This is a genomic window from Streptomyces sp. NPDC051051, from assembly GCF_040682975.1.
Lineage (GTDB): Bacteria > Actinomycetota > Actinomycetes > Streptomycetales > Streptomycetaceae > Streptomyces.
Map to the genome: position 1 here is coordinate 57,672 of NZ_JBFBCB010000007.1, position 57,671 is coordinate 115,342.

The 57,671-nt window shown below is 70.1% G+C and carries 37 protein-coding genes (2 of these 37 cut by a window edge); 7 read left to right on the forward strand and 30 right to left on the reverse strand.

Annotated elements, in window-relative coordinates; translation table 11 throughout:
• On the reverse strand, positions 1-636 hold the 5' portion of the coding sequence (gene proB / locus AB0N31_RS07825; protein ID WP_366057613.1) for a glutamate 5-kinase. It extends 471 nt beyond the left edge of the window; only the first 636 of its 1,107 coding nucleotides appear in the window; the start codon lies at positions 634-636; its stop codon lies off the left edge, out of view.
• A gap of 240 nt (positions 637-876) precedes the next feature.
• Here proB and AB0N31_RS07830 point away from each other — a divergent pair, with 240 nt between their 5' ends.
• Positions 877-2,271 (forward strand): polysaccharide pyruvyl transferase family protein, encoded by a 1,395-nt coding sequence (locus AB0N31_RS07830; RefSeq protein WP_366057493.1) that lies wholly within the window; start codon positions 877-879, stop codon positions 2,269-2,271.
• A gap of 45 nt (positions 2,272-2,316) precedes the next feature.
• Here the strand turns inward: AB0N31_RS07830 and AB0N31_RS07835 are convergent, their stop codons facing one another.
• The 10 genes from AB0N31_RS07835 to AB0N31_RS07880 form a co-directional block, all read right to left on the reverse strand.
• Entirely contained in the window at positions 2,317-3,531 is a 1,215-nt protein-coding gene (locus AB0N31_RS07835) for a glycosyltransferase (RefSeq protein WP_366057495.1), read from the reverse strand.
• Positions 3,532-3,761: 230 nt separating this feature from the next.
• On the reverse strand, positions 3,762-5,831 hold the full coding sequence (locus tag AB0N31_RS07840; protein WP_366057496.1) for a hypothetical protein: 2,070 nt from the start codon (positions 5,829-5,831) through the stop codon (positions 3,762-3,764).
• A 156-nt stretch (positions 5,832-5,987) separates the two neighbouring features.
• Complete coding sequence (locus AB0N31_RS07845; RefSeq protein WP_366057497.1) at positions 5,988-7,487, reverse strand: bifunctional cytidylyltransferase/SDR family oxidoreductase; 1,500 nt, start codon at positions 7,485-7,487, stop codon at positions 5,988-5,990.
• Between the two features lie 643 nt (positions 7,488-8,130).
• Positions 8,131-9,567, reverse strand: a complete 1,437-nt coding sequence (gene obgE / locus AB0N31_RS07850; protein ID WP_366057498.1) for a GTPase ObgE — start codon at positions 9,565-9,567, stop codon at positions 8,131-8,133.
• 125 nt (positions 9,568-9,692) lie between these two features.
• Complete coding sequence (rpmA, locus tag AB0N31_RS07855; RefSeq protein ID WP_040253648.1) at positions 9,693-9,947, reverse strand: 50S ribosomal protein L27; 255 nt, start codon at positions 9,945-9,947, stop codon at positions 9,693-9,695.
• A gap of 14 nt (positions 9,948-9,961) precedes the next feature.
• A complete protein-coding gene (gene rplU / locus AB0N31_RS07860; RefSeq protein WP_007381993.1) occupies positions 9,962-10,282 on the reverse strand; it encodes a 50S ribosomal protein L21 in 321 nt (106 codons plus the stop codon).
• A 204-nt stretch (positions 10,283-10,486) separates the two neighbouring features.
• Positions 10,487-10,861, reverse strand: coding sequence for a hypothetical protein (locus AB0N31_RS07865; protein ID WP_366057499.1), 375 nt, complete (start codon positions 10,859-10,861; stop codon positions 10,487-10,489).
• Positions 10,861-17,766 (reverse strand): RHS repeat-associated core domain-containing protein, encoded by a 6,906-nt coding sequence (locus tag AB0N31_RS07870; protein ID WP_366057500.1) that lies wholly within the window; start codon positions 17,764-17,766, stop codon positions 10,861-10,863. The genes AB0N31_RS07865 and AB0N31_RS07870 overlap by 1 nt, the downstream gene beginning before the upstream one ends.
• 140 nt (positions 17,767-17,906) lie before the next feature.
• Entirely contained in the window at positions 17,907-21,575 is a 3,669-nt protein-coding gene (locus AB0N31_RS07875) for a LamG domain-containing protein (RefSeq protein ID WP_366057501.1), read from the reverse strand.
• A gap of 243 nt (positions 21,576-21,818) precedes the next feature.
• A complete protein-coding gene (locus AB0N31_RS07880) occupies positions 21,819-23,321 on the reverse strand; it encodes a VCBS repeat-containing protein (RefSeq protein WP_366057502.1) in 1,503 nt (500 codons plus the stop codon).
• A 274-nt stretch (positions 23,322-23,595) separates the two neighbouring features.
• On the opposite strand from AB0N31_RS07880, the gene AB0N31_RS07885 reads away from it, so the two are divergent.
• Both AB0N31_RS07885 and AB0N31_RS07890 read left to right on the forward strand, forming a co-directional pair.
• Positions 23,596-24,198: an acyltransferase gene (locus AB0N31_RS07885; RefSeq protein ID WP_366057503.1), complete on the forward strand. Its 603-nt coding sequence runs from the start codon at positions 23,596-23,598 to the stop codon at positions 24,196-24,198.
• A 121-nt stretch (positions 24,199-24,319) separates the two neighbouring features.
• Complete coding sequence (locus tag AB0N31_RS07890) at positions 24,320-25,486, forward strand: acyltransferase (RefSeq protein WP_366057504.1); 1,167 nt, start codon at positions 24,320-24,322, stop codon at positions 25,484-25,486.
• Positions 25,487-25,536: 50 nt separating this feature from the next.
• On the opposite strand, the gene AB0N31_RS07895 is transcribed toward AB0N31_RS07890, so the two are convergent.
• From AB0N31_RS07895 to AB0N31_RS07935, 9 genes are all read right to left on the reverse strand, one after another.
• Entirely contained in the window at positions 25,537-26,820 is a 1,284-nt protein-coding gene (locus tag AB0N31_RS07895; protein ID WP_366057505.1) for a nucleotide sugar dehydrogenase, read from the reverse strand.
• A gap of 36 nt (positions 26,821-26,856) precedes the next feature.
• A complete protein-coding gene (locus AB0N31_RS07900; RefSeq protein WP_366057506.1) occupies positions 26,857-28,545 on the reverse strand; it encodes a glycosyltransferase family 2 protein in 1,689 nt (562 codons plus the stop codon).
• A complete protein-coding gene (locus AB0N31_RS07905) occupies positions 28,542-30,128 on the reverse strand; it encodes a glycosyltransferase family 4 protein (RefSeq protein WP_366057508.1) in 1,587 nt (528 codons plus the stop codon). The genes AB0N31_RS07900 and AB0N31_RS07905 overlap by 4 nt, the downstream gene beginning before the upstream one ends.
• A 20-nt stretch (positions 30,129-30,148) precedes the next feature.
• Positions 30,149-32,734 (reverse strand): glycosyltransferase, encoded by a 2,586-nt coding sequence (locus AB0N31_RS07910; protein ID WP_366057509.1) that lies wholly within the window; start codon positions 32,732-32,734, stop codon positions 30,149-30,151.
• 83 nt (positions 32,735-32,817) lie between these two features.
• Complete coding sequence (locus AB0N31_RS07915) at positions 32,818-33,834, reverse strand: Gfo/Idh/MocA family oxidoreductase (protein ID WP_366057510.1); 1,017 nt, start codon at positions 33,832-33,834, stop codon at positions 32,818-32,820.
• Positions 33,831-34,946, reverse strand: coding sequence for a DegT/DnrJ/EryC1/StrS family aminotransferase (locus AB0N31_RS07920; RefSeq protein WP_366057511.1), 1,116 nt, complete (start codon positions 34,944-34,946; stop codon positions 33,831-33,833). Before AB0N31_RS07920 ends, AB0N31_RS07915 begins: the two co-directional genes overlap by 4 nt.
• Positions 34,947-35,405: 459 nt before the next feature.
• Positions 35,406-39,536, reverse strand: a complete 4,131-nt coding sequence (locus tag AB0N31_RS07925; protein WP_366057512.1) for an Rne/Rng family ribonuclease — start codon at positions 39,534-39,536, stop codon at positions 35,406-35,408.
• A gap of 277 nt (positions 39,537-39,813) precedes the next feature.
• A complete protein-coding gene (locus AB0N31_RS07930; protein ID WP_366057513.1) occupies positions 39,814-40,578 on the reverse strand; it encodes a TIGR03936 family radical SAM-associated protein in 765 nt (254 codons plus the stop codon).
• Positions 40,579-40,626: 48 nt separating this feature from the next.
• Positions 40,627-41,682, reverse strand: coding sequence for a hypothetical protein (locus tag AB0N31_RS07935; protein WP_366057514.1), 1,056 nt, complete (start codon positions 41,680-41,682; stop codon positions 40,627-40,629).
• Positions 41,683-42,020: 338 nt separating this feature from the next.
• On the opposite strand from AB0N31_RS07935, the gene AB0N31_RS07940 reads away from it, so the two are divergent.
• The gene (locus AB0N31_RS07940) at positions 42,021-43,583 is read left to right on the forward strand and encodes a recombinase family protein (protein WP_366057614.1); all 1,563 of its coding nucleotides are present in this window, start codon (positions 42,021-42,023) and stop codon (positions 43,581-43,583) included.
• 220 nt (positions 43,584-43,803) lie between these two features.
• Here the strand turns inward: AB0N31_RS07940 and AB0N31_RS07945 are convergent, their stop codons facing one another.
• The 4 genes from AB0N31_RS07945 to AB0N31_RS07960 form a co-directional block, all read right to left on the reverse strand.
• Positions 43,804-45,270, reverse strand: coding sequence for a replication initiator (locus tag AB0N31_RS07945; protein ID WP_366057615.1), 1,467 nt, complete (start codon positions 45,268-45,270; stop codon positions 43,804-43,806).
• Positions 45,271-45,452: 182 nt separating this feature from the next.
• Positions 45,453-45,650 carry a hypothetical protein gene (locus AB0N31_RS07950; protein WP_366057515.1) on the reverse strand — a complete coding sequence of 66 codons (198 nt, stop codon included), beginning with the start codon at positions 45,648-45,650 and terminating at the stop codon, positions 45,453-45,455.
• Positions 45,647-46,948 (reverse strand): FtsK/SpoIIIE domain-containing protein, encoded by a 1,302-nt coding sequence (locus tag AB0N31_RS07955; RefSeq protein WP_366057616.1) that lies wholly within the window; start codon positions 46,946-46,948, stop codon positions 45,647-45,649. Before AB0N31_RS07955 ends, AB0N31_RS07950 begins: the two co-directional genes overlap by 4 nt.
• Entirely contained in the window at positions 46,948-47,295 is a 348-nt protein-coding gene (locus AB0N31_RS07960) for a hypothetical protein (protein ID WP_366057517.1), read from the reverse strand. Before AB0N31_RS07960 ends, AB0N31_RS07955 begins: the two co-directional genes overlap by 1 nt.
• A gap of 168 nt (positions 47,296-47,463) precedes the next feature.
• Here AB0N31_RS07960 and AB0N31_RS07965 point away from each other — a divergent pair, with 168 nt between their 5' ends.
• Complete coding sequence (locus AB0N31_RS07965; RefSeq protein WP_366057518.1) at positions 47,464-48,243, forward strand: GntR family transcriptional regulator; 780 nt, start codon at positions 47,464-47,466, stop codon at positions 48,241-48,243.
• A 410-nt stretch (positions 48,244-48,653) separates the two neighbouring features.
• Here AB0N31_RS07965 and AB0N31_RS07970 read toward each other — a convergent pair whose 3' ends face one another.
• Together AB0N31_RS07970 and AB0N31_RS07975 are read right to left on the reverse strand one after the other, a co-directional pair.
• The gene (locus AB0N31_RS07970; protein ID WP_366057519.1) at positions 48,654-48,956 is read right to left on the reverse strand and encodes a hypothetical protein; all 303 of its coding nucleotides are present in this window, start codon (positions 48,954-48,956) and stop codon (positions 48,654-48,656) included.
• Positions 48,957-49,275: 319 nt separating this feature from the next.
• Entirely contained in the window at positions 49,276-49,836 is a 561-nt protein-coding gene (locus AB0N31_RS07975) for an ATP-binding protein (protein ID WP_366057617.1), read from the reverse strand.
• 209 nt (positions 49,837-50,045) lie between these two features.
• Here AB0N31_RS07975 and AB0N31_RS07980 point away from each other — a divergent pair, with 209 nt between their 5' ends.
• Complete coding sequence (locus AB0N31_RS07980; RefSeq protein ID WP_366057521.1) at positions 50,046-51,419, forward strand: sporulation protein; 1,374 nt, start codon at positions 50,046-50,048, stop codon at positions 51,417-51,419.
• 3 nt (positions 51,420-51,422) lie between these two features.
• Here the strand turns inward: AB0N31_RS07980 and AB0N31_RS07985 are convergent, their stop codons facing one another.
• Positions 51,423-52,337 (reverse strand): aminoglycoside phosphotransferase family protein, encoded by a 915-nt coding sequence (locus AB0N31_RS07985; protein ID WP_366057522.1) that lies wholly within the window; start codon positions 52,335-52,337, stop codon positions 51,423-51,425.
• Positions 52,338-52,523: 186 nt separating this feature from the next.
• Between AB0N31_RS07985 and AB0N31_RS07990 the strand changes: the two genes are divergently transcribed.
• Positions 52,524-53,588 (forward strand): hypothetical protein, encoded by a 1,065-nt coding sequence (locus AB0N31_RS07990; RefSeq protein WP_366057524.1) that lies wholly within the window; start codon positions 52,524-52,526, stop codon positions 53,586-53,588.
• 123 nt (positions 53,589-53,711) lie between these two features.
• Here AB0N31_RS07990 and AB0N31_RS07995 read toward each other — a convergent pair whose 3' ends face one another.
• The 3 genes from AB0N31_RS07995 to AB0N31_RS08005 all read right to left on the reverse strand — a co-directional run.
• Positions 53,712-54,620, reverse strand: coding sequence for a hypothetical protein (locus tag AB0N31_RS07995; RefSeq protein ID WP_366057525.1), 909 nt, complete (start codon positions 54,618-54,620; stop codon positions 53,712-53,714).
• 357 nt (positions 54,621-54,977) lie between these two features.
• Entirely contained in the window at positions 54,978-56,918 is a 1,941-nt protein-coding gene (locus AB0N31_RS08000; protein ID WP_366057526.1) for a TIGR03960 family B12-binding radical SAM protein, read from the reverse strand.
• Between the two features lie 120 nt (positions 56,919-57,038).
• Positions 57,039-57,671, reverse strand: partial view of a CYTH and CHAD domain-containing protein gene (locus AB0N31_RS08005; protein WP_366057527.1) — the 3' end only. Its footprint extends 915 nt past the window's final position; the window shows 633 of its 1,548 coding nt (coding positions 916-1,548); the start codon falls outside the window, past its right edge; its stop codon occupies positions 57,039-57,041.

Consider the following 57,671-nt stretch of genomic DNA (forward strand, 5'->3'; position numbering starts at 1 on the left):
GGTCCCGACGCCCGCCCGGCCGGCGCTGCCGATCTCGACGCCGGCCAGGTCGGCGGGTTCGCGCACCTCGGCGATCCGTGAGGTGCCGGGTTTGCTGGGGTTGCCGTCGTACACGCCGTCGATGTCGGAGAGGAGCACGAGGAGGTCGGCGTGGACGAGGTGGGCGACGAGGGCGGCGAGCCGGTCGTTGTCGCCGAAGCGGATCTCGTCGGTGGCGACGGTGTCGTTCTCGTTGACGATCGGGAAGGCGCCCATCGCCAGCAGCTTGTCGAGGGTGCGGGAGGCGTTGCGGTGGTGGGCGCGGCGGCTCATGTCGTCGGAGGTGAGCAGGACCTGGCCGACGCGGACGCCGTAGCGGGCGAAGGAGGCGGTGTAGCGGGCCACGAGGAGGCCCTGGCCGACGCTGGCCGCGGCCTGCTGCCGGGCGAGGTCCTTCGGCCGGCGGCGCAGACCCAGCGGTGCGAGTCCGGCGGCGATGGCGCCGGAGGAGACCAGGACGATCTCCCGCTCTCCCCCACTGCGGATCTTGGCGAGGACGTCGACGAGCGCGTCCACCCGGTCGGCGTCCAGGCCGCCGGAGGCGGTGGTCAGCGACGAGGAGCCCACCTTGACGACGATCCTGCGGGCCTCGCGCACGGCCTGCCTTGCCCCTGACACCTTGTTCTTCGTCCCCTCGTGTAGGTCCACGGCTGCCCCGTCACGCAATCTACGCGAACGGGGGCGGAGGGCGCGCCGGGGTTTCACGTGCCGGGACGGTCACGCTGTGCCCGCAGGCGTTCACCGTTTGCGTAGGGCAAAGAGCTTGTGCGGGTTCCACAGGAAATTTGAAGAGATCCAAAATTTCCTTCGAAGTTCGCGTAACCTAAAGTTCGCCCTGTGAAGCGCATACTCCTGAGATCGGGGAAGAGCCCCTTCGACGTACTCCCCGTCGAGGAGGCACTGCACCGCGATGTGATCGCCACCAACTCCGGCAACCTGATCTTCAGCGATGCCGCCCACAAGATCCTCACCGTGCCGGGCACCGAGGTCGTCTCGAACAGCATGCGGACCGAGGTGGCCGCGGCGGGGCGGATCAACGAGGAGTACGACGCCTTCGTCGTGCCTCTCGCCAACGCCTTCCGGCCGACGTTCGAGCCGGCGCTCCAGCGACTGACCCGGCTCATCGGCAAGCTGAAGATCCCGGTCGTGGTGCTGGGCGTCGGCGCGCAGGCCGGCCTCGACCAGGACCCCGCGCGGCTGAAGGCCATGGAGCCGACCGTGCGGGCGTTCTGCTCGGCGGTGCTGGAGCGCAGCGCGTCGATCGGCGTACGGGGCGAGTTCACCGAGAAGTACCTGACCGACATGGGGTTCCGGGACGTGGAGGTCATCGGCTGCCCGTCGATGTTCCTGCACGGCGACCGGCTGACCGTGGAGAAGCGGGTCGAGTCCCTCACGCCGGAGTCGCGAATAGCCGTCAACGGCTCGCACACCGCGGTGCGCAGCGGAGGTCTGCACCGGATCATCACGCGGACCCACGCGCACTACCCGAACCTGCGGTACGTAGGCCAGAACCTCACCGACGCCAAGCAGCTCCACTGGCGTGACGTGGACTCCCCGGCCGGCCGCGTGACGCAGATGCCGACCCACCCCGACCACCCGATGTACCGGGAGGACAAGGTCCGGGTGTACGTCGACCCGGTGACGTGGATGGACGACCTCCGCGACTTCGACTACTCGTTCGGTTCGCGGATCCACGGCAACATCGCGGCGCTGCTGGCGGGCACGCCCGCGACGGTGCTGGCCTTCGACTCGCGCACGCTGGAACTGTGCCGCTACTTCGAGATCCCGCACCGCCTCCTCAACGAGGTGCCCGCGGACCTCGACCCGGCCACCCTCTACGAGGAGGCCGACTTCGGGCCGCTGACCGGCAACCACCGGGAGCGCTTCGAGCGGTTCACGGGCTTCCTCGACAAGAACGGCCTGGAGAACACCTTCACGCACGGCGACGGCGGCGCGGCCTTCGACAAGAAGCTGCGGTCGCTGTCCTTCCCGGCCGGGGTGCGGCCCTGGAACGACACCGACCCCGCCTCGCTGACGAGCCGGTTCGGGTGGCTGCAGCAGCGGATCACCCAGGTGGAGTCGCACAACGCCGAGTTGAAGCGGGAGCTGGCGAAGAGCCGGGCGGGGGCACGGGGCGCGGCCAAGGCCGCGATGGTCACTCCGTCGATCTACCGGCGTGCCCGGCGGGCGGTCGGAGGGCCGCTGCGGCGGGCGCTGAAGCCGTCGAAGTAGCCCCGGGGCCCTCCCCGCCCCCGCACACCGCCGTCGCCGCCCTCGTCACGCCGCCGCCGTCGTCCGAGCCCTCAGTCGGCGCAGCGTGCGCCGCACCTTGCGGGTCGCCCTGCGCAGGAAGGACTCGGTCGGGCCCTGGCGCCAGCCCGGGAACTCCCTGGCCTCCCGGGGCTCGGCGAGGTAGACGCGGTCGGGGATGCCGGCCGCGCGGTCCCGGAAGTGCGGGTAGGCGAGATAGAGCCGCGTGCCGCGCTTCTCCAGGACGGGGTCGGGCTCGCGCTTGTCCTTGATGAACTCGATGACCTCCGCGAGGAGGTCGGGGCGCCCCTCGGCGACCAGGTGCAGGCGCAGCCGCTCGTGGACCCGGAGGCGGTGGGAGACGCCCTCGTTCCAGTACGCGTCCATCAGCGGCTTGGCCAGTTCGAGTTTGGTGCGCCGGATCTCCTCGTCGTTCCTGAGGAAGACCGGCCCGAACTGCGGCAGGACGGTCACCAGGAACGGGCGGACCATGAGCACGTCCCGCTTGGGGCCGGGCGGCAGCATCCGGGCGATCAGCTCCATCAGGGCGCGCGCCGAGTCGAAGCGCAGGGTGTAGCTGCCGCTCTTGGTCACGTGCTTGCCGTCGCTGCGGCCCACCAGGTAGTAGCAGGTGTGGTCGGCGACCACGGAGACGCCGTCGGCCCGCAGGTAGGCCTCCATGGTGAACACCGCGTCCTCGCCGGTCCACAGGGACTCGTCGAAGCGGATGCCGTGCCGCTCCAGCAGTGCGCGCCGGAACAGTTTCTGCGCGCTGAGCGTGAACTTGATGTTGGACGAGAAGACGTCGGTCCGTTCCAAGGTCTTGCCCCACATGGACCGGGGTGCCTTGCGGTTGACGCCCTCGACCCGGCCGAGGACCACGTCCGTGCCGTTGCGGTCGGCCATGGCGACCATGCGCTCCAGGGCCTCGGGCCCGAGCCGGTCGTCGGCGTCGAGGAAGAAGACGTACCGACCGGTGGCCTTGGCCAGGCCGACGTTGCGCGGACCGCTGGGGCCGCCGGAGTTCGCCTGGTGGATCACGGTGACCGCCATGGGCACGCGGGCGGCGAACTCCTCCAGGCAGTCGCCGCTGCCGTCCGTGGAGCCGTCGTCGACCGCGATCACCTCGATGCGCGCCGGGTCCAGGGACTGTGCCTCCACCGATGCCAGGCATTCGACCAGGTACGGCATCGCTTCGTACGCCCCGATGATCACGCTGACATCGGGCTCGGCCACGGTCACTTCTCCCCCTCGCCACGCACGGTTTCCCCCTGGTCAAAGATCGGGCAACCCGATAGACGGGGGATTGCAGAAAGGGGTTGCCCGTGTTACCTGCGCCCTGGATGTGTGCCGCGTCACAGCCTAGGGAAACGGCTCGGCCCCCGGAGATTCCCTCTCCGGGGGCCGAGCCGATGTCACACAGGTGCCTCGGACCGGGCGCCTCGCACCGCGGACCTCACACGCGGGGTGCCTCAGACCGCGGTCACGCCGCCCTCCGCCAGTTCCGCCTCTCCGGCCGCCGCGACGACGCGGGACTCATGGCCGACGTTGCGGGCCTCGGACTTCAGCGCGAGGTCGGCGATCGCGGTGTCGAACCGCTCGATGGAGGTCGGCTCGTCGGGGCCGAGCAGGTACTCCTTCAGTTCCTTGCGGTCCTCGGCCAGCACGTCGGCGGCCGGGTCGCGGACGGCGTCCAGCAGCTGCTGCACCCCGGCGGCGTCGTTGGTGAGGATCACGGCCGCGCGCACCGCGGTGTTCTGCCGCCGGAACTCCTCCGCTCCCAGCTCGGCCGAGTCGGTGACGGCGTACGGCTTGCCGCTGGCGATGAAGTCGGAGACGACGCTGGAGATGTCCGAGACCATCGCCTCGGAGGCGTTGAAGCAGTCGTACAGGCGCGGCTCGCCGCCGGTGATGACGCGGTGCTCGTACGACGGGAAGGAGCGCCAGTAGGCGTCGTTCCAGTCGGCGCGCAGCCGGGCGGCCTCCTGGTGCTTGCGCAGGTCGACGAGGCCGTCGCGGCTCGTCACCGCCTCGTCGGCCTTCTCGTCGAAGGTGAGGGAGAGCTCGTCGAGGCGGGCCTTGAGGCGGGTCAGCTCGGCCCCGGCCTTCGCCTGGGCGGCCGGGTCCGCGGTGAACCGGGGGTCGGCGGCGCGCTCGGCGGCGGCCTTCTCGACCAGGGCGGTGATCCGGTGGTGCGCGGCGCGGGCCTTGGCGCTGCGGGTGCCCGTGAAAGGGTGCGGCTTGTACAGGACCCGGACCGGGGGTTCGGCCGCGACCAGCTTCTTCACGATGTTCTCGCCGGCCAGCAGGATCGAGGTGTTGCCCGGGTCGTCGTCCCAGCCCTCCCAGGTGGGCGCGTACAGCACGGTCGGGATCCGGTCCGCCGGCGCGCCCTGCCAGGGCTCGATGGGCGCGAGCTGCGGGCGGCCGACCTCGACGATGTCCTCGTCGCGGATGCCGACGTCGGCGATGGCGTAGCGGTCGCGGCCCGCGCGGCCGGCGGTCCACACCTCGTCGTACACCTTGCTGAAGGGATTGACGCTGGCGAGCTTGTCGCTGTCGCCGTGGCCGATGAAGACGTGCTTCATGGTGGGCACGCGCAGCAGGTGGATGTTCTTGCCGACGTTCGCCGCGTACAACGCGACCCGCACCATGGAGAGGTCCATGTTCATCAGGTGCACCCCCCCGGGCACGCAGACGACCGGGACCGTGGTGGGTGCCATCTTCTCCAGGATGACGCGCTCACGCAGGATGATCAGCGGGCGGGACTCCAACTGCTCCATCGTCTCCAGCCACATGTTGAGCTGGTAGGCGGAGTCGGCGGAGCCGGAGAAGTACAGCACCGTCTCCGGGCGGTACTCGCGCAGCCAGGCGCTGACGGTCTTGAGGACCTTGTCGGCCTTCGGCGGGATCCGCTTGGCGCGCAGGTACGGCGCCAGCGCGAGGACGTACAGGGTGCCGAGGACCAGGGTGACGCCGGCTCCGGCGAAGCCGGCGGCCTCGCTGTCGGTGACGGCGTACGCGAGCAGGCCCCCGACGGCCGCGAGATCGAGGTGGAGCATCTTCACGTCGGCCCCGCGCAGCAGGAGGCGCGGCGGGGCGTCGGGGACGGTGAGGCGCGAGACCAGGTCGACGTTGCGGGTCACGACCGGCATCTGACGGCGCTTGCCGATCAGGGTGACGAGGGCGCCGTGCGGGGCCTGGAGGCCGAAGAAGATCGTGAAGCAGGCGATCGCCGCGTAGAAGACCGGCTCCTCCGACAGGTCGAGCCGGGCCAGGAGCAGGATCAGGAGCAGTTCCCTGACCAGGAACCGGGTCGACAGGCCGGCTCTCACCTTGCCGAGGAGGCTGATGAGGTAGCTGCCCTTGCGGTGGAGGTAGAGGTCCGCAAGGTAGGTCACGGCTGCCGCGACGGCGAAGGCGGGGACGTTCGGGACGAGCGCGGCCAGCATGAGGCAGGGGAAGCCCAGCGTCATGAGGGCCACCGCGGCCAGCTCGGCCACGCTGCCCACCCGGGCGACGCGAATGGCGGTCGTTATCACGGAGAAACCTGCTCTGGGAGGGGGCCGGTCAGTGAATCCGAAAAGTCCGGAAAATACTTTGTGAAGGTTTCCGGAGTTTTACGGATTCAGGCCTCTGTGAATATCCCGTAAACAGGGAGCCACAGAGGCCTGAATTTCAAGGCTGATGGCGGTTGATTATGCCACGCCGTCCTGTCGGTCGAGCACGCCGGCCAGGGCCTGCTCGAAGCCGGAGGCGCGGGAGGCGTCGGCGGTGGGGTCCTGCTGGCGGACGTCGATCACGTGTCCGGTCAGCTCGGACAGCAGCACGTCGAGGGAGGTGCGGGCCACGGTCTCCGAGGACAGCAGGCTGCCCGCCGGCTCCTGGCCGAAGGCCTTGGTGCGCATGGGGGTCGCCGTACGCTCCGGGTTGACGCAGTTGACGCGGACGCCGTCGGCCGCCCATTCGTCGGACAGGGCCTGGGTGAGGTTCACCATGGCGGCCTTGGTCGAGGAGTAGAGGCTGTACTCGGCGCGGCCGCGGGTGTAGCTGCTGGAGGTGTAGAGCAGCAACTGGCCCTTGGTCTCGGAGAGGTACTTGTAGGCGGAACGGGCGATCTGGACCGGGGCCAGGTAGTTCACCTTCAGCGCTTCCTCGATGGTCGCGTTGTCGGTCTCGGCGAGCTTGCCGATGCGCAGCACGCCCGCGGTGTTGACGACGTAGTCGATGCGCCCGGTCTCCGCGTAGGCCTTGGACAGCGCGTCGTCGACCTCCTCCGGGTTCTCCACGTGGGTGTTGGTGGTGGAGCGGCCGAGGGCGTAGACGTGGGCGCCGTAGGACCGGGCGAGTTCGGCGATGTCCTTGCCGATGCCGTACGAGCCGCCGAAGACGACGAGCGTCTTGCCGGTGAGCAGGTCGCGGTAGGCCTCCTCGCTCATCTGCTCGGGCGCGGCGGTGGAGCCGAGCTGGAACAGCTTGTCGGCGATGAAGACGTCGACGGGCTGCGTCACCTTCATGTTGTACTCGTCGCCCGCCACGACGTGGATCGGCACGTCCGGCAGGTAGCGCAGGACGACGGTGCAGTCGTCGGTGGCCTGGAAGTTGGGGTCGCCCGCCGCGACCTCGTAGGCCCGCCGGATGGTGGAGAGCTTGAAGGCCTGCGGGGTCTGGCCGCGGCGCAGCCGGGAGCGGTCCGGGATCTCGGTGATGAACTCCCCGTCCTCGCCGTGGGTGCGCGTGACGATGATGGTGTCGGCGGACGGGATGGCCACGTCGACGGCCTGGTAGCGCTCCAGCGCGGCGACGCAGTCGTCGATGACGCGCTGCGAGAGCAGGGGGCGCACGGCGTCGTGGAAGAGGACGTTGAGGTCCTCGCCCTCGGCCAGGCCCTCGCCGAGGGCGGAGATGGCCCGCTCGGTGGTCTCGTTGCGGGTGGAGCCGCCCTCGATGACGCGGGAGACCTTGGTGAACCCGGCCTTGGCGACGATCTTCTCGACGTCCGGCACGTAGCCCGGCGCCATCAGCACGATGACGTCGTCGACGGAGTCGGCGTGCTCGAAGGTGGTCAGGGTGTGCTCGATGACGGCCTTGCCGGCGATCTTCAGCAACTGCTTCGGGATCGACAGACCCACCCGCTGGCCGGTGCCACCGGCCAGGATCACTGCGGTGGTACGGGGCTTGGCTATGCGCTGGGACACGGGTGACCTACCTTGGGGCGACAGGGAACGGGGAAATGCTCCCACTTTCGGTAACCGCGATGCAAGGTGAGCGCCGTTCAGTGCATATGTGCGCGCCACCCGCCATTCACCTTGCGGTGCGAGTGCACCTTACGGCTGCGGGTGATTGACCTGACTCGGGCGAACCTTCCTCGCATCCTCTCGTGAAATCCTGTGAGTAACGGAACAGACGGTATCGGATTGCCGAGAGTGACGGGATTGCGGCTCACCGGAGTTGCAGCCGTTTCGGGCGGCGACGGCCGAGTGCTTTCACGAGTTCCCTCGACGGCTTCCGGTGCGCCGGCCGCGCTCGACGCGCCCGCACGGATGCCGCGGCCGCCCGGGCCGGCGTGGAGATCCTCACGTGCCGCGGCGCGGGGCCGCACGTGTTCTCCCACGCATGAACGCGCGGTGGCGGACCGGTGGGAAATAAGGATCTTCGGGGAGGACGGGCGGCGGAATTCCTTATCGGGATTCCGCGGCGTCTCGATCCCGGCGGCATCCCGATCTCGGCGGGAATGAGGAATCCACGGCCGCGTCGAGGCCCCGGCGCCTCGACGGCCGGGAAGCCGAAGACGGCCCCGGCGCGGCGCGAGCCGTGGCGGGGCCGTGTGGAGCCGGTGGCTCAGAAGGGCTCGAAGCCCTCGAACTCCTGGGTCGCCTCGTCGCGTTCGGCCTGGCGGTCGCGGCGGCGCTGGGCGGCCGGGCGCGGGGCCTCGAAGCGGTGGTCCTCGCCGCGGCGGCCGAGCATCTCGGCGCCGGCCGTGACGGTCGGCTCCCAGTCGAAGACGACCGCGTTGTCCTCGGGACCGATGGCGACGCCGTCGCCGGAGCGGGCGCCCGCCTTCATCAACTCGTCCTCGACGCCGAGCCGGTTGAGACGGTCGGCGAGGTAGCCGACGGCCTCGTCGTTGCTGAAGTCGGTCTGGCGCACCCAGCGTTCGGGCTTCTCGCCGCGGACCCGGAAGAGGCCGTCCTCCTCCAGCGTGACGGTGAAGCCGGCGTCGTCCACGGCCTTGGGCCGGATCACGATCCGCGTGGCCTCCTCCTGGGGCTTCGCGGCGCGCGCCTTGCCGACGATGTCGGCCAGCGCGAACGACAGCTCCTTGAGCCCCAGGTGCGCCACCGCCGACACCTCGAAGACGCGGTACCCGCGCGCCTCCAGGTCCGGCCGCACCATCTCCGCGAGGTCCTTGCCGTCCGGTACGTCGATCTTGTTCAGGACGACGACGCGCGGGCGGTTGCCGAGCCCGCCGTACTGGCGCAGCTCCTCCTCGATGATGTCGAGGTCGGAGACCGGGTCGCGCTCGGACTCCAGGGTCGCGGTGTCCAGGACGTGCACGAGCACGCTGCACCGCTCGACGTGGCGCAGGAACTCCAGGCCGAGGCCCTTGCCCTGGCTGGCGCCGGGGATGAGACCGGGGACGTCGGCGATGGTGTAGACGGTCGAACCCGCGGTGACGACACCGAGGTTCGGCACGAGCGTGGTGAACGGGTAGTCGGCGATCTTCGGCTTGGCCGCGCTCAGCACCGAGATCAGGGACGACTTGCCGGCGCTCGGGTAGCCGACCAGCGCCACGTCGGCGACGGTCTTCAGCTCCAGCACGATGTCGTGCAGGTCGCCGGGCTCGCCGAGCAGCGCGAAGCCGGGGGCCTTGCGGCGGGCCGAGGACAGCGCCGCGTTGCCGAGACCGCCGCGGCCGCCCTGGGCGGCGACGAAGGAGGTGCCGTGGCCGACGAGGTCGGCCAGGACGTTGCCCGCCCGGTCCAGGACGACGGTGCCGTCCGGCACGGGCAGGACCAGGTCCTGTCCGTCCTTGCCGGAGCGGTTGCCGCCCTCGCCGGGCTTGCCGTTGGTGGCCTTGCGGTGCGGGGAGTGGTGGTACTCGAGCAGTGTGGTCACCGACTGGTCCACGGTGAGGATGACATCCCCGCCGCGGCCGCCGTTGCCGCCGTCCGGGCCGCCGAGCGGCTTGAACTTCTCACGGTGGACGGAGGCACAGCCGTGACCTCCGTTACCCGCGGCGACGTGCAGCTCGACGCGGTCCACGAAGGTGGTCATGGTGGGTGCCTCCAGTGATGTACGTGATGTACGGGTGTTACCTGTGCCAACAAGCGAAAGGCGGACCCGCCTTCCCGGAAGGGAAGTGAGGTCCGCCTCGCGAAGCGTTCCCGGAAAGCCTGAGGTCAGGCGACCGGAACGATGTTCACGACCTTGCGGCCACGGAACGTACCGAACTCCACCGCACCGGGCTGGAGCGCGAACAGCGTGTCGTCGCCGCCGCGGCCGACGCCGGAGCCGGGGTGGAAGTGGGTGCCGCGCTGGCGGACCAGGATCTCACCCGCGTTGACGACCTGACCGCCGAAGCGCTTCACGCCGAGCCGCTGGGCATTGGAGTCGCGACCGTTCCGGGTGGACGATGCGCCCTTCTTGTGTGCCATGTCTCCTCAGTCCCTTACTTCGCAGCCGCGGGGATCTCAGTGACCTTGATCGCCGTGTACTGCTGGCGGTGGCCCTGACGACGGCGGTAACCGGTCTTGTTCTTGTAGCGAAGGATGTCGATCTTGACGCCCTTGTGGTGGTCCACGACCTCGGCCTGGACCTTGATGCCGGCCAGCACCCACGGGTCGCTGGTCACAGCGTCGCCGTCGACAACGAGCAGGGTCGAGAGCTCGACCGTGTCGCCAACCTTGGCGGTGGAAATCTTGTCAACCTCAACGATGTCGCCGACAGCAACCTTGTGCTGGCGACCACCGCTGCGCACGATGGCGTACACGCGGGTCTCTCTTTCGCTCGGAGAACGGCACCCCCGCAGGCCAGCCACCCGGGCAGGAAACACGGGCGACCTCTCCCGGCCACCGGAGACCGGCGTCCGGAAGGAAGAGGTTTACGGGGATGTGGCGCGCCACTCGACACGCCGACGGTCAAGGTTACGGGGCCCGGCTTGAGGGGTCAAACCGGGCCCCGTGAACCCGCCGGCCTACCGCTCGGTATCGCCGAAGCGGTACAGCCGTACCTCCACTCCCCGCTGCCGGGCGAAGCCGGCGACACCCTCGACCGCGGCCGTCAGCGCGGTGGCGAGTCTGTCCAGCTCCGGCACACGCCGCTCCCGGTCGGGCGCGGCCTCCACGGCCTGCCAGGCGGCACGGTAGGCCTCCTCCAGCGGACCGACCTGCTCCTCGTAGTCGACGATCCCGTCGAGCGCGAAGCCCGGCCGGCGGCTTCGTGCGGCCAGGTCCAGCTGAGCCGTGACCGAGATCAGGTCACCCACGAGCTTCACGTGGAGCGCCCCGACCTTCCGGCTCAGCAGGATCTCGGCCGGCACGGCGTTCCAGTGCTCCTCACCGTCCAGCATCAGTTCTCCATCTCCCTGGCCATACGCCCGAGTCTGGCAGCTCCGGCCCGGCCCGCGGGTATGTCGACCCCGCCTGCCCTCAGAATGCCGACGCAGTACGTCACACAGCTGTTGCTGCCGTAGCTGTACGGGCCGAGATCGGCGTTGATGGACTTGAGCTGGGCCTTGATGGCCCCGCGGGCGTTGGGCAGGCGGAACGTGAGCTGCTTGGTGTTCGGCCCCGCCTTCTCACTCACCACCTGGGCCGACGTGTCGTAGCCGGTGAAGTCCTCCACACCCTCGGGGGCGTCGATGACCTGCTCCGTCTCCAGGGCACGACCATCGTCCAGCTCCACCTTGATCGTGGCGTGGCCGTGGTCCTCGTCCCAGGTGACGGTCGCCGTTCCGTCGCAGTTGTGCACGAGCAGCGGGGTGGCGCCGGCCAGCACGTAGTACGCGTGGATCCCGGTGATCGTCAGGTCGTGGGTGCGCTGCCGCTGGTCGAAGTGACGGTTGGCGACCAGTTCGACCTCGGTGCCCGACGGGGTGTGCAGGGTCATGCCGGGCTTCAGGTCGCCGGCCTTGATCCACGCCTGCTCGGACTCCACCCAGAAGGGGTGCGTGGTCGTGGCGACCAGCGTGTCCTCCTGGCCCGAGGCGACCTTCACCGTGAGGTCGGAGAAGTGCTTGTCGTCCTCGGTGACGATGGTGCCCGCGACCTCACGGACCGTCGCCTTGCCGGTCTTCTGAACGGTCGTGACGACCTTGTCGCCGGGCCTCACCTTCTCGATGGGCTTGGTGGTGCCGTCGGCGAGCAGGACCTTCGTGCCGGGCAGGAAGCTGTGGCACTCGGTCTTTTTCTTCTTCTTGAGTGCCTCGGCCGCCTTCTTCTTGGCGGCCGCGAGTTTCTCCCCGGCCTTGGCCAGCCCGGCCTGGGCCTTGCCGACGGCCTTGTTGGCCTTCCACAGGTCCTTGGCCCCGCCGATCAGGTCCCCGACCAGGTTGGTGACCCGCTTGGCGAGCTTGAGGCCCTTGGCCCATTTCCAGGGTGCGCCGTACTTGGCCAGGATCTTGCCCGCCAGACCGCCCGCGAAGCTGCCGGCGATGTTGAGCAGGGTTTCCCCGCAGGCGCCGACGTCACCGCTGGAGATGCAGTCCAGGGCCGCGTCGACACCGAGGATGTCCCGCGCGATCTTGACCAGGGCCTTGCCCGCGGACTTGATGCGCTGCTTGGCCGCGGACTGCTGCCCCTGTGCCTGCGTGACGTTCCAGGCCGCCTTGTCCTTCTCCGACTCCGCCTTGTCGACGTCGGTCTTCGGGAAGTACGGCACACCGCCGCGGCACTCGATCAGGCCCTCCCGGCACTCCGGGATGATCATGCCGCTGGGGTCGGCGTGCGTGACCGGCGAGTTGTTCGCGTACGCGTAGCCGTTGATCTGCTGCGGCTGCGTGTAGTCGATGACCGGGTCGACGGATATGAACTTGCCGATCACCGCGTCGTACTCGCGTGCCCCCAGGTGGATCAGGCCGGTGGAGGCGTCGATCGTGCCTCCGACGTAGCCCTTCTCCCCCGGCCAGACACCGGTCTTCTCCCCGCGGTCGACGCCGAAGGGGTCGGAGCGGCGCTGGCTGATCGCGCCGGTCGCGGCGTCGATCGCCACCTCGCCCGTGCCGTGGTGGTCGGAGGCGATGAAGGACACCTTGCCCGCGGTGCGTACGGCGACCGTCTGGCCGGCGTACTCGTAGTAGCGGGTGGCCTCCTTCTTGGTGCCGTCGGCCGACAGCTTCAGCTCGGTGCCGGGCAGGTAGACCGTCGTCCCCGACGGGGCCTTGCGCACCAGGCGGTTGCCGGAGCCGTCGTAGAGGTAGCTGGTCTTCGAGCCGTTCGCCTCGGTGGCCTCGCTCAGCTTGCCCTGGTCGGTCCAGAGCAGGGACTGGGCGTTGCCGCCGATGGTGCGCTTGGTGGTGTTGCCCGCGTCGTCGTACTCGTACGTCGACTGCCGGTCACCGGTCGGGGTCTTCTCGGTGATCTTGGTGACCTGGTGCGGCCCGTCGCCCAGGGCGCCCGCGGTGCCGTACTCGTAACTGCGGGTGATGTTCTTCGCGGCGTCGAGCCCGATGTCGTGGACCGTCTCCGAGACGCGGTTGCCGATGGCATCGGTCTCGTACGACTTCCAGTAGGGGGCCGGACCGCCCAGGGCGCTCGTGCCGGCGGCGGAGTCACAGGCCGCCGGGCCGGATCCCTCCACCGGGACGGAGGAGCCGCGGGTGCCCATGCCGGCCGCACTCGTCACAGTGGCCGTCGGCGTCCAGGCGTCCTTCAGCCGCTGGCGGTCGTCGTAGGCGAAGCACTGCATGTCCGGCGCGGCGGAGTTCGCGGTGTCCGCGATGGACAGGACGTTGCCGGCCTGGTCGTAGGAGTACCGGGAGTCCTTGGCCGGCGCCGTCGCGCCGTAGACGTCGACGGTCGAGCGGGTGAGGCGGTCGGTGCCCTTCTCGTAGTCGTAGGTCTGCCAGACCTTCTTGCCACTGCCGGTGTTCAGCTCCAGCTGCTGGACGAGGCTCTTGCCGGAGTAGACGGTGTTGGTGACGTACGAGGTGGTGCCCGTCATGGTCGTCGGACGCTGCAGGCTGTCGTACGTGTAGGTCAGCGCCTCCGCCGGCAGGTCACCGACGGCCGGCATGCCGGCCGTCTGGAGCGTCCCGTCCCGGTTGTAGGTGGACGTGTAGACGTAGGTGCCGGCCAGGTCGCCCTGGGAGGCGGGTATCTGGTAGGCGGTCTTCAGCGGGCGGTAGAACTCGTCCATCGACTGGACGGCCGTGGCGAAGTACTCGGTCGGCGAGGTGTAGCTGAGGAAGCCGTAGGCCTGGCCCAGCCAGCCCGCCTTGTCGTACCTGGTCTCCGTCAGCTTGGTGCCGGTGTCGGCGTCGCCCTGCCAGGTGGTCAGGACGCGGCCGAGGCTGTCGTAGACGGTGGACGTCTTCTTGTTCCGGCCGTCGTACTCGGCGATCGGCCGGTCCAGCTCGTCGTACTCCACGCGCGAGGTGCCCGCGTCGGGGTCGATCAACTTGGTCTGCCGGCCAAGCTGGTCGTATTCGTACCGCCACACGTTGCCCTTGGCGTCGGTGACGGTCTCCAGCTGGCCCAAGGCGGTGTACGTGTACTTCGTCGAGTCGTACGGCACACCGGCGGCCGGTGAGGCGCCTCGGTAGTGGCGGATCTCCGAGACGTTGCCCTGGCCGTCGGTGACCGTCGTGGTGGGGACGCCGCCGATCGGTGGGTCGACGCTGGTCAGCTCACCGTTGTAGGTGGTCGTGGTGCGCCACTGCTCACCGCCGCCGACGGCGAGGATCTGCGCGGTCGGGCGGCCCAGGCCGTCGTACTCCATGAGGCTCTGCTGGCCGACCTGGCCGTTGCTGACGAGCAGCAGTTCGTCCGAGGCGACGCCCGCCGCGTTGTACGTGGCGTTGGTCTTCCTGACGTTGCCCGTGCCGTCGTACCAGGTGTCGGCGACCATGCGGGTGCCGTCCGGGCCCTCGGTCTGGATCTGGCGAGGGCGCAGCAGGCTGTCGTAGAGCTGGTACTCGGCGCCGTAGCTGCCGTCGTTCTCGATCTTCTCGGTCTTGATCGAGGTGACCTTGTCCTTGCGGACGTTGTAGGAGTACTTGATGCTCGGCGTCTGCGCCGTCGTGCGGTCCGCCAGCCAGACGGAGGTCAGCCGGCCCATGGCGTCGTACGCGAGGTCCGTCCGCTTGCCGTTCGGGTCGGTCTGGCCCTTGGACATGCCCCAGGCGGGGCTGTAGTCGGTGGTGGTGACGTGACCGGCGGCGTTGGTGACGACGGTCTTCGTCAGCAGGCCGTTGGTCTCGGTGTAGACGGTCTTCGTCTGCTCCGTCGTGCCCTGTTGCTTGGCGTCCTTCTGCGTCAGCGGGCGGCCGAAGGCGTCGTAGGTCGTGGTGCCGGTGACCTGGTACGTCGCCGTGGTGCCGTTGTGCGACGTCATGCGCTCGGTCTTGGTGGCGTCACCCTTGGTGGGTGCCGCGCCGAACGCGCCGCCGTCGTAGGAGGTGCGCTCGTCCGCCAGGACCTGCGTCCTGCGGTCGGGCGTGGTCGCGCACTTCACGGACACGGACTCGCTGCGCGCGGGCAGCGCGAGCAGGTTCTCCGCCGTGTTGTCCGCGTACGTGGTGCGGGTGCAGGTGTCGTCCTTCGTGGTGGAGACGTCGCCCTGGTCGTCGACCGTCAGCACCCGGCCGGTGCCGTTGGACGTGTCGTACGTCGTGGTGGACTTCGTCTCCAGCCATGTGCCGTCGGACTGGAGGTTGAAGCCGCGGCCGATCTGGGAGCGCACGATCACCGCGCGGGTGGTGCCCCAGCTCTGGGTCTGGGTGGCGGTGTAGTGCTTCCACGGGGTCTGGATGGACTTCGAGATCAGCTTGGCGCCGTCGTACGTGGCGACCTCCAGCTGGTGGCCGGTGAACTCCTCGTCGTCGGAGTACGACGCACCCGTGGAGTCCTTCACGGTCACCGAGCGGGCGTTGCCGGAGGCGTCCTTGTCGCCGTCCATGCCCTGCATGAACGTGTAGTCGACGCGCGTCTTCTGCACGTCGGCGGTGCCGGAGGTGACCTTGACCTTGCCGTAGCCCTGCCAGCCGCCCCAGGTGAGGTACTTGGCGTCGGTGATGCCGTCCGGCTTCGCCTTCCGCCAGGCCGCGTCGCCCTGGTACTCGTAGCGGGTGACCATGCCGTCGCTGCCACCGGTACGGTCGGTCTCGATGACCGCGGAGACGACGTACTTGTGGAACCAGTCGGTGATCGGCTCCAGGTAGCCCGGCGGGGCCCACTTCACGGGGTAGCAGCGCTTGGTGGACTCGCCCGGCGTGGGCAGCGTGGCCTTGGTGCAGTCGGTGGGCGCGTAGTTGACGTCGAGCTGGGCGCCGGTCTCGCTGAGGACCATGGAGAGCCGGAAGCGGTGGAACGGCGCGATGTTGTCGCCGATCGCGTCGACGCGGTTGGCGAGCTGCTCGCCGAACAGGTCGACGGAGGGCAGCTTGACCGCGGTCGTACCGGCGCGGCCCTCGTGCTCGATCTTCGACAGCCACAGCGTCTTGGAGTCGTCACCGTTGTCGGTGAACAGGTGCGTCAGCGTCCAGGCGTCCACGTCGTCGTAGCCCGTGGCGTCCTTGCGCATCTGGGTGACGACCGAGGTGAGCCGCTTGGTGGTCCAGAAGGTCTGGACCGGCGAGGTGCACTTCGTGCTCGCCTTGCACTCCTGGTCGACCGGGACGTCCGGCCAGTGAGCCGCGTTCGCCTTGGTGCGCTTGCTCTCCGCGCAGTCGAAGTCGGCGGTGGGCAGGCAGCGTTCGGCGGTGTTGAAGACGATCCGTGCCGGGGCCTTGGCCGCGTAGACCTGGCCGTCGCGCTGGCCGTAGTCGATGCGCTTGAGGTAGCCGCCGCGGTGGTAGGCGGTGCCGTTGACGTCCGTCTTGCCGTTGAGCGCGTAGTAGTTGGTCTCGCGGTCGTAGAAGTAGGACATCACGTTGCCGTGGGTGTCCTTGACGTAGTCCAGGCTCCAGCGCCAGGCCTGCTGGCAGTGCGCGCTGGTGAACGTGGCGTTGTAGCAGGGCTCGCCGGAGTCGTCGCCGAAGACCGGCGCGGTCCAGGTGGAGTTGGTCTCCTCGTTGCCCGTGGCCCAGCCCGGCAGACGGTTCTGACCGAAGTAGTACTCGGTACCGTCCGAGGTGGTGATGCGCCAGTACTCGCCGTCGTTGTCGCCGTTGGTGGCGCCGGTCAGTTTCTCGACCTTGCTGCCGTCGTCGGACGACATGTGCCACTTGCCGGTGGTGTCGTCCTTGACCAGCTCGCCGGCGGAGCCGTTGAGCATGACCGTGGCGTTCTCGAACGCCCAGCACTGCTCACCGGAACCGGAGTGGCCGTCGTCGGAGCACGGCTTGTAGCGGCGCTCGATGTAGCCGGGGTCGTAGGAGAAGCCCTCGCCGATCCACGAGCCCTGGTTGTTGGTGGCCGAGGTGCGGCCGTCGGCCGACTGGGAGGAGTAGCCGAGGCCGACGGTCGGGGTCAGACCGCCCGGGGTCGGCACCGACCGGAAGGGATAGTTCCAGTTGAACGAGCCGGAGGAGGTGGCGACGCTCCAGCTCGACGACGGCGCGAGGGCCGTGGCCTTGTAGGTGCCCTGGGCACCGGACGGGCCCGCCGCCACGGCGACCAGCGAGGTCGCCTCGGCGGCCATGGTGGAGACACCCTCGGCCGGGGCCGGAGCCGCGGTCACGTCGGCGGAGACGGTGCCGGCCTCGACGTCGTTGACCGTGGGCAGGGCCTTGGGCTGCTCCGGGCACTCCTTGCTGCCGGGCACGGCGACCGTGGCGCAGGAAGGGAGCTGCACGAGCCGGAGGCGGGAGGCGTAGGAGCCCCCGAAACCCTCGGCGAACTCGGAGTAGTCCACGGTCAGGCGGACCTTGGCGGCCTCGTCCTCGCCGTCGGCACGCTCGACGCCGAGGAGGACACCGGCACCGAGCTGCCCGGCGCGCTTCGGGTCGAGGACGTCGACGCGGATCTTGCCGGCCGCCGTCGCTCCCTTGGCCCGCGCCGGCGCCTTCGCCTTGCCGACCTTGACCGGCAGACCGCCGGCCTCGGTGGCGGCGGCCGCGCCGACGGTCATCTCGGCGCCGCCCTGCTCGGGCCACACCGCCTTGTCGAGGCCCTTGACCGCGGCCTCGCGCGCCGGGTCGGAGGGACGCTTCTTCGCTTTGGCGTCGGATCCCTCGGCGGGATCCCCGTCGTCCTGGACGCCGGGGCGGCTGGTGCGGCCCCGGTCGCCGTCGTCGAGCACCACTGCCTGGACCGACGACGCGGACAGCGCGAGGGAGAGTCCCATCACTGTCGCGACGAGCGTCTGTCTGGGCATGCGGCGGCTCAGTGAGCGGCCACGGAAGAACATCTGCCAACTTCCTGATCGTGGGAGAGGGAGAGGAGAGAAGGAAAAGGTGTGCAGGACGGGTGTGCCGGGCCTTGGGGGGCCCGGCACACCTCGCTATTGGCGATCCGTCACATGTCCGTCACGGCCGTCAGCGCGGCCATCTGCTGCACCGCGACCGGGTCGGCCGCGCCGCTGTACACCCGCACCTCGTCGATCGCGCCGGCGAAGTACTCGCTCGCCCCGCGCAACGAACGGCCCACCTGGAGACCTCCGGTGGCGGACCACAGGGTGTTGTCGGTGCCGTAGGCGCCGGCGACGAGCTGGCCCTCGACGTACAGGCGGATCGAGTTGGCGAAGGCGTCGTAGACGACCGCCAGGTGCTGGCCGGAGCCGCCGGTGTCGGGGAGTTCCTGATCGTCGGTGAAGGTGACGACCGAGGGGGTGGCCACGTCGGTCTTCGCCACCGCCAGCTCCCACTGCCCGGTCGCCGCCTGGTAGCGGACCTGGACGCGGTTGGCGTTGGCGCCCGGCAGGGACAGCACCGTCTGCGACTTCTCCGGGTCCAGCGAGGTGAGCTGGGCGCGGGCGGTCACGGTGAAGCTGCTGGTGCCGGTGACCGGGGCGGTGGCGGTGGACGCGTAGTCGCCGTCGCCGTCCAGGACGAGGTTGCCGTCGCCGACCAGGGCGGCGGTGTCGAACAGCGGGTCGGCCGGGCGGTAGACGGAGGCGTTGCCCGCGAGGGTCAGCGCCTGGCCGCCGCCGGTCTCGGCCACCGAGCCGTTGGTGGCCTGGTCCAGCTGCCAGTAGGCCTTGCGCACCGGCATGATCGTCATCAGCTCGGCGACCTGGGCCGCCGGCAGGACACGGTCGAAGACGCGGATTTCGGCGAGGTCACCGGTGAAGTGGTCGCGGTAGCCGCTCTTGGCCGTCGAGCGGCCGATCTGCAGCGGGCCGTACGACTTCCAGGTGGAGCGCCGGGTGGCCGATCCCTTCAGGTCCTTGTTGATGTACAGCTGGAGCTGCGGGCCGCCGCTCTTCTGCGCGTCGTACACGCCGGTGAGCAGGACCCACTGGTCCTTGACCACGGTGATGCCGGTGGAGACGGCCTTCCACTCGCCGAGCGAGTCCACGTCGTTGACCGGGACGGAGAACTTCCAGGTCTTCGCGGTGGCGTCGTAGCCGAGGGTGAAGCCGGGCTCGCCGGTGCCGTCCTGGCTGACGATCGTCATGTCCTTGTCCAGGGCGGTGGGCCGCACCCAGGCGCTGACGCTGAAGCTCTTGGCGGTGTCCAGCACCGTCTCGCCGGCGTCGAGGTAGGACTCGGTACCGCCGTCGAAGCGGGCCGCCTTGTCGACCTTGCCGCCGGGGCCGTCCGCGCCGAAGGCGACGGCGGTGCCGGCGGTCGCCGAGAACTCGCCGCTCTCGTCGTGCGCCTCGGTGTCACCGGCCTGGTCGGCGAGGTTCCACTGGGCGACGACCGGCTTGCCCTCGCTCACCAGGAAGTCGTACGGCGTGCTGCTGGCGTGCGCCGCCTTGTCGATGGCGACCACTTCCAGCACCTGGCGTCCGGAACGGGTCGGCATCCACTGGAGGGAGACCGCGCCGCCCGGTGTGGCGGGGGTGAGGGTGGTCATCGCCGCGCCGTTGAAGGAGTACTGGTACTTGACGACGTCGTTGTCCGGGATGGAGTCGTTCGGGTTCGGCGAGAAGGTGAAGGTGCCGTAGGTGCCCACGCCGTCGTGGTAGACGGTGTCGGACGGGTACTGCTTGGACAGCACGAGCGGCTTGCCCGGCCAGGTCTTGTCGTAGGTGAACTCGCAGCGCTGCGGGGTGTCGCCCTCCGAGCTCCACGGGCCGTAGCCGTCACCGTCGTACGCCCGCGCGCTCCAGTAGATGGGGGTGTTCTGCGGGATCGTCGACTTGACGGTGTGCACGAACTTGGTGCTGGTCGTCGGGGAGAGCCAGTCCGGGGTGGTGTACGTGTAGGAGCCGGGTGTGGTCCCGCCCCACTCCACCTTGAACTGGACCTTCACCTTGTCGGTCTGGCCGTTGCCGTGGTCGGGGTCGCTGGCGATGGCCTGGAGCTTCGGCGGCACGTCGGTGGTGGGACGGCTCGTGCCCCACTTGCACACCCCGCCCGGGTCCGAGGACATGTCCGAGGTCTTGATCTGCCGCGGCAGGTTGTTGTACTTGATCGACAGGTACGCGTTGCCGCAGATCCGCTTCCACTCCGCGAAGCGGGACTCGTCGGCCGCGCGCAGGCCCAGTGTCATCGCGTTCCAGCCGCCCGCGGCGGCCGTCTTGACCTCGGTGGTCAGCTCGCCGGTCGCGCCGCTCTCGAAGTGCAGGTTGGCCTGGCTGGAGCAGGAGGTCGGGGAGATCGCCTTGTCGACGGTCTGGAGGTAATCATCCCAGTCGTCCGAGGTGTTGGACCAGTTGCTGGACGAGGTGAGGCTGTAGTTGGCGCCGCCGATCCGGTAGAGCTGGATGGGCTCGGCGGTCGGGGAGGCGCTGTAGATGTGCTCGACGCGGGCGGAGAAGGTCGCGCCCAGGATCTGCTTCCCCTTGTAGTAGGAGAGCGGCATCGTGAACATGACGCGCCGGGTGCCGACGCCGTTGCAGGAGACCGGGTTGTAGTCGGTGGGGCACTTGCCGACGCCCGCGCTGCCCGAGTACTTCCAGTCCTGCTCACTGGGCATCCCGGACATGACGCCGGTCCAGGAGGTGCGCGAGGTGGTGCGCTGGATCGGGTCGATGACCACGGGGAAGACGGTGTCCGCGCCCTTGAGGAGCTTCTGGTCGGGGACGAGGGTGAGCGTGTCCCTGCCGACCTCGACACCCAGCGGGGCCACGCGGCCGCCGCCGCCGGGGCCTTCGAGGGCGGGCTCGGGGGCGGCCTGCGGTCCGGGGGTGGCGGCGGGAGTCGCGGCAGCGGTGGGGGCTGCCGAAGGGGTCGCCTCCGCGCCCGCCGCCGCCGACTTCAGCGCCTTGGCGACCGCCTTGGGCCCCTGCTTCCGGACAGCCGTCTCCTTGACCGCCGCCGAGTCCCACATGGCAGGCTTCCCGGCCTGGAAGACGGTGCCGCCGACGACGGCGTCCTTCGCCAGGACGGCGCCCGTGGCATCCTCCGCGACCTTCAGGCCGTCGGTGGTCATGCCGAGGTCGAGCCGGGCCAGCCGGGTGTCGGCCGCGGCCTCGGGCGTCTTGACGACGATCAGGTGGCCGAAGCCGTCCGCCTCCGCCCGTACGGTCAGGTCGACGCCGGGCAGCACCTCGGCGTAGGTGGCGGTGTCACCGTCGACGCGGGGCGCGGGCAGCTTGCCGTACGGCCAGGTCAGGGCGAACTCGCGGCCGGCGCGCCGCATCGTGACGAAGGGCTTGCCCGCCTGTCCGGCGGAGAAGGCCAGGTCGACGGTGGCGGCCTTCGGGCCCCAGGTGCCGTCGGCGCGCCTGACGAGCGTCGGGTCGACGGAGACCCACTTGCCGCCCTGGACGGTGCGGACGGGCTCGGTGTACTCGCGGGCGGTGAAGGTGCCGTCGGGCTCGGCGAAGATCTCCCTGCGCTCGGTGCGCAGTCCGACGACCTCGGCCCGCTTGCCGCTGTCCTTCGCGGAGGCCATGGCCTGCTGCTCGGTGACCAGCGGCTGGTCGGCCGAGACGGGGGCGGGGCCCCGGTCCGGTCCGCCGCCGCCGGGGAGCGCCGCGGCGCCGGCCACCACGGCGCCGGTGACGGCCGCCGCGACGGCGGCGCGCAGCACGAGGCCGCGCCGTATCGGTCTGAGTCTTTCTGCGGACACGCGTCCACTCTCCCGTCGGTTCATGTCTGTCTGGGAAGTCGAGGGGCCACGGCACGGATCCGGCGCGCCGGGATCGCAATCCTCGGGGCGTCACCGGAACGTCGCCACGACAAGGGGGTGCCGCACGCGCCGTGCCCGGGTGGGCGCACCGGCCCGTTCACCGGGGGGCCGTGCGCGGCCGGTCAGGGTGGGGTGGTGGCGCGGCGGCCGGCCGGTTCCGGGCCGACCGCCGCGCGGGCGTCGTCAGCGGACGGTCGTCCCGAACGCCACACCGGTCGCGGGCAGGCCGCCCTCACCGGGCTTGATCGTCACCGTCGGCGCGCCGCCGGAGGCCACGTTCCACGGGAAGCCGTGGACCGCGCGGGCCTCGGCGGGGCCGTAGGGCATGCCGACGTAGAGCAGCGAGGGGGTGGCCGCCAGGGAGAGGCCGGCGAGCTGACGCGGGGCGGGGGTGCCCGGGATGCCGTAGCCGGGGTCGATCCACTGGTCGGAGGCGCCCGGCGCGCCGACCAGCGGAACGATCTGGACGCCGCCCTTCTCCATGTGCTCCTCGGACGACTCCTCACCCGGCACGCCGATGGCGAGGCGGGTGGTGGTGGCCGTGGAGGTGGCGTTGGGCGAGGTGTTGACGGCGGCGAGCCGCTTGCCGAAGAAGTCGCCGGCCTCGGACTCCTGGTCCACGTCGGCGGTGTTCTGGTCGATCCAGGCGGTCTGGGTGAACGTGCCGTTGGCCGCGAGCTTGAACACCTGGACGGCGCCCGCGTCGACGGTCGTCGACAGGTCCTCGCCCGGGACGCCGACCGCGAGCAGCGACTCGGTGGTGGAGGTGGCGCCGGAGGCCCGGTACGGGACCATGGCGATCGCGTCGCCGAACTGGTCGCCGACCTCCTCGGCGCCGCTGATCACGTCCTGGTCCTGGGCGAGCCCGCCGAGCGGCTTCGGGTAGCCGGAGGTGAGCGTGTGGTTGAAGTAGGCCACGCCGCCGGCGAACGTCGTCGTGCCGATCGCCTCGCCGGGTGTGCCGACCGCGAAGTGGGTGGGGGTCGCGGCGAGGGAGGAGCCGAAGCGGTCGTCCTGCTCCGCGACGCCGGCCACGGCACCGCCGGTCTCGGTGTCCTGGTGGGTGAAGGTGACCGTCTGCTCGGTGCCGCCGACGTAGTAGAAGCCGCCGGCGTCCTCGAGGGTGCCGATGGACTCCCCCGGAGAGCCGATCAGCAGGTACGGCTGGCCGGCCGAGGTCTTGCCGGCCGCGAGCGCGTAACCGACCCAGTCCTCGGCCTCGGCGCCGCCGCCGAGCGGCTTGTCGGTGCCCTGCACGAACTCCTTCACGGCCTTGCCGCCGGCGTTGAGTCCCGCCGTGGAGCCGTAGATCAGGTGCACCCATCCGGCATCGGGGACGGTGCCGACGTCCTCGTAGGGGGCGCCGACCACCAGGTCGCTGCAGCCGTCGAGGTCGGCGTCGTAGACGGCCAGCGAGTAGCCGTACCGGTCACCCGTCTCGGGCCCGCCCGGAATGCCGTCCAGCGCCTGGGAGAGGGTCAGACTGCCCTTTCCGCCGCCGTAGACGACGTGGATCTCACCTGCCTGGCGCACGCCGTCGACGGTCGCCTCCGGGTCGGCGACCACCGTGTCGCGGACGCCGTCGCCGTTGAAGTCCGAGTCGACCCCGGACGGACACGCGACCGCGGCGGCGGCCGGCGTGCCGGCGGTGCCGAGCCCCCAGACCAGCAGCGCTCCCGTCACCACTGCGGCAGCGCCGTGCCGCCATTTTCTGCCCACGGTTAACACAGCCCTGCCCCCGTAGATAAAGAGACTTTGAAGAAACGTCACCGGATCATCGCTGCGGGTGACGTGACCATGCAAGAGTTCACTTGACCACCAGAACATGACAAGAATCACAGGAAACACACACCGTCTCCACCGTCTCCGGCACACGCGGGGACCGCGGCCGACCACCCCTGCGGGGGACGGACCGATCCCCGTATGCTCGCCCGGACGTCAGACACCGGAAGGCATCGAAGTGAACTACAGGGTCCAGCCCAGCGCTCAGGTCGACGACACCGCCGAGATCGGCGCCGGCAGCAGCGTCTGGGACCTGGCGCAGGTCCGCGAGGGCGCCCGCCTCGGCGAGGGCTGCGTGATCGGCCGTGGCGCCTACGTCGGCACGGGCGTGCGCATGGGCGACAACTGCAAGCTCCAGAACTACGCGCTGGTGTACGAACCGGCCGAGCTGGGCGACGGTGTCTTCATCGGCCCCGCCGTGGTCCTCACCAACGACCACAACCCCCGCTCCGTGGACCCCGAGGGCAAGCAGAAGCGCGGCGGCGACTGGGAGGCCGTCGGCGTGAAGATCGCCGACGGCGCTTCCATCGGCGCACGGTCGGTGTGCGTCGCCCCGATCGAGATCGGCCGCTGGGCCATGGTCGCGGCCGGTGCCGTCGTCACCAAGGACGTGCCCGACTTCGCCCTGGTCGTCGGCGTCCCGGCCCGTCGGATCGGCTGGGTCGGCCACGAGGGCGTCCGGCTGGTCCCGCGCGAGGACCGGCCCGGCGTGTGGGAGTGCCCGAAGTCCGGCCGCCTGTACCGGGAAACGGCCGAGGGGACGCTCACCGAGTCGGAGTGAGCCGAGCAGCACCCGGAGGGTGGGAACCGGCCCGGGTCACCCCGGGCCGCTCGGTCCTCCAGCCCGTGACGGCGCCCGGACCACGCGGCGGGGCGTCCAGGACACACAACGAGGACGACACATGTCTCAGACCGACGTCAGGGTTCCGGCACCGCAGGACGCGGCCGGCGCCGAGGACGCGCCCGAGCCCGCGCCGCCCGCGCCCGCACGGGCCCCGCGGCTCTACGCGCTGGACGCGCTGCGCGTCGTGGCGGCGCTCTCCGTGCTGCTCTTCCACTTCACCGGCGTGGACGCGGCGACCAAGGCCAACTGGGGCATCAACCCGAAGGCGCTGTTCCCGTCGATCTTCCCGTACACCTCCTACGGCTCGTACGGCGTCCAGCTGTTCTTCATCATCAGCGGCTTCGTCATCTGCCTGTCCGCCTGGGGCCGCACCCCGGGCCGGTTCGTCCAGGCCCGCTTCCTGCGCCTCTTCCCCGCCTACTGGTTCTCGGTCGTCGTCGCCGTCCTCGTCTGGCGCGGACTGCCCGACGGCGAGCGCAAGGCGCCGAGCTTCAGCGAGTCGCTGACCAACCTCACCATGGTCCAGGCGCCGCTCTCGGCCCGGCACCTGGTCGGCGCCTACTGGACGCTGTGGGTGGAACTCACCTTCTACCTCGTCTTCCTGGTGGTGCTCTGGAAGGGTCTGGACTACGTCCGGGTCTCCGTCTTCTGCTGGCTGTGGCTGCTCGCGAGCGTCCTGGTGCAGAAGGAGGAGATCCCGCTGGTCGGCATCTTCGCCCAGCCGCTGAACACCGCGCTGTTCGTCTCCGGCATCGCGATGTACCTGATGTACCGGTTCGGTCCCGACCTCAAGCTGTGGGGCCTGCTCGCCGCGGGCTGGCTGGTGATGCAGGGCGACCTCATCCAGCACGCCGACCACGTGCGCGACGAGCAGGGCATGGACCGCTCGCCGTACGTCGCCCTCGCCCTGGTCACCGTCTTCTACCTGGTCGTCCTCGCCGTCGCCCTGCACAAGTTCGACCAGCTCGAATGGAAGTGGCTGACCACGGCCGGCGCCCTGGTGTACCCGCTCTACCTGCTCCACGAGGAGCTGGGCTGGGCCATGATCCGCAAGCTGTACGGCGGCGGCCACCTGGGCGCGTGGGCCACGCTGGCCACCACCACGGCCGTGCTGGTCGTGCTGGCGTGGCTCGTCCACCGGTTCGTGGAGAAGCCGTCCCAGCGGTGGCTGCGCAACCGCCTGGCCAAGGAGTCCGGCCGGCACACGGCCGCGGCGCGCGACTGAGCCGGGCCCTTCTGCCGTTCCGAGGCGTCCGACGGGTCCGGTCGGACGTGTCAGCCGCCGATGACGACCCGCCGGACGCCCTTCCAGGCCTCCGGGTCGGTCGTACGACGACCGTCGACCAGGACCGTGACGTCCGGCAGGTCGGCCGGGGTCAGGGAGCGGTACTCGGCGTGGTCGGCCTGCAGGATCGCGGCCGTGACCTTCTCCCCCGCGTGCGGGGTGAGACCGTGCGCCGCCAGCTCCTCGGCCGTGTACATCGGGTCCGAGACGAACGGGACGGCGCCGCGCGCCTTCAGCGCCTCGACGGTCGGGAACACGCCCGAGAACGCGGTCTCCTTCACGCCACCGCGGTAGGCGGCGCCCAGCACGAGCACGTTCACCCCGGTCAGGTCGCCGTAGGCGGCGGCCAGCAGGTCCACGGCGTACTCCGGCATCGCCGCGTTCGCCTCACGCGCGGAACGCACGACGGTCGCCGCCGGGTCGTTCCACAGGTACATCCGCGGGTAGATCGGGATGCAGTGACCGCCGACGGCGATGCCGGGCTGGTGGATGTGGCTGTACGGCTGCGAGTTGCAGGCCTCGATGACCTTCTTGACGTCGATGCCGTTGCTGTCGGCGAAGCGCGCGAACTGGTTCGCCAGGCCGATGTTGACGTCCCGGTAGGTGGTCTCGGCGAGCTTGGCCAGCTCGGAGGCCTCCGCGGTGCCCAGGTCCCACACGCCGTTGGCCTGCGGCAGGTCGGCGCGCTCGTCGAAGTCGAGAACCTGCTCGTAGAACTCCACGCCGCGGGCCGTCGACGCCTCGTCTATGCCGCCGACCAGCTTCGGGTAGCGGCGCAGGTCCGCGAAGACCCGGCCGGTCAGGACGCGCTCCGGGGAGAACACCAGGTGGAAGTCCTCACCCGGGGTCAGGCCGGAGTCCTCGGCCAGCATCGGCGCCCAGCGGGTGCGCGTGGTGCCGACCGGCAGCGTGGTCTCGTACGAGACGAGCGTGCCCGGCTTCATGCCCTGGGCGATGGCTTTCGTCGCCGAGTCCATCCAGCCGAAGTCCGGCACGCCCTCGGCGTCGACGAACAGCGGCACGACCACGACGACGGCCTCGCTCTCGGCGACCGCGGACGCGGTGTCCGTCGTCGCGCTCAGCAGCCCGGCGTCGACGGCCTGCTTCAGCTTGACGTCGAGGTCGTGCTCACCGGGGAAGGGCTCGACGCCGGCGTTGACGAGCTCGACGACCTTCTCGTTGACGTCCGCGCCGATGACCCGGTGGCCCTTGGACGCGAACTGCACGGCCAGCGGAAGCCCGATCTTGCCGAGCGCTACTACACAGATGTTCATGGACGGTGGCTACTTCCTTCTGGAACCCGTTCGGCTTCAGGAACCGTTCGACTTCGACTTCTTGGAACCGTTCGACTTCGAGCCGACGGAGCGGGACTTCACCTTCCGCGCCAGACGCCCGAGCGCCCGCCGCACCAAAGTCCTCTTCGGGGGATACAGCTGGGCCGTGTCGATCACCACACGCCCCTTGTCGTTCACGATGGCAGACGCCCGGTACGGATCGTCGTCCCGGCCCCATCGCCGGGCGAGCGGCATGGGCAGTCCCGCACCGCGCACCGGGATCTCGTACGTCCGGCCGGCGAGGTCCAGGTACACCCGGGCGCCCCGCTTGGCGGTGACGTACTCCAGCGGCACCCGGGCGTGCAGCACACTGCCCGCGCCGTCCTGGGCCGGCTCCACCCGCATCTCGCCGACCGGCGCCGGCAGCGCGTGGTCCACCTTGAGCCGGCGCGCGCCCGGCTTGTCGGCCGACTTGGGCATGGCGCCCTTGGCGAGCCGCAGCACCGCCCCCGCGGCGTCCGTCTGCCCGACCACGGGTACCCGCACGGACGCCGTGTAGGCGAGCCGGTCGCCCTGCTGCTCCCAGTCGGAGGCGAGCAGCTCGGTGCCCTGGGCCAGGCGGCCCGGGACCGACTCCTCGATCAGCTCGTAGACACGGTCGGGGAGGCCGAGGAGCGGGTCGCGGAAGCCGGGGTAGCGGGCGTAGGCCCGCCCGCCCTCGACGACGAACGGCGGCGCCCCGTGCTCCTGCTCGGCGCTGATCGCCTCGGACAGCGCGTCGACCGCCCCCGCGTGGGCCAGGGCGATGCGCACCCGGCGCTTGACGTCCATGGCGTCGCGGATGCCGTCGGTGAAGTAGGTGTCGGCGAGCCGCGCGATGCCCGCGCAGAGCTGCCGCTGCAGCTCGCGGTCCAGGGTCGGGAAGTCGTCCTGGACGAGCTTGGCCAGCTCCCAGGTGAAGTGCCGGCGCAGGACGGCGTCGCGCTTCGGGCCCGCCTCGATGAGCCCGGCGGTGAAGTCCATGATCTCCGCGGCGGCCCGCAGCCGCGCCAGGTGGTCGGCGCGGTAGGTGATGTTGCTGGCGTCGCCGCGCTTGACCGCGAAGTAGCAGATGTAGTCGGCCACCACCGAGATCTTCCGGGCGCGCACGCACGCCTCGATGGTGAACGGCTGGTCACTGCCCACGGGCAGGTGCTCCGGGAAGCGCAGCTTGTGCTTCTCGACGAGGTCCCGGCGGAACAGCTTGGTGTTGGCGAGGGTGAACGGCAGCGCGGAGTCGTACAGGCTGACGTCCGGGTCGTTCTCCTTGTACAGCGCCTGGTGGACGTACCGGCCGTTGGTGCCGACCATCTTGCCGACCACGACGTCCGAGTCGTGGCGGTCGGCGCACTTCACCATGCGCTCCAGCGCTTCCTCGCCGAGGTAGTCGTCGGAGCCTATGAAGTACACGTACCGCCCGGTGGCCACTTCCAGCGCCCTGTTGCTGGGCGCGGCCGGGCCACCGGAGTTGGGCTGGTGGAGCACCTTGACGGTGTCCGGGTACAGCGCCGCGAACCGGTCGAGTTCGCGGCCGCTGTCGTCGGTGGAGCCGTCGTCGACGGCGACGATCTCCAGCCGGTCACGCCCGATGCTCTGCCCGACGAGGGAGTTCAGGCACTCCGTCAGGTACGGCATGGTGTTGTAGACGGCGACGACGACAGTGACGTCGGGAACGGCCCCGTTCATGAACCCGCCTTCGAGGATCTGGAGACCAACCGGGTGTACAGCCCGTCCAGCACCTCGGCCTGCGCCTCCCACGTCCAGGTGTCGAGCAGCCCGGGCTTGTCGTAGGCGGCCGTGTACTTCTCCGGGTCGGCCAGTACGGCCTTGATGGCGCGGGCGAGATCGTCGACGTCCTCGGCCCGGCAGACCTCGCCCTGTCCGGTGGACCGGGTCACCTCGGACATGGTCTTCACATCGCTGACCACCAGCGGCAGCCGCGCGTGGGAGTACTCGAAGAACTTCGTGATCAGGGCGATCTCGTGGTTCGGCCAGTGGTGGATCGGGATGCAGCCGACGTTCGCCGCGGCCAGGAAGCGGACCACCTGCCAGTGCTTGACGTACGGCACGGCGTGCAGCCGGTCGCCCACGCCGAGTTCCTGCGCACGGCGCAGCAGACCCTGTATGTAGCCGGCGGCCGGCGCGGGGACGACGAACGCCATGTGGACGCCGTCCAGCTTCGGCAGGGCCTCCACCATGTCCCCGAGACCGCGCTGCGGGCCGGGCGAGCCGCTGTAGACGACCAGCGGGACGTCCGGTCCGATGCCGCACAGGGCGCGCAGGTCCGGCTCCGGCTCGGCCTCGTCGTCGAGCACCGGGTCCCGCTCGACGGGCCGGTCGGGGGCGTTGAGGACCACGGTCGGCTGTTCCTTGAGGCCGTGGCGCTCCACCAGCAGGTCGGCCAGGCCCTCGGAGACGGTGACCACGGCGTCGGCGAACGGGGCGTACTCGCTCTCGTGCGCGGTGTTGCCGGGGATCCAGTGGGCGTTGTCCTCCCAGGGGCGCACCCCGGGCAGGAACTCGTGGGCGTCCCACACCAGCTTGACCGTCCGGCCGGCGGCACGGGCCCGCACCGCGGCACGGGCGCCGACTCCGAGCATCCGGAAGTCGTTGGCGTGGATGAGATCGGGCTTGAGGGCGTCGATCTCCTTGCCGTAGGTCAGCTCGTAGTCCCACAGCACGGGCTCCAGGCGACGCCAGGCACGCCTGCCCTTGGCCGCCTTCCACAGGGCCGTGAAGGCCCGGTCCACGGGCCCGCGCAGAGCACGGCCCGCCTTCTGCGCCTGGCTGCTCTGGCGGGCCCGGAACTCGATCCACTTCTGCATGAACCGGGAGACCGGTCCGGCCACCACGAGGCGCAGCTTCTCGACCCGGCGGAACAGCGGGCTGCCCACGGCCTGCGGCGCCACCTTCAGGGCGGCCCGGCGGGCGGCGAGGTCCGCGCGCCACGCCTTGGCCCACTGCCGGCGGTAGGCGGCCAGTGGCCCCGGCGGGTAGGCGAACGGACGGCGCAGCGGCGAGCGGTGCCGCTCGGCGTGCCGCTTGGCCAGCGGCGTCTTCAGCGGCAGCAGCCGCACCTCGGCGTCGCCGAGCTTCCAGGTGCGCCCGTTGCCCGAGCGGACGAGGCCGAGGAGCACCACGTCCCAGCCGGCGGCCGCCGCGGACTCCGCGGCCTTCTGCACGCGCGAGTCGCCGTCGACCTTGTTGTCGACCAGCATGACGACCCGGCCCTTGGTCGGGCGGGGCGCGTCGGTGCGCTGCGCTTCCATGAACAGCCTTTCTGAACCGGTCACTTCAGGAAATCGCTCAGGACCTGGGCGGTCCATGTGCCGTCGTGGTAGGTGCGGGCGAACTCGAGGGACTCCCGGCCGATCCGGGCCGTGCCCTCGGGATCACCGACGAGGCCTTCCAGCACCTCGCGGAGGGTCTCGGGGGTGGCGCTGACGATGGGCAGGGCGCCGTCCGTGGCGAGTTTCACGCTGTCGCTGATGTAGGCGACGACGGGCTTGCCGGCCGCCATCGCCTCCACGGCGAAGGTGCCGTAGCTGCCGGTGGTGAACTGGTCGAGCACGAGGTCGCAGCTCTGCACCAGCTCGCGCATCTCGGCCCACGGGATGCCCTCGGCGAGCCGGAACTCGATGACGCCCTGGTCGTGCAGCTCGGTGAGGACCGGCACGATCCGGTCGGTGCCCTTGGTCCACCGCTTCGACGGGGCGTGCAGCACCAGCGGCCGCTCGCGCTCCATGACCGGGCGGTCGGTGGCCCACTTGTCGACGTCCACGACGAGCGGCAGCCACTTCGCCGTCGGGAGGTCCTCCAGCAGGTCGGGCGTGGTGACGTAGAGCGGCAGTCCGGCCTCGGCCGCGATCCGCTTGTTCACCTCGACCTTGGCCTGGAGCTTCTTCGCGATGCCGTCGGGGGCGTCGTGGAACAGCGAGAAGGGGTGGCGCGCCATGTGGTCGGCGGGGTGCCGGATCTCACTGCCGTGGGCGAGCAGCGCCACCTTGATCCTGGCCTGCTTCAGGGCGTCCAGGTCACCGGCGATACTGGTGCCGTTGAGGTGCCCGAACACGGGCATGAAGGCGTCGACCAGCAGATGGGTGAAGCGGCCGATGACCCGCTCCATCTGCTGGACCTGCACGTCGAGGTCGCGCAACCGGTCCGCGTCCACGTACACGTCGGCCGGGTAGTCGAAGGACTCCGGCCGCTTGTTCATGACGACCTCGGCGGACACGTCCGGGTTGCGGCGCGTGACGGCCTGCGCGAACGCGGCGCCCTGGCCCGCGTAGTTGGCGGGGCCGAGACCGAGGCGGACCCGGGTGTCGCCGAGCCTGCGCCACAGCGGACGGCCGTCGGCACCGGTGTTGTCCGCCGTCCGTACCGCCTCCGGGGTCTCCTGGACCGTCCAGGACACGTCGGGCCGGGGGCCCGGCGGGGTCTTCTTCGACAGGTCCCGGTACAGCTGCAGCAGCTTGCCGCTCTGCGCCTCCCAGGACAGGTCGGTGAGGACGTCCTCGGTGATCGCGTCGGCGAGCTTGCCGCGGTTCTCCATGGCCCGCGCGGCGGCTTCGGCGAACGTCTTGGGGTCGTCCCACGTCCACACCTCGCCGAGGCCGTGCCGCTCCACGTACGCCTTGATGACCTTGACGTCGCTGGTGACCAGCGGCAGCCCGGCCTGGAGGTACTCGGAGACCTTCGTCGGCAGCGACACCTCGCAGTTGGGGACGCGCCGGAAGGGGGTGAGACCGAGGTCGGCGGAGGAGAGGTAGTCGGCGACCTCGTGCTGCGGCACGTACGGCACCAGGTGGATCCGGTCGCGTACGCCCAGCGCCTCGGCCCGCGTGAGGAGTTGCTCCAGAAGGGGCGTCATCCGGCCGTGCACCAGGGCGAGGTGGAAGCCGGGCAGCTGCGGCAGACCGTCGATGACGGCGTCCACGCCGCGCTCCGGACCGATCCAGCCCGAGTAGACCATCAGCGGGACCTCGGGACCCAGCCCGCAGGCCGCACGCACCGACGAGGCGGCCGTGCCGCCCCCGATCACCTCGCGGACCGGCGCGTTGCCGACCACCAGCGGCGCCGTCGCCAGCCCGTGGTCGTTCTTCAGCAGCTCCGCCATCTGGCTGGAGACGGTGACGACGGCGTCGGCCCGGCCGATGAACTCGGCCTCCACCGCGGGCAGCGCGTACGCCTGGCGGGGGTGCGGCCACTCCACGCCCTTGACGTACTCGTGCGCGTCGTACAGCCAGGCGCACTTGCGGCCCCGGGCGCGCAGCCGGGCGGCGCTGAGGGCTGCCGTCGCGATCATCGTCACGTCGTTGGCGTGGATGACGTCCGGCTCGATCTCCTCGATCACCGGGCCGAAGGCGAGGTCGAGGTCGACCACCTGCGGCCAGTCGATCCGCCAGTCCCTGGCCACGTCGTCCTTGGACTTGTGCCGCTGCTCCCACTTGAACGCCTGCACCCGGAGCCGGTGGACCGACCGGCGCGCCCGGAGCACCGCCTTGATCGACGTACGGCGCGGAGCGCTCGCCCAGTTGCTCTCGGCCGACTTCTGCCGGACCCAGGCCCGGTACTCCGCGGTGTAACGGTTCAGAGCCGCCTGGTCCGGAAGGTGGAACTGGGTGGCCACGGCCCGCAGGGAGCGCTCCCTGCGCACCTTCACACCGCGCAGGTAGTCCGAACTCACCGGCACCCGGATGACGTCGATCGGCCCCATCTTCGACCGCTGGACGCGCTTGGTGTCGCTCCGGCCGATCAGGGTGACGTCCCAGCCGTCTCGGGCCGCGGCGACGGCTGTCTTCTGGACACGGGAGTCACCCGTGATGCCGTTGGCGACGATCACTGCGATCCTCGGCCTGCGGGCAGGGGATTCCATTACGTACTTCCTCCGGGGGTACAGGAGCGCGGCCCCCCCTGTTCCAGGGGGGGCCGGCGGGTGGCAGTGGCGCGCACCGGAAGCTACCGGGCAGCCACGTGCTCGACCGGGTCGATATGGACGGTACCGCCGTTGGTCGCCGAAGCGAGAACCGCCGCAGCGACCTCCACGGTACGCATGCCCTGCCGCAGGGTGCAGATGTCGGCGGGCTCGCCGAGCACCGCGTCCCGGAACAGCTCGTGCTCCACCTGCAGCGGCTCGCGCTTCGGGATGGCGTAGCGGATCATGTCGCCCTCGGAGACACCGCGGAAGGCCTGGAGGGCCTCCCACTCGGTGGTCACCGCCGCGTTGGAGTGGAAGGTCAGGTCGGCGGTGAGGGTGTCGGCGATGAAGCAGCCGCGCTCGCCGGTGACCGAGGTGAACCGCTCCTTGAGCGGGCTCAGCCAGTTGACCAGGTGGTTGACCATGGTGCCGTCGTCCAGGCGGCCGACCGCGGAGACCATGTCCTCGTGCTCACGGCCGCTCTTGGAGACGGTGTGCGCGGCGATGGACACGTACTGACGGCCCGTCACCCAGCCGGTGAGGTCGATGTCGTGCGTGGCCAGGTCCTTGACCACGCCGACGTCGGCGATGCGGTGCGGGAACGGCCCCTGGCGGCGGGTGACGACCTGGTAGACGTCGCCCAGCTCGCCGGCCTCCAGGCGGGCGCGCAGCGAGCGCAGTGCCGGGTTGCACCGCTCGATGTGGCCCACGCCGGCCACCAGGCCGCGCGACTCGAAGGCCTCGACGAGCCGGCGGGCGCCCTCGACGGTGTCGGCGACCGGCTTCTCGATCAGCGCGCAGACGCCGGCGTCGGCGAGCGCCAGACCGACCTCTTCGTGCAGATGGGTGGGGCAGGCCACGACCGTGTAGTCCACGCCCAGCGCGATCAGTTCTTCGACCGTGTTCAGGACCGGCACACCCTGCGCGGCACCGAACTTGTCGCCCATCGGGTCGACGACGCCGACGAAGTCGACGCCGTCCAGGCCCGCCAGGACACGGGCGTGGTGACGCCCCATCGAGCCGAGGCCGACGAGTCCGGCCCGCAGAGGCTTGGTCACAGCTGCTCTCCCAGCGCGTTCACGGCGGTCACGATGCGCTCCAGGTCCTGCGCCGACAGCGCGGGGTGGACGGGAAGCGAGACGACCTCGGCGGCCGCGCGCTCCGTCTCCGGCAGGTCCCAGGAACGGCCCGCCTTCTGGTCCGGCTCCCAGTACGGCTTGAGCCGGTGGATCGGGGTCGGGTAGTAGACCGCGTTGCCGACGCCGGCCTCGGTCAGCTTGGCCATGGCGGCCTCGCGGTCACCCTGGATGCGCACCGTGTACTGGTGGTACACGTGGCGCGCGCCCTCGGCGACCTTCGGAGCCACCACGTTCGGCGCGGTGATGTGCTCGGTGAGGTAGGTGGCGTTGGCGATGCGCTGCCCGGTCCAGCCGCCGAGCTTGGCGCGCTGCACGCGGCCGATCGCGGCGGACACGTCCGTCATCCGCACGTTGGCGCCGACGATCTCGTTGGCGTACCGCTGCTCCATGCCCTGGTTGCGCAGCAGGCGCAGGGTGCGCGCGACCTCCGCGTCAGCCGTGGAGATCATGCCGCCCTCGAGGCTGTGCATGTTCTTGGTCGGGTAGAAGCTGAAGGTGCCCGCGGAGCCGAACGCACCGACCGGCGTGCCGTGCAGCGCGGCCGAGTGGGCCTGGCAGGCGTCCTCGACGACGGCGAGCCCGTGCGCTTGCGCGATCGCCATGATCCGGTCCATCGCGGCCGGGTGGCCGTAGAGGTGGACGGGCATGACGGCGGCGGTGCGCGGGGTGATCGCGGCCTCGAAGGCGGCCGGGTCCAGGCAGAAGGTGTCGGCCTCGATGTCGGCGAAGACCACGTCCGCACCCACCAGGCGCACCGCGTTGGCGGAGGCGGCGAACGAGAACGAGGGGACGACGACCTCGTCGCCCGGACCGATGCCGAGGGCCAGCAGCGTCAGGTGCAGCGCCGAGGTGCCGGAGTTGACGGCGACACAGTGGCGCCCGTCGACCAGCTCCGAGAACTCCTCCTCGAAGGCGGCCACCTCGGGCCCCTGGACGACGCGGCCACTGCGCAGTACGCGGACCGCGGCCTCGATCTCCTCCTCGCCGATCACAGGCTTGGCGGCCGGTATGAACTCATGGGCGTCGGTCATCGACATCCCCTCCTCTACGGCGACCTCAAAGGCGCGTCGTGCTTCATCGGGAAGGGGCCGCGTCGAGATCAGCACGGCCGCATCCCTGGGTGTTCACCGCTGCCTGTGGGCGGGCGAACGGCTTGTACACAGGACCCCGCCCCCCGAGGGTTCCTTGCGGGAAGACAGCCGTATCCGAGCCGGAGGGCCGGAGGTGCTGGTCGGCTGCGGTCCCGGCGGGCATGGCTGTCGCCACCGAGACCACGGTTCACGTTACCAGCACGGAGACGGCGATTTTCCCCAGGGTTACCACAGAGAAACCTGTTCTTGAGGTCCGCTTCATCACAAGCGAGAGACAGGTTAACGCGCGCCCGAACGCCGGGCGACGCGGCACGACAGGAGCGGCGGCGGGCGCCACCCGGTTGCCACCGGGCGTCACCCGCCGCCGTCGTCCGGCCGGCCGCGGGGCCGGCGGGACGATCAGTCCTCCGTGCCGGCCGAGACGGACGGCACGGCCTGCTGCGCCGCCGCGGTCGTCGTCTTCGACGCCGCCGACTTCGCGGCCTTCTTGGCCGTCGTCTTCTTGGCCACCGTCTTCTTCGCGGCCGTCTTCTTCGCGACGGTCTTCTTGGTGGCGGCCTTCTTCGCCGTGGCCTTCTTCGCCGTCTTGCGGGCGGCCGTCTTCTTGACCGGGGCACCCTCCTCCGGCTCCTCGGCGGTGGCCGCGGCCTCCGCCGGGACCTCGACCGAAGGCTCGGCCGGGGCCTCCGTGGAGGCGTCCACCGTAACCTCCGCCGCGACCGACGGGACGACCACGACGGCCGTCTCCTCGGGTGCGGTGGGCGCGGTGGCCTTGCGCACGGCGCGGCGCCGCGGACGGGCCGGGGCCGCGCTCTCGACGACCGGCTCGGCCACGGGCTCCGCGGCCGGCTCGGTGACGGACTCGGCCCGCGCCTCGGGCTGCTCCGCCGGAACCTGTGCGGGCGCCGGCTCGGCGACCGTCACCACGGCGGCTTCCGCACCGGCGGGCGAACCGGCCGGCGCGGACACCTTGCGCGTGGCCCGCCGACGCGTACGGCCCTTGGGCGCCGCCTCCTCGACGGCGGGGGCCTCGGCCACGGGGGCCTCGACGACCGGGTCCTCGACGGCCGTCGGCGCGGCGTGCGCGACGGCGGCCTCGGCCGGCTGCACCGGGCGCTCGGCCTCCGCCTCGGCGGTCACGTCCTGCGCCGTGGGCGCGTCCGCGACCGGCTCGGACACGGCCTCCCGCTTCGGCGCACCGCTCCTCGGCGTACCCGCGGGGGCCGAGGCCCGGCGGCTCGACCGGCGGCGGCCACGGCCGCGGCCGGCGGCGGCCTCCGCCTCGGCGACGCTGCTGTACAGCTCCTCGTCGGGCTCGAAGTCGGGCGCCTCCAGGGCGATCGGCTCGGCCGCCTCGGCGGCGACCTCGGCCACGCTCTCGGTCTCCTCGCCGGCGCTCACCACGGTCTCGGCGGCGGTCTCGTGCTCGTGCTCGTGGGCGTCGCCGCCCCGACCGCGCTTCTTGCTGCGCTTACCGCCGCCACCGACGGCGGTCGGCTGGTCGAGGTGGACGATGACACCGCGGCCGTTGCAGTGGACGCAGGTCTCGGAGAACGACTCCAGCAGGCCCTGGCCGACCCGCTTACGGGTCATCTGCACCAGACCCAGCGAGGTCACCTCGGCGACCTGGTGCTTGGTGCGGTCCCGGCCCAGGCACTCCAGCAGGCGCCGCAGCACCAGGTCCCGGTTGGACTCCAGCACCATGTCGATGAAGTCGATGACGATGATGCCGCCGAGGTCGCGCAGCCTGAGCTGGCGCACGATCTCCTCGGCCGCCTCCAGGTTGTTCCTGGTGACCGTCTCCTCGAGGTTGCCGCCCTGACCGGTGAACTTGCCGGTGTTGACGTCGACGACGACCATCGCCTCGGTCCGGTCGATCACCAGCGAACCGCCGCTGGGCAGCCAGACCTTGCGGTCCAGTGCCTTGGCGAGCTGCTCGTCGATCCGGTAGGTGGCGAAGACGTCGACCTCGGAGGTCCACTTCGACAGCCGGTCGGCCAGGTCCGGGGCGACGTGGGAGACGTAGCCGTGGATGGTCGACCAGGCCTCGTCTCCGCTGACGACGACCTTGGTGAAGTCCTCGTTGAAGATGTCACGGACGACGCGGACGGTCATGTCCGGCTCGCCGTACAGCAGCGTCGGGGCGTTGCCGCTCTTGGCCTTCTTCTGGATGTCCTCCCACTGCGACTGGAGCCGCTCGACGTCACGGCGCAGCTCGTCCTCGCTCGCGCCCTCGGCGGCGGTGCGCACGATGACGCCCGCGTCCTCGGGGACGATCTTCTTGAGGATGCTCTTCAGCCGGGCCCGCTCGGTGTCGGGCAGCTTGCGGCTGATGCCGGTCATCGAGCCCTCGGGCACGTACACGAGGTAGCGGCCCGGCAGGGAGACCTGGCTGGTCAGACGGGCGCCCTTGTGCCCGATCGGGTCCTTGGTGACCTGGGTGAGGACCGGCTGGCCGGACTTCAGGGCGGACTCGATGCGGCGCGGCCCGTTGGCCATGCCCAGCGCCTCGAAGTTGACCTCGCCGGCGTACAGGACGGCGTTGCGGCCCTTGCCGATGTCGATGAAGGCGGCCTCCATCGACGGCAGCACGTTCTGGACCTTGCCCAGGTAGACGTTGCCGACGTAGGAGGTGGCCTGCTCCTTGTTGACGTAGTGCTCGACGAGCACGCCGTCCTCCAGGACGCCGATCTGCGTGCGGTCGCCGTGCTGGCGGACGACCATCACGCGCTCGACGGCCTCGCGGCGGGCCAGGAACTCGGCCTCGGTGATGATCGGGACGCGGCGGCGGCCCTGCTCACGGCCCTCGCGGCGGCGCTGCTTCTTCGCCTCCAGACGGGTCGAGCCCTTGATGGACTGGACCTCGTCGGACGGCTCGCCGGCCTTGCGCGGCTCGCGGACCTTGACGACGGTGCGCTCCGGGTCGCCGGCGCCCGGCTCGGCGTCGGTCGAGGAGTCCCCGGCACGGCGCCGACGACGGCGGCGGCGACGGCTGCCCGCGGTGGAGCCCGTCTCGTCGTCGGCGGAGCCCTCCTCGGCGTCCTCGTCCTCCTGCTCGGCGGTGTCCTCGACGTCCTGCGCGGCCTGCTCGGCGGCCAGGTCGTCGACGTCGGCGTCGGCCTCACCGGAGTCGCCCTCGGCGCTGTCACCACGACGGCGGCGACGGCCACCCCGGCGGCGACGGCGGCGCGACGCGCCCTCGTCGGTGTCGTCGTCACCGTCGTCGGTGTCGTCGGCGGCCTCGTCGGCCTCCTCCGGCTCCGTCTCGTCCTCGGCGGCGGGCTCGGCGGCCACGGCCGGCTCGGCGGGCTCCTCGGCGGGACCGGCGGCCCTACGCCTGCGGCGGCGCCGCGACCCGGTCTGCTCCTCCGGAAGCTCCTCGGCGACCTCGACCGGCGGCGCCACGGGCTCCTCGACGGGCTCCTCCACCTCGGTCCCGGTGGCAGCAGCCTCGGCGGCGGCGCGCTCGGGCGTCTGGAAGCGCGGCTCGGTGAACACGGGCGCCTGGAAGACGGCGACCGCGGGACGGGCGGGACGACGCGGGGCGTCCTCCTCACCGGCCGGACGCGGAGGCGCGGAGAAGCCGACGGCGGCCTTGCGGGTGACGCGCCGACGCCCACGGCGGGGGCCGGCCTCCTCCTCGGCCTGCGCTGCGGGCGCCTCGGGCGCCTTCGTCTCCACGACGGCGGGCTCGGCGGGAGCCTCGGCCTGCTCCGGCTGCTCCGGCGCCTCGGCGGGCGCGGTGGCGGCACGGGCGGCCCGACGGCGCGTGCGGCCCCTGGGCGCCGCCTCCTCGGCGACGGGCGCCTCGGCGGGCTCGGCCTGCTCGGCCACGGCGGGCGCCTCGGCGACCTGGGCGGCGGTCTCAGCGGCCTCGGCGGCCTCGGCCGCCTGCGGCGCACCGGTAGGTGCCGTCGCCCGGCGCGTGGCCCTGCGGCGGCTCCGCCCGGCGGGCGCGACCTCGGCGGGCTCCGCCGTCACGGCGGCCTCGGGGGTCTCGCTCTCGGGTGTCTCCGTGGTGGTCGCCGGGGTCTCGGTCTGCTCCACGGCGGCGGGTGCCGTCACGGTGCGGGTGGCCCGGCGGCGGGTACGGCGCGGTGCGGGTTCCTCTGCGGGGGCCTGCTCCGCGGCGGCGACGGCCTCGGTCGGCTCCACCGGCGCGGCGGCGGGCGCGGGCACCACGGTCTCGGCGGCCTCGGCCGCGGCGGAGGCACCGGCCGGAGCACCGGCGGGCGCGGACGCCCGGCGGCTGGCGCGACGGCGCGGACGGGCGGCGGGCGCGGCCTCCGCGGCCTCGACGGCGGTGTCAGCCGTCGTCTCTTCCCCGGTGTCCTCCGCGGCCAGGTCGGCAGCGGTCCCGGCGGCCGCCGAGGTCGGCTCGACGGTCTCGGCGGAGGCCTCGGCGGCGCCGGCCGGCGGGCCCGCCGGCCGGGAGGCGGCACGGCGCCGACGACGCGGCGGCAGGGTGTCGCTCGGGGTGTTCGATGCGGAGTCCGGAACGGACTCTGTGGATTCGGTCGGTTCGAGCATGCGGGCGTATCTCCCGTCAGGCTCCCGGGCGCCGCGCTGGTCCGGTGCCGATCACGGTGGATCGGTCGCCGTTGACGTCCGCGGCTCGCGCTGTGCGCGGTGCCGCCGTCCGGGGCGCGGGCGCCGCACGGGAGCTCTCTAGTGTCCTGTCTCGCCGGTTCCGTACACCGAATGTGCACGGCCTGGCGAAAGTCTTGTGGTCGGTGCGCTGCCCGACCCAGGTGGCTCCCGAGTGCGAGGGCTGCGCTACGACGTGCGTCCCTGTGCGGAACCTTCCTTACGCCGGCGCCTTCGCGGCGGCAGTCGCATCGGCCGTTGTCAGGGCCTCGGCTGCCTCGCGGTCGGGCGCGAGCGGGTCGGTCACCGCGCCGGTCTCTTCATCGAACAGCCCCTGCGCCAGCCTGGTCACCCCTGCGGGGACCGGCGGCGCCAGGTCGGCCACGGCGCGAAGACCGGACAGGACGTCGTCGGGTCGAACGGCAGGCGTCACGTGCCGAACAACCAGCCGCAGTATCGCACAGGGCTGGTCCGTCGGCCTATCGGCCTGTGGATCCAGTGTTTCGAGGTGTACGACGGCGGAGCGGGCGTCGAAGGTGCGGACGCCGTTCTTCATCAGCCGCTGGACCTCGACGGTGTCGGCCGCGACGAACGCGGCCACCGCGCGGTCGGCTTCCGCGGGGTCCACGCCCGGCAGGCGCATCTCCCACACGGAGGCCGTGAGCCGGTCGGCGAGCCCCGACGTACGGGCCTCGACCGCGTCGACGATGTCGAGCCCGGTGGGCAACGACTCGTCGAGCAGCTCACGCAGCTTCTGCGGGTCCCGCGCCTCGGTGAGCGCGATCTCCAGATACTCCGCCTCGCTGCCCGTGCCGGTGGGTGCGGCATTGGCGTACGACACCTTCGGGTGCGGCGTGAACCCCGCCGAGTACGCCATCGGCACCTCGGCACGGCGCAGCGCGCGCTCGAAGGCACGCTGGAAGTCACGGTGGCTGGTGAACCGGAGGCGGCCGCGCTTGGTGTAGCGCAGGCGGATGCGCTGCACCGCGGGTGCGGGCGGCGGGCCTTCGGGCTGTCGCTTGCCCAGTGTCGTTCAGTCCTTCGTGAGAGCGGTCGTACTGCTATCAAGAGTACGTGCCCCGCGCCCGGAAGGTTCCCTCCGGGCCACGGGCCCGGGCCGCCGGGGCTCGCCGAACAGCAGCCGTCGCACGTCGGCGCGCGCCTGCCGCACGGACGCGCGGGCGGCGGCCAGGGCCTGCCGTCCGGTGCGGCCCACGGCGCGCGCGGCCTCGGCGGCGGGCCGCAGCACGATGTCGCGGACGAGGTGCCCGACCGGCGTCAGCACGCTGCGGTACAGCCGGCGCACCGGCTCCACGAAGATCCACCGCAGGAGGGTCCCGAGGATCCGTCCGACGGCGAGCGAGAGGTGTCCGGCGATCCGCCAGGCGTGCCGGAGGGCGTCCCACACCTCCCGCCCGACGACGGCGAGGCCCCGGCCGACCGGCGCGAGGACCCACCGCCACAGGGCCGACGCGGGCAGCGCCACGAGGACGACGAGGGCGCGGACGACCCAGTACAGGACCCGGCCGATCCCGGTGACGAGCAGGGCGAGCAGCCGCCACACCCCCAGCGCGCACCAGGCGATCGCCCGCCCGGCAGGGGTGAGGACCCGGCCGTACAGCCAACGGGCGGGTACGGCGACCAGACACCGCGCCAGCCGGGCCAGGATTGCTCCCAGGCCGACGACCGCGGGGGTGAGGACATGCGCGTACAGCCAGGCCAGGGCGTGGCCGACGGGGGTGAGGAGGTGGCGGTGGCACCACACCAGCGGGGCGACGACCAGCACCTGCGCCAGCCAGGCCAGGGCCTTGCCGACGGGGACGACGGCGTACCGCCACAGGCCCGTCAGGGGCAGGACCACGAGGACCCTGCCCAGCCACAGCAGGGCCCGGCCGAGCGGGCGCAGCAGAATGCCGTTCAGGAAGCGGCCGGCGACGACGAGCGCGTCCCACGCCATGCGCACCGGCAGGACCAGTACGAGCGCGACGATCCGCACGGGCAGCCGGATCGCGACGACGAGACACCCCTCGGGCTGCTGCGGCGCGGGCCGGCGGACGGGCGGTCCGCCGGACGGTTCGTCGAGGTCCATACCCACGAGGACGCCACGGCGGCCCGTCCGGATCCCGTGGTCGCCACCTCGCGCGCCCCGACTTCGCGCCGCCGCCCGGAAGACCCGCGTCATCGGACGCCCGGACGCCCGCCCACGTACGAGGGCCCGGCCGCACCGAACGGTGCGGCCGGGCCCTCCCGCGCGCGGTGGCGCTACTTCACGACCGTCAGCGGCAGCAGCTTCTTGCCCGTGGGGCCGATCTGGATGGAGGTGTCCATCGCCGGGCATATGGAAAAACGCTTAAAACCAGGCCTACGCTGGCCCGCATGAGGAAACGAGGACAGCGCCGGTCCGCAGCGGACCGAGCGGCCTACAGCGTGGAAGCCGAGTGGACGGAAGCCGACCTTGCACTGTTGGAGGAGCTGAAGCGGGCTGAGGAGTTACTCCCCGAGGACGCCCCGCGGGCCCTGCTGTCCGTCCGCTTGTCCGTGTTGACGGACGAGTCGACGTCGCCGGTACGGCAGGAGCTCGACCTCCGCATCCTGGCCAGGGAACGAGGTTGCCGGGTCGTCGGGGTCGCCTCCGACCTGAACGTGTCGGCGACGAAGGTTCCGCCGTGGAAGAGGAAGGAGCTCGGGGACTGGCTGAACAACCGCTCCCCCGAGTTCGACGAGATCCTGTTCTGGAAGCTCGACCGCTTCGTACGTCGCCTCTCCGATCTCTCGACGATGATCGAGTGGAGCCTGAAGCGAGGGAAGAACCTCGTATCGAAGAACGACAGCCTCGATCTGACCACGACGGCCGGAAAGATCATGGTCACGATCATCGGCGGTATCGCCGAGATCGAGGCGGCCAACACCTCCACCCGGGTCTCCAACCTGTGGGACTACGCGAAGACCCAGGAGGAATGGATCATCGGCAAGCCGGCGTTCGGCTACGTCACGGCCGAGGACGCGGCGGGGAAGCTCGTTCTCGTCATCGACCCCGAGGCGTCCAAGGCGCTGCACTGGGCCCGCCGGATGGCGCTCCGAGGGCGCTCCGCCCGGTTCATGGTGCGTTGCCTGAAGCGGTCCGGCCTCATGAGCCAGGGGCTCACCGTGGCCACGCTCCACCGCCGACTCCGCAACCCCGCGCTCCTCGGCTACCGGGTGGAGGAGGACAAGCAGGGAGGACAACGACGCTCGAAGCCGCTGCTCGGCAAGGACGGCAGGCCGATCAAGGTTGCTGCGCCGATCTTCACCGAGGAGGAGTTCGAGACCCTCGGCGCCGCTCTCGACAAGCGCAAGAAGAACCAGCCGCCGCGCCGTGTCGGCGGAGCGACGCAGTTCCTCGGCGTCCTGGTGTGCGCGGAGTGCAAGACGAACATGACGGTGCAGATCACCAACAACAAGATCGGGACGTACCAGTACCTGCGGTGCCGCAACTGCAAGAGCGGCGGGCTGGGCGCGCCCCATCCCGAGCGGGTCTACGAGCGCCTGGTGGAGGACGTGCTGAAGGTCCTCGGGGACTTCCCCGTGCAGGTTCGCCAGTACGCCGAGGGCGCCGAAGTGCGGCGAGAGATCAAGCGCCTGCAAGAGTCCATCGCGCTCTACATGAAGGAACTCGAACCTGGGGGCCGATACACGAAGACCAGGTTCACGAGGGAGCAGGCGGAGGTCACGCTCGACAAGCTCATCGGGGAGCTGAACGCCATCGACCCCGAGACGGCTCAGGATCGTTGGGTCAACGTCCACGGAGGCAAGACCTTCCGCGAGCACTGGCAGGAGGGCGGCATGGAAGCCATGGCCGCAGACCTGTACCGAGTCGGCATCCGATGCGAGGTCACCCGCACGAAGGTGCCGAAGGTGCGAGCCCCGAAGGTGCACCTCCGTCTGCTCATCCCGAAGGACGTACGCGAGCGGCTCGTGATCCGAGAGGACGACTTCGCGGACGCCCTCTGACGCCACCCGGCCGACGCACGCAAAGAGCCGCCTCCCCAAGGTGTACGGGGAGGCGGCTTCTCGTCTCACGCGAACCACGACGCGGGATCGAACGGTGTCTCGGTGCCGTCGTCGTCCACGATCACAATCTCGCTCTCGATCAGGCTCATGCGCTTCTCGTCCGAGTCACGAACCGAGGTGGGACGTAGCGGGTGCCGAGACTCGGGGTCAAGGGGAGTCGCTATCGGTCGCACCCCTCTTCCTGTCGCGCTTCTGCACCGAGCCGCCGAGACTCTGCAAGGTCCTCGGCGATTCCGGCCGCGATGAGAGCAGCTCCCGGAGTGTGTCCCGACCCGATATAGCGCCAGCTGGCGTCCGTGATCGCGTCGGGGATGTCGACGTGTCCGACGTGGTGGGCGCGTTCGGCGCGAAGCGCCGCGTACGTCGTCGAGTAGGCGCGGGATTTGGTGAGGATGTGGCCCCGATAGCCGAGGGTGTGAGTCCAGGCGCGTAGGTGCAGAGGCTCGTATTCAGGGAGGCCGCCGAGGCGCCAGCACGCCCGCATGAGGGAGCGGACGTGTTCGCTCACAGGCGCCGCGTCGATGTCGTCCCAGGCGGTGATCTTGTGGTCGGTACCGGCGCCTGTCTCGTCCGCGCCCTTGGTGACGTACTTGGCGACGTACGCGGCTACCGCGTCATCGTCGGGGCCGTCCCCGTGGGAGCGCAGGGGGCGGATGTCGATCTGAGAGCCCCATCCGAGAGTGAGTTCACCGAGGGCCGGGCTGTAGAGAGTGCGGACCAGGACCCGGCCGGCGGAGGCCCGCACGGCATCGGTCAGGCGCTCGGCGGTGCCCCAGGTCGGGGGTTCGTCGTCCGGTCCATTGGGGCCGTCGAGGCGGACCACGGCGTGGATGTGGACGGCCGCCCGTTTCTGGTACTCGGCGACGCGGGCGAAGGACAGCCGGGCGTGCGCCGCGAAGCGGGACTGGACGATGCCGGCCGAGGAGGCGAGGCGTCGCCGGACGTCGATGACGAAGCGGTCCCACAGCTTGGAGGCGTGCGCGTGCCACAGCACGTGGCCGGCGTGGTCGTAGCAGTTCAGGCACAGAGGTTGGCCGACGACGGATGAGTCCGGGGCGTGAGCGGCGCCGCAGCCGAGGGCACGGCCGTGTTCACAGGTGGTGCGGTCGCGGCGAGGCCGGCATCGTCCCCCGGCTCGGTGTACCGGTCCGAACGACGGTGCGGTCAGGGTGACGAACAGGCGGGGCCGGTTGCGGACCGTGGGAGGAACGTTCTTGCCGCCGAGGAGGCCCGCGCGGACGAGGTGGAAGGTGTCGCCCGCGTGGAGACGGGAGCAGGCGGGGCAGATGGTTGCGCGTCGGTTGCGGCAGCGGACGAGGAGGCGTTCACCGGGTTCGTCGCGGGTGTCGTAGTGGTGGAGGATCTCGCCGGTCTCCGCGTCCAGGGTCGATGTGGAGCCGGAGAGGTGGACGGGGTGTGCGCAGCCGCCGGTGGAAACGATCTGTTCGAGCCAGCGGGCGAACTGGGGGTCTTGGGCGAGGCGGATGGCGTCGCGGTCTGCTTCGGAGAGCTGACGCAGGCGCGCCGCGCGGTCGAGGACGGCGCGCCTGTCGGCCGGGGTGTACTGCGGGGTGATGGTGGTGACCTTCCGGGGTGAGCCGCGGTAGCGGCAGGGGTGTGGGTGGATGGCGTGTGGTGGGTCATGGGGATCACTCCGTTTCGTGGTCGGTGGGGGTTCAGCGGATGGTGCCGGTGCCGCGGCAGATGCGGCAGCGGCGCAGGCGTCCTGTCCAGGTCTTGCGGGCGCCGTCACCCTTGCAGTGGGGGCACCTCACGCGGGGCATGGGCATGGTCCGGTGTCCTTTCCGCTCAGGTGTGGGAGAAGCCGCTGATGACCCAGGTGACGAGGCCGTGGACGGTGAAGACGACGGGGGTCTGTCCGAGGTAGAGGCCGAAGAGGCCGACGCAGACCGCTTCCCAGGCGCGCACGTCGCGGGAGCGGACGAGGAGGACGGTGACGATCCCGAAGACCACCGCGAACGTGAACGCCGTACCTTCGCTGATCACTTGTTGTCTCCTTCGAGTGCGGCGAGTGCGCGGGCGACGAGAGGCAGTTCCGGGGTCATTGCGGAGTGCTTCCGGGCGGTGGCCACGGCTTCATCGGTGGGGGTGAGGTGGGAACGGGCGCGGCTCCAGCCGCCGTCAGGGCCGGTGCACACGGCCACCCCACGTTCTTCTGCCGTGATGGCTTGGGCGACGGCCACGGCGTCTTTGTTGAGGTCGCCGAGGGTCATTTCCGCGGTGCCGGGGTCGTTGACCCGGTGGCAGATGCGGCCGGCGAGCTGGGCACGCAGGGCGGTGACGCCGGGACCGAGGTCGGATCCGACGCGTTGGCCGGCGATGACCAGGTGGATGCCGAGGGCGGCGCCGAGCTGGGCGAGGCGCAGCAGGAGCGTGGAGCACTGTTCGGCTTCCGCCTTGCTCTCACGGGTGCCGTCGGACAGGTACAGCTCCGCGATCTCGTCGACCAGGACGACGACCGGGACCGGGCGGAGCTTGTCCGGCAGCTCCCAGACGGAGCGGACCCCGGCCGACCGGCAGGCGCTCATCCGGTCCTGCATTTCGACGACGAGGGCGGAGAGAACCGCGACCGCTTCCCGTCGGCAGGTGGCCAGCGCGGTCAGCCGTCCGGCGAAGAGGCCGAGTTCCATGCCGCCCTTGCAATCGATGCCGACCAAGGCCACGCGCTGTGTGGCGAGTTGGGTGATGAGCCGGGCCAGCAGGGTGGACTTGCCGGACCGGGTGGCCCCGGTGATCAGCCAGTGCGGGACCAGGCGGAGGTTCATCACCCATGCGCCGCCGGTCTCCAGCGCGCCGATGAGAGCGCAGAGGAGTTCGGCCGGAGCCGTGGCTAAGCCGGGCCGCTCCAGCGGATCACTGGCCATCGCGGTCAGCAGCACGAGTCCCCGTTCCGGGGAGGTGACCCGGACCGCGTGCACCTTCCATGCGTGCACGAAGGCGTCCGCCGCCTTCAGGTACGTCGCCGGGGTCTGGCCCGCGTGCAGTCGCACGGCCACCGTCAGCCCCATCGGCGTGGCACGAGGGAACGAGCACCGAGGAGCCACCGGCCGCACGGGGTCACCCTTGACCAGCAGGTGACCGACGAGGGTCCGGGCCGGGAGCCGGGACACCGCGAGGTCGTTGAGGACGGCGACCCGGCGCCAGGTGAACACCATCCGCCAGGCGGTCACCGGGTAGCCGACGACGTACCAGTGCCAGACCGGACGATGCCGGCGCACCAGGTCGCCGACCACGAGCATCCAGGCGAGGACGGCCAAGGCGAAGGCGAGCATGACGGGTCCCATCACGCGTCACCGCCCTTGCCGTGCGCGGCAGCCGCTCGCACGGGGGTGATGGCGTCGGCCCGGAAGCTGACGCCGTGGCGGTCGCCCATCGACCACATGAACGCCATCAGGCCGGTGACCTTGACGATCTGTCCCTCTTCGATCCCGGTCGGCTCACCGCTGACGGCGATCTCGATGACGGAGATCCGCCGCCGGTCCTGCCGCACGGTGACGGCCACGGTGTAGACGGGATTGCCGTCCCGGTCCTTCTTCACCTCCTGTGTCTCGGAGTTGCTGATCTTCACTTCCGGCGCGATGGCGCACCGCAGTACGCCGAGCCGCGTCGTGTCCACGGGAATGGACTGCATGTTCTTTGGCCTCCTAGGCCTGTCACGACGCCAATCTGATACTGACGTCACTTGTCCTTACGAGTGATGACTATGGAGCGCTGTACGGCGAGAGCGCAACTACTTATGCTGACGAGTGATGTCGCGCGTGCGACGTGCCTACGACCCCGAGCCGTCGGAGATGCAGAGATGTCGGAGATCCAGCGCCCCGGAGCCCTCTACCAGCAGGTGGCCGCCGCCATCCGCGAAGCGATCCTGTCCGGCGAGTACGAACCAGGCGCCCCGCTGCCCTCCGAGGCGCAGCTCATGGACCTCTACAAGGTCTCGCGTCCAACCGTTCGCAACGCGGTCTCCGCACTGCGCGCGGAAGGACTGATCGACGTCCGCCACGGCAAGGGCAGCTTCGTGCGCGCCGACGGACGACCCGTCGTCAGCCTGCCCAGCTACGTGGGGCGCACCACTGGAGGTCAATTCGTCCTGCACGGCGCCACGACTTGGGAACAGGCCGAGCAGCCCAGCACCTACCGCACGCACGCCACCGAAGCCACGGCACACCTTCTGGAGATCCAGGCCGAGGAAGCGATCTTCGGTTGTGACCGGCTGCTGACCGATCCGGCAACCGGCACCCGTGCGATGCACCGCACGCTGATCCCGTTCGCCACCGCCGAGGCCGTACCCGATCTCGCCGCAGCACCGGACGCCGAACCCGCAGCGGTCTACGCGATGCTGACGAAGGCCGGACACAAGCTGTGGTGGTCCGAGACGGTACGCGCCCGCATGCCGCTCCCCGACGAGCGCACCGCGCTGCGCCTGCCCGACGCGACCCCGGTCCTGCACCTGTCCCGCGTCACCTGCGGCACCGACGACCAGGCCCTGATCCTCGAAGAACTCCGCATCGGAGCGGACCGCGCCGAACTCACCCACAGGATCACCGCCGAGAAGGAGCCCACCCGACGCCGCCAGGCGTGAACGACAACGGGGATCGGTCGAAACAGTCTTCACTTCCTCAAGGGCGCGCCTGCGGCGCGCCGGGTCGCCCGGCCGCCCCGGCCGGGCGTGCGGCGTGGACGCCGGTCCCGGCCGGTCGCCGGACGCCCCACACGGCAGCCGGCCCGAGGAGTCGAAGCGTCGACCGACCGCCGAGGGCCGGATCCCACGGGGCTGGGGGTCGCCGGCCTCCGGGACTTTAGGCAGCCACCATGGGGCGAGCCTCGAAGAACAGGGGGCCAATCGGGCACAACCGCGGGCAGGTCCAGTACCTGCCCGATTCGCCGGGCGAGCGTATGGCCCCCTGTTCACTCGCCCCATGGCAGCTCCCGCCCAAAGTCCCTCCAGCCGACGACGTGCCCACGCGCGCCGCTCACCAGCGGAAACACCCCTCACCGGGCACCGCCGTCATCACCATCGGCACGCGTCTCCAAGAGCTGGGCGAGCCGGTCCGCGGCGTCCGGCAGGCCCGCCAGCCGCACCACTCCGCGCCCGTGCTCATTCGTCGAGGCAACGGCCCGGAACTGCGACAGCTCGAAGCCGGCTCCCAGCAGAGCCCGATTCAGTCGGTCGGCGGACTCCCGCGCCACGCCCCAACCCGCCAGGTAGTCGACGCCACGCACCCACAGACCTGATTCCATCCCCGTGACGTCGTCCAGACCGTCATCGAGCCAGTCCTCCCGCGAACCAGACACCTTCGCTCACCTCAACTTGATGGGTCGTCAACTCCTTTGATTCCAGGGTCAGAAGCGACGCAGCACAGCGACCCCGGTACCATCTGGCACCGGGGAACGCTGTGTCCCCAACCGGGCCACCCTTCGCTTTCCAGGGCTGATGGGGTGGCCCGGTCTCGGTATGAGGTTGTGAAGCACGGCCCCTCACGCAGGGGGCACAGGGGAGGTCACCCCGGAGAGGGACCGTGCCTCTTGGCCGGAGTGGTCACTCCCCGGCCGGTGACCGAACCGCCACCCGCTCCCGATCGCGAGGGAGTGAGCATGGGCGACGGTCCGGAGTTCAGTGGCGTGTACGGTCCTCCGCGCTGCCTTGACGGTCGAAGCGGCACCAGACCGTCTTGCCGCCCCGCTCTTCCGGGGTCCACCAGACCGCTGCCGCCAGTCGCTGAACGATGAGCAGTCCACGGCCGTTGTCGGGCAGGACCGCTTCCGACAGCTCCCCCGCCAGTCCGGGCGGAAAGGTGTCTCCGAGGGGAAGGAGCGGAGGCGACGAGTCCTCGTCTCCGACGCCGATGAACAGCCACTTCGGCCAGACCTTGAAGGTCACGTCGACCCGTCGAGCCCCGCCCGGACGAGCAAGTCCCTGGTCCGGCAGAGCGTGATTGACCACGTTGCCGACCAGTTCCGAGACGACCAGCCGGGCGTCTTCCGCGGCTTCCTCGGCGCCCGCATCCCGCAGGAACACCACGGTCACGTCTCGTGCCACACGCGCCGTGTCAGGCGACTCGGCGAATAGCCTCAGCGTCAGGAAGTGGCCGGCGCTCGCCGGATCCGGCGCCGCGAACCAGTGGGCGAACGCGTCCAGCTCACGCGCCACTTGTTCGGCTTTCCTCGCGTTCATCCCGTACCTCTCCGGGCCGCCTACGGCCTCCACGACACCGCTTGCCTCACGCAAGCCAGTACACGGGGGCACGGCTCTGTCCGGGAGCGTTCACCAGGGGGTTCACGTGAACACCGGCAGGGACAAGGGGGGTTCGTCAATGAACCCCCCAGGGCGATACTGCTGTGACACGATGAACACTCGCCGTCATTCCGGGTTGGCAGGGGAGCATGAGCCGGGAACCGAACGCGCAGTTAGCCGCCGTCATGGACGAAGCCCAGGTCTCGAACAAGGGCTTGGCACGCCGGATGAAAGACGCAGCCGCACGACGCGGGATCCCTCTCGGAACCACGCATGTCTCCGTACAGCGGTGGCGCAACGGCGCGGGAATCCAACCGCAGACGGCGACGATCATGGCGGACGTACTGAGCGAGAAACTGGGCCGCCGCATCAGCCCCGGTGAACTCGGCTTCTTCGACCACACGCAGCCCGCAGCGCCACAGCCGATCGGCTACCCGCGCGACGTACCCGACGTCCTGTCGCTACTCGACGATCTCGCCCAGGAACGCGCCGACGCCCCCGACCCGGCCGGTCTGACCGTCTCGGACACAGATCTCAGCTCCGCAGTCCTGACATGGATGATCGCGCGCCCCGACGGCATCCAGGCAGACAGACCCGCTCATCAACGAGTCGGCATGCGTGACGTACGGGCGATCAGGGATGCAGCCGCCACGTTCATGATGCTCGACTTCAAATACGGCGGAGGACACGGCCACAAGGCGCTGCGCCACTACTTCCGGCACGAGGTACTCCCCCTGCTCGATGCCAGCTACAGCCAGAAGGTGGGAAACGCGCTCTACGGCGCCGCCGCCGAGGTCTCCCAGTTGCTCGCGTGGACCGCGTACGACGCCGGGAACCACCGACTGGCCCACCGCTACCTCACTTCCACCCTGCGCCTGTCCCAGGTGATCGACGACCGCATGTTCGGCGCCCGGATCCTCGGCAACCTCAGCCACCAGGCCAACTACCTCGGGAACCACGCCCAGGCCATTCAGCTTGCCCGCGCCGCGGTCGAGGGTGCGAAGGGCCGGGCCACCCCGCGCGCCATGGCGAACTATTCGGCGATGGAAGCCCGCGCCCTCTCCAACGCAGGCGACCGCATCGCAGCCGGCCGAGCCATGAACGAGGCGGAACGGCACTTCGAGCGTGCCGACACAGCCGAGGACCCCGCATGGCTCAGCTACTTCGACTCCGCGGAACTCATGGGCGAACTCTGCCACTGCTACCGCGACCTCAAGATGCGCCGCCAAGCCCTCGAACAGGCCCAACGAGCCGTGGACAGCACAGACCCGAAATACGCCCGCACCCTCGGTTTCTGCCGCATGGTGCTGGCCCAGAGCCAGCTACTGAACGGAGAACTGGAGGCCGCCGTCACCACCGCAAGCCTGGCAGTCGACGGCGGGGAATCCCTCCAGTCCTCCCGCTTCCAGCGCTACGTGAGCGACTTCCAGCAGGAGGTCAGCGTGCACGCGGGGAACCCGACGGTTGCCACATTCAATGAGAAGGTCGCCGATGCGCTCGCCCGCCTGGACGACGACGAGTAGCGGCTACCACGGTCGCCAGTCTCGCGGTGCGTCGTCGTTTCGCAGACCATCGATCCGCCTCCGGTACTCCGCCGCTGTCCTCTCGTCCTCCTGAACGTTCTGCATGAGCCATGTGGTCATGCCGAATTCCTGAAGCCCGCGCAGCGTCTCGTAGCCGCGCCAGTCGTACAGGTCGCGTCCGTAGGCCCGGACGAAGCCGCCGTACTGCTCATCGGTCTGCCACCCAAGGCTGTGATGCTCGACGGCCGTCACCATGAGATCCCACTCCGGATGATCGAAGCAGAAGTACTCGAAGTCGATCAGGATCACTTGCCCCTGGTCGTTCACCATCAGGTTCTGCACATGGGCATCCCCATGAACCGGCCCCTTCGGAGAGTCGAACCGCAACTCGGCGAACTTGTCCCGAAGCTCCCGCGCCCGCTTCAGCAGGAACGCCTTGTCGTCTGCCGGAATCTGAGCCCGCTCCAACCGCAGTGCCGACTTGTCGAAGGGCTCATACGCCGGGAGGTCGAGGCCGGCCGGAACAGTCATGGAGTGCAGATCCCGCAAGATGCCGCCAAGTTCCTCGTACGTGGCCTTGCGGTCGCCCTCGACGATGAGGTGCCAGAAGGTCACGGGGTGCCCGTCGACCAACAGCGGTTGCTCCAGGTCCTCGACGGCCCGAGTCGCCGGAAACCCCTCACCGATCAACCAGCGCGAGACGGCGACCTCCTTACGAGCCTTCGGAAGCCACTCCTCCCCCCGCGCCACGCGCACCACCACCGGCACCGAGGCCAGCCGAAACAGCGCGTTCTCCCCGAGCCGGATCAACTCCGCGCCCCCGTCATCGAGTCCCGCAGCCCGGCACGCGGCACGCATCACCCGCGAAGCCCTCGCCGACGTGAACCCCTCTTCCGATCGAGCAGCGTCAACCGCCATGCCCGTACCAGCTCCCCTAATCACGCGCGATCAACCGGCGCACGCCGTTGGGTGACCAAACCCGACGCGCGCTGGACACCAGTCGACGGTATCGAGTAGATCACCGTCAGGCGAGCCCACGTCTACTCGAGCTCCGTGACACCGGTTCCCTAATATCACCAGTCCCACCGCTTGTGACATGGAAAGATGAGACTCATGCTTAACGGGGTGCAGGGGAGGCTGACGCGGAAGCGACGCGAAGCCGCCGATAAAGAGATTGAAAAGCTCAAGGCGAGCACAGAAAGACTCTCTTTGGATCGCGCAGTACCCCCACGCGTTCGACTCGCATTGAGAGTCTATGAGCGATTCCAGAGAAAAGGCCACCTGATAAGCTTCCTGTACGGCGCCGTCGTCGGCCTCTGGTGGCCAATGCCAATTATCTTCATCCTTGACACCAGACCTGGATCCATGCGCGACGTAGCGGGAACGTTAATCACCTCCGCAACAGACACAGTGAAGCATGCAAAAGATCCAGCAGATCTCGTGTCTAGCCTTCTTCAGATCGCAGCAAGTTCCTTATTTATCGCCGCATTCTACGCAGCGGTGACCGTCGGCCCTGTAATCCTTGGGGCACGCGTCGCTTTGGGCTTCGCCGGAGTCCCAAGCCCTGGGCGGAAGACAGTCCTGACATACCGCCGATCGTTCCTTGTGTATTGCTGCTCAGACGTCCTTGTCGCATGCGCGGAGGCACTCAACAAGAGCGGAGAGAGGCGCATTAAGGCGCTCCAAAAAGTCGGCGAGGAATTGACCTACGTCCGCATCGGCCTGCGCACTGCACACCGTTTCACCAAAGGGCTTTCGAAGCGCGGCCGGCGAAAATACGTGAAAACTCATGCGCTGCGAGTGTCGACCTACTTGGCTCAGTTCGAGGAATCGGTCGAGGAAATGACCGACTCCGATCTCAAGCAATTCGCACAAACGATTCTCAGGATCGCCGAAAGGTGTGCGGACGGAAAGTTCGGCAACATCCTGGAAGAAGATGAAATTGCAGAAATTGCAGTACCCGAGCGAGAATCTGCCCGCCTCTTGCTGACTGCCGTGGCAGCAATTGCAACCACAGCAGCTTCACTTTATTTAATCGCCGCTCTCAAATTGCCGTCCAGCCTGGAGCCCATCGCCGTATCCGGCTCTATCCTGTTGACGGTGAGCGCGAGCTACGGGAAGCGAGCAGTCCACAAGATAGATGCGATCCGCGGGATGACGGGCCAATAGGTCAGCGCACTCAGCGGCATAGGCTCGCCAGTCGTGTCATCGGTGAGAGGGCCAGACAGATGAGGCCCTGGACGTCGGCAGGGGCGTTCTCGCCGTCCTCTTTCCTCGCTTGCAGTCCGGGGCTCAGCCGGACACTTGGCCACTATCCTGTCGCCTAGACTGAAAAATCTCCTGCCTACTGGCCTGCCGAGCAGAGGGCGTGAGCACCACTCTGTCGGGACCAAAGTACGTCCTAATGGAGTTGGGGTGCGTGGTACGCAGCCACAGCGGAGCCCCGATGAGGATACGACGTGTGCCGATCATTTCCTGCTCGGTACGGAAATCCCACCGACCCGGCGTGAGCGTCACGTCTTTATAGATGAGGGCGACGTATTCCGTGGCTTCGAAGCCCATCACTGTGAAAGCGCGAGTCTCAGGGCGTCCCCGGTGGTCGTCCGTATGCCGGTAGATGCCTTGAGAAAGGGCGACCCTGAGAGTATCCACGGCGAGTTCCTCCTCGTCGAACGAAGAGAGATCGCCAGCTCCCTCGTTCATAGCAGCACCTCGCGAGGCGACAAGCTCCTCGATTGCTGGAGCGGCTGATGATGTCCATCCGTGGACGGGGTCGTCCTCTGGGACGGTGTATCCCCTTAGATTTCTGATGCCCCCGAAGAGGCAGAGATCAACACGGCGACCTCTCCGGGTGACCGTCTGGGCATGTACTACAGCGGTCCTCTGGCCTAGGCGATGCCTCGCGTACCCCCACCGCTGGAACTCCGCAACCTCAACCCAGCTCGCTCCCTGGACGAGCTGTACGGGACCAGGAGTGTCGAAGTCCGAGACAATGGCTTTCCGCAGCTTCTTCTTGAGTATTTCCGCGACCTCGAAGGTGGTTTTCTCTCGATCCCGGCCCGTAACATCCAGGCCGTTGCCAGCCACACCGAGCTTGAGCGATGACTTGACGCGGGAATCTAGCTGAACCCCGTTATCGTCAATCACCTCTCTGACGAGCCTCTCAGACCAGTAGACGTACCGGCCTACGAGCTTGGGCACTCTGACCTCCGTTGGACATCAGGGGCAACCATGGAAGCAAGGCCGCCAATGCACACAGACGCCCTGCGGCGCCTGCCAGTTCCTGACTGTCTTGAACCCACATATCTTGGCGACACCCACCGCAGTGAACGCCGCCACGGCATGGCCGCACGGGGTCAAATCCACTCCACCTCAGAAAGGACGGCAGAGGGGCCTCCAGGCGGCGGCAGCGGCGTTCTAGGCGCGCTCTGCGCCGACCGCTGCCGCTCCCTCTGCATGCCGAGCGCGCTCAGTACCGTCACCGCGTCTTCCTCTGTGACGTCCGCCACAGCCTCGGCGATGCGTCGCAGCGGCTCATCCACCCCTCAGCCCCCCGTTTCAGCTGGTCGGAGCCGACTTCTTGACCTCCAGCGGCAGCAGCTTCTTGCCGGTCGGGCCCGTTTGTGGCCATGTGTCGAACTGGGGGCACACACCGCAGTCGAAGCACGGCGTCCAGCGGCAGTCCTCGACCTCCGTCTCGTCGAGGGCGTCCTGCCAGTCCTCCCAGAGCCAGTCCTTGTCGAGGCCGGAGTCCAGGTGGTCCCAGGGCAGGACCTCCTCGTAGCCGCGCTCACGGGTGGTGTACCAGTCGACGTCCACGCCGAAGGGGGCCAGGGCCTTGTCGGCGCAGCTCATCCAGCGGTCGTAGGAGAAGTGTTCGCGCCAGCCGTCGAAGCGGCCGCCGTCCTCGTAGACGGCGCGGATGACGGCGCCGATGCGGCGGTCGCCGCGGGACAGCAGGCCCTCGACGATGCCGGGCTTGCCGTCGTGGTAGCGGAAGCCGATGGAGCGGCCGTACTTCTTGTCGCCGCGGATCTTGTCGCGGAGCTTCTCCAGGCGGGCGTCCGTCTCCTCGGCGGAGAGCTGCGGCGCCCACTGGAACGGGGTGTGCGGCTTGGGCACGAACCCGCCGATGGAGACCGTGCAGCGGATGTCGTTGGCGCCGGAGACCTCGCGGCCCTTCTGGATGACGCGGGTCGCCATGTCGGCGATCTGCAGGACGTCCTCGTCGGTCTCCGTCGGCAGACCGCACATGAAGTACAGCTTCACCTGGCGCCAGCCGTTGCCGTACGCGGTGGCGACGGTGCGGATCAGGTCCTCTTCCGAGACCATCTTGTTGATGACCTTGCGCATGCGCTCGGAGCCGCCCTCGGGGGCGAAGGTGAGGCCGGACCGGCGGCCGTTGCGCGTCAGCTCGTTGGCCAGGTCGACGTTGAAGGCGTCCACGCGGGTCGAGGGCAGGGAGAGGCCGATCTTGTCTTCCTCGTAGCGGTCGGCGAGGCCCTTGGCGACGTCGCCGATCTCGCTGTGGTCCGCGGAGGACAGCGACAGCAGGCCGACCTCCTCGAAGCCCGTCGCCTTCAGGCCCTTCTCCACCATCTCGCCGATGCCGGTGATGGAGCGCTCACGGACCGGGCGGGTGATCATGCCGGCCTGGCAGAAGCGGCAGCCGCGGGTGCAGCCGCGGAAGATCTCCACCGACATCCGCTCGTGCACCGTCTCGGCGAGCGGGACGAGGGGCTGCTTCGGGTACGGCCACTCGTCGAGGTCCATGACCGTGTGCTTCGACACCCGCCACGGAACGCCGGACCGGTTGGGCACGACGCGGGCGATGCGGCCGTCCGGCAGGTACTCGACGTCGTAGAAACGCGGGATGTACACGCCGCCGGTCTTCGCCAGGCGCAGGAGGACCTCCTCGCGGCCGCCCGGCCGGCCCTCGGCCTTCCACTCCCGGATGATCCTCGTCATGTCGAGCACGGCCTGCTCGCCGTCGCCGATGACCGCCGCGTCGATGAAGTCGGCGATCGGCTCGGGGTTGAAGGCCGCGTGACCGCCGGCCAGCACGATCGGGTCGTCGAGACCGCGGTCCCGGGCCTCCAGCGGGATGCCCGCCAGGTCCAGCGCGGTCAGCATGTTCGTGTAGCCCAGCTCGGTGGAGAAGGACAGGCCGAACACGTCGAAGGCCTTCACCGGGCGGTGGCTGTCCACGGTGAACTGCGGGACGCGGTGCTCGCGCATCAGGGCCTCCAGGTCCGGCCACACGCTGTACGTGCGCTCGGCGAGGACGCCCTCCTGCTCGTTGAGGACCTCGTAGAGGATCATGACGCCCTGGTTGGGGAGCCCGACCTCGTAGGCGTCCGGGTACATCAGCGCCCAGCGGACGTCGCAGGACTCCCAGGGCTTGACCGTGGAGTTGAGTTCGCCGCCGACGTACTGGATCGGCTTCTGCACGTGCGGGAGCAGAGCTTCGAGCTGCGGGAAGACCGACTCGACAGACATCGCGAGGTTACCTTCGTGAGCTGGCTGGGGGGCACCCCCGGCCGGAGGGGCTGGGGGAGGGTGACCATCTAGCCTAACCCGCTCACGAGGCGTCCCCGAACGCCGGAAGGGCCCGGTGCCTCAGACCGCCGCCGCGCCGATCGTCTCCCACGCCCGTGGCAGCGCCGCCTCCGCCAGTTCGGCCCGCCGTTCCTCCCGGCCGTGGAGCAGTCCGTAGGTGAAGGCGCTCTCCCCCGCCGCGTGCGCCTGGGCGGCGAGGTCGCGCAGGGCCTCTCGGGCCATCACGCTGTCCTGGTGGTCGCCGAGCAGTCCCTGGAGGGACTTCATGTGACGGACCAGGTCGGCGGCGGGCCCGTCGAGCGCGGGCGCGGCGGTCTCGGCGCAGTAGCGGGTCCGCTTGGCCTTCTTGCGGGCCTCGTGCAGGGCCAGGTCCCGGCCGGCGCCCGGCGGCTGTGCGAGTGCCCTCTCGACCAGGGCGGCGACCTGTGCGAAGTCCTTGCGCACGGCCTTGGCGAGCGCCTTCTCCGGGGTGCCCGCGGCGGTCGGCAGCAGGGGCGGTTCGTCGAGCAGCCGGTCCAGGGTGTCCAGCAGCGCCAGATACCGCGCGCCGTCCAGTACGGCGATCAGGCGCCGGCGTGAGCCGTTGCTGCCGGCCCGCGCCCAGGTGCGGAGCCGGTTGCGGACGGGGCCGACGACCAGCGGGCGCGGCAGTGCGTCCAGGGCGGCCGTCAGCCGGTCGGTGAGCACCTCCTG

Bases quoted from the DNA above. Each gene is read 5' to 3' on its own strand.
- obgE (WP_366057498.1), bottom strand. From the start codon at position 9,567: ATGACCACCTTCGTGGACCGCGTCGAGCTGCACGTCGCCGCGGGTAAC.
- rpmA (WP_040253648.1), bottom strand. From the start codon at position 9,947: ATGGCACACAAGAAGGGCGCATCGTCCACCCGGAACGGTCGCGACTCC.
- AB0N31_RS07865 (WP_366057499.1), bottom strand. From the start codon at position 10,861: ATGCTGGACGGTGAGGAGCACTGGAACGCCGTGCCGGCCGAGATCCTG.
- AB0N31_RS07870 (WP_366057500.1), bottom strand. From the start codon at position 17,766: ATGCCCAGACAGACGCTCGTCGCGACAGTGATGGGACTCTCCCTCGCG.
- AB0N31_RS07890 (WP_366057504.1), top strand. From the start codon at position 24,320: ATGTCTCAGACCGACGTCAGGGTTCCGGCACCGCAGGACGCGGCCGGC.
- AB0N31_RS07895 (WP_366057505.1), bottom strand. From the start codon at position 26,820: ATGAACATCTGTGTAGTAGCGCTCGGCAAGATCGGGCTTCCGCTGGCC.
- AB0N31_RS07900 (WP_366057506.1), bottom strand. From the start codon at position 28,545: ATGAACGGGGCCGTTCCCGACGTCACTGTCGTCGTCGCCGTCTACAAC.
- AB0N31_RS07905 (WP_366057508.1), bottom strand. From the start codon at position 30,128: ATGGAAGCGCAGCGCACCGACGCGCCCCGCCCGACCAAGGGCCGGGTC.
- AB0N31_RS07910 (WP_366057509.1), bottom strand. From the start codon at position 32,734: ATGGAATCCCCTGCCCGCAGGCCGAGGATCGCAGTGATCGTCGCCAAC.
- AB0N31_RS07920 (WP_366057511.1), bottom strand. From the start codon at position 34,946: ATGACCGACGCCCATGAGTTCATACCGGCCGCCAAGCCTGTGATCGGC.
- AB0N31_RS07925 (WP_366057512.1), bottom strand. From the start codon at position 39,536: ATGCTCGAACCGACCGAATCCACAGAGTCCGTTCCGGACTCCGCATCG.
- AB0N31_RS07935 (WP_366057514.1), bottom strand. From the start codon at position 41,682: ATGGACCTCGACGAACCGTCCGGCGGACCGCCCGTCCGCCGGCCCGCG.
- AB0N31_RS07955 (WP_366057616.1), bottom strand. From the start codon at position 46,948: ATGGGACCCGTCATGCTCGCCTTCGCCTTGGCCGTCCTCGCCTGGATG.
- AB0N31_RS07960 (WP_366057517.1), bottom strand. From the start codon at position 47,295: ATGCAGTCCATTCCCGTGGACACGACGCGGCTCGGCGTACTGCGGTGC.
- AB0N31_RS07965 (WP_366057518.1), top strand. From the start codon at position 47,464: ATGTCGGAGATCCAGCGCCCCGGAGCCCTCTACCAGCAGGTGGCCGCC.
- AB0N31_RS07975 (WP_366057617.1), bottom strand. From the start codon at position 49,836: ATGAACGCGAGGAAAGCCGAACAAGTGGCGCGTGAGCTGGACGCGTTC.
- AB0N31_RS07980 (WP_366057521.1), top strand. From the start codon at position 50,046: ATGAGCCGGGAACCGAACGCGCAGTTAGCCGCCGTCATGGACGAAGCC.
- AB0N31_RS07985 (WP_366057522.1), bottom strand. From the start codon at position 52,337: ATGGCGGTTGACGCTGCTCGATCGGAAGAGGGGTTCACGTCGGCGAGG.
- AB0N31_RS07990 (WP_366057524.1), top strand. From the start codon at position 52,524: ATGAGACTCATGCTTAACGGGGTGCAGGGGAGGCTGACGCGGAAGCGA.
- AB0N31_RS08000 (WP_366057526.1), bottom strand. From the start codon at position 56,918: ATGTCTGTCGAGTCGGTCTTCCCGCAGCTCGAAGCTCTGCTCCCGCAC.